At 61.9% G+C, this 57,671-nt stretch carries 55 protein-coding genes (1 of these 55 running past the window's edge); 29 read left to right on the plus strand and 26 right to left on the minus strand.

Translation table 11 applies throughout. From position 1 onward, the window contains the following. Nucleotides 1-287 precede the first annotated feature (287 nt). The 4 genes from EZI54_RS07500 to zapE all read right to left on the minus strand — a co-directional run bounded on the left by EZI54_RS07500 (nt 288) and on the right by zapE (nt 6,401). Nucleotides 288-1,649 carry a DUF1329 domain-containing protein gene (locus EZI54_RS07500; RefSeq protein WP_131480616.1) on the minus strand — a complete coding sequence of 454 codons (1,362 nt, stop codon included), beginning with the start codon at nt 1,647-1,649 and terminating at the stop codon, nt 288-290. A gap of 32 nt (nt 1,650-1,681) precedes the next feature. Continuing rightward, nucleotides 1,682-3,538: a DUF1302 domain-containing protein gene (locus tag EZI54_RS07505; protein WP_131480618.1), complete on the minus strand. Its 1,857-nt coding sequence runs from the start codon at nt 3,536-3,538 to the stop codon at nt 1,682-1,684. 494 nt (nt 3,539-4,032) lie between these two features. Further along, on the minus strand, nt 4,033-5,217 hold the full coding sequence (locus EZI54_RS07510) for a thiolase family protein (RefSeq protein ID WP_131480620.1): 1,185 nt from the start codon (nt 5,215-5,217) through the stop codon (nt 4,033-4,035). A gap of 86 nt (nt 5,218-5,303) precedes the next feature. Continuing rightward, the gene (gene zapE, locus EZI54_RS07515) at nt 5,304-6,401 is read right to left on the minus strand and encodes a cell division protein ZapE (protein ID WP_131480622.1); all 1,098 of its coding nucleotides are present in this window, start codon (nt 6,399-6,401) and stop codon (nt 5,304-5,306) included. 364 nt (nt 6,402-6,765) lie between these two features. Between zapE and EZI54_RS07520 the strand changes: the two genes are divergently transcribed. Continuing rightward, nucleotides 6,766-7,206: a Z-ring associated ZapG family protein gene (locus EZI54_RS07520; protein WP_131480624.1), complete on the plus strand. Its 441-nt coding sequence runs from the start codon at nt 6,766-6,768 to the stop codon at nt 7,204-7,206. A gap of 68 nt (nt 7,207-7,274) precedes the next feature. On the opposite strand, the gene EZI54_RS07525 is transcribed toward EZI54_RS07520, so the two are convergent. From EZI54_RS07525 to EZI54_RS07575, 11 genes are all read right to left on the minus strand, one after another. Then, a complete protein-coding gene (locus EZI54_RS07525; protein WP_131480626.1) occupies nt 7,275-8,033 on the minus strand; it encodes a Nif3-like dinuclear metal center hexameric protein in 759 nt (252 codons plus the stop codon). A 75-nt stretch (nt 8,034-8,108) separates the two neighbouring features. After that, nucleotides 8,109-9,164, minus strand: coding sequence for a histidinol-phosphate transaminase (gene hisC / locus EZI54_RS07530; RefSeq protein WP_131480628.1), 1,056 nt, complete (start codon nt 9,162-9,164; stop codon nt 8,109-8,111). Continuing rightward, nucleotides 9,161-10,480 carry a histidinol dehydrogenase gene (gene hisD, locus EZI54_RS07535; RefSeq protein WP_131480630.1) on the minus strand — a complete coding sequence of 440 codons (1,320 nt, stop codon included), beginning with the start codon at nt 10,478-10,480 and terminating at the stop codon, nt 9,161-9,163. Before hisD ends, hisC begins: the two co-directional genes overlap by 4 nt. Nucleotides 10,481-10,539: 59 nt before the next feature. Further along, a complete protein-coding gene (gene hisG, locus EZI54_RS07540) occupies nt 10,540-11,184 on the minus strand; it encodes an ATP phosphoribosyltransferase (RefSeq protein ID WP_131480632.1) in 645 nt (214 codons plus the stop codon). A 20-nt stretch (nt 11,185-11,204) separates the two neighbouring features. Next, the gene (gene murA / locus EZI54_RS07545; protein ID WP_131480633.1) at nt 11,205-12,467 is read right to left on the minus strand and encodes a UDP-N-acetylglucosamine 1-carboxyvinyltransferase; all 1,263 of its coding nucleotides are present in this window, start codon (nt 12,465-12,467) and stop codon (nt 11,205-11,207) included. A 72-nt stretch (nt 12,468-12,539) separates the two neighbouring features. Further along, nucleotides 12,540-12,767 (minus strand): BolA family protein, encoded by a 228-nt coding sequence (locus tag EZI54_RS07550; RefSeq protein ID WP_242674375.1) that lies wholly within the window; start codon nt 12,765-12,767, stop codon nt 12,540-12,542. A 206-nt stretch (nt 12,768-12,973) separates the two neighbouring features. Continuing rightward, entirely contained in the window at nt 12,974-13,297 is a 324-nt protein-coding gene (locus EZI54_RS07555; protein WP_131480637.1) for an STAS domain-containing protein, read from the minus strand. After that, nucleotides 13,294-13,908 (minus strand): MlaC/ttg2D family ABC transporter substrate-binding protein, encoded by a 615-nt coding sequence (locus EZI54_RS07560; protein WP_242674380.1) that lies wholly within the window; start codon nt 13,906-13,908, stop codon nt 13,294-13,296. Before EZI54_RS07560 ends, EZI54_RS07555 begins: the two co-directional genes overlap by 4 nt. Nucleotides 13,909-13,974: 66 nt before the next feature. Then, entirely contained in the window at nt 13,975-14,424 is a 450-nt protein-coding gene (gene mlaD, locus EZI54_RS07565) for an outer membrane lipid asymmetry maintenance protein MlaD (protein ID WP_131480641.1), read from the minus strand. After that, nucleotides 14,424-15,206 (minus strand): lipid asymmetry maintenance ABC transporter permease subunit MlaE, encoded by a 783-nt coding sequence (gene mlaE / locus EZI54_RS07570; protein ID WP_131480643.1) that lies wholly within the window; start codon nt 15,204-15,206, stop codon nt 14,424-14,426. The genes mlaD and mlaE overlap by 1 nt, the downstream gene beginning before the upstream one ends. Next, on the minus strand, nt 15,203-16,015 hold the full coding sequence (locus tag EZI54_RS07575) for an ATP-binding cassette domain-containing protein (protein ID WP_131480645.1): 813 nt from the start codon (nt 16,013-16,015) through the stop codon (nt 15,203-15,205). Before EZI54_RS07575 ends, mlaE begins: the two co-directional genes overlap by 4 nt. Before the next feature lie 367 nt (nt 16,016-16,382). On the opposite strand from EZI54_RS07575, the gene EZI54_RS07580 reads away from it, so the two are divergent. The 13 genes from EZI54_RS07580 (at nt 16,383) to yjgA (ending at nt 26,891) form a co-directional block, all read left to right on the plus strand. After that, nucleotides 16,383-17,345 (plus strand): calcium/sodium antiporter, encoded by a 963-nt coding sequence (locus tag EZI54_RS07580; RefSeq protein ID WP_131480647.1) that lies wholly within the window; start codon nt 16,383-16,385, stop codon nt 17,343-17,345. 14 nt (nt 17,346-17,359) lie between these two features. Next, complete coding sequence (locus tag EZI54_RS07585; protein WP_207389177.1) at nt 17,360-18,328, plus strand: KpsF/GutQ family sugar-phosphate isomerase; 969 nt, start codon at nt 17,360-17,362, stop codon at nt 18,326-18,328. Nucleotides 18,329-18,363: 35 nt separating this feature from the next. Continuing rightward, nucleotides 18,364-18,912, plus strand: coding sequence for a KdsC family phosphatase (locus EZI54_RS07590; protein ID WP_131480651.1), 549 nt, complete (start codon nt 18,364-18,366; stop codon nt 18,910-18,912). After that, the gene (gene lptC / locus EZI54_RS07595; protein WP_131480653.1) at nt 18,912-19,505 is read left to right on the plus strand and encodes an LPS export ABC transporter periplasmic protein LptC; all 594 of its coding nucleotides are present in this window, start codon (nt 18,912-18,914) and stop codon (nt 19,503-19,505) included. Before EZI54_RS07590 ends, lptC begins: the two co-directional genes overlap by 1 nt. After that, on the plus strand, nt 19,483-20,034 hold the full coding sequence (gene lptA, locus EZI54_RS07600) for a lipopolysaccharide transport periplasmic protein LptA (protein WP_131480655.1): 552 nt from the start codon (nt 19,483-19,485) through the stop codon (nt 20,032-20,034). Before lptC ends, lptA begins: the two co-directional genes overlap by 23 nt. Continuing rightward, nucleotides 20,034-20,759, plus strand: coding sequence for an LPS export ABC transporter ATP-binding protein (lptB, locus tag EZI54_RS07605; protein ID WP_131480657.1), 726 nt, complete (start codon nt 20,034-20,036; stop codon nt 20,757-20,759). The genes lptA and lptB overlap by 1 nt, the downstream gene beginning before the upstream one ends. A gap of 275 nt (nt 20,760-21,034) precedes the next feature. Continuing rightward, the gene (locus tag EZI54_RS07610; protein WP_242674376.1) at nt 21,035-22,558 is read left to right on the plus strand and encodes an RNA polymerase factor sigma-54; all 1,524 of its coding nucleotides are present in this window, start codon (nt 21,035-21,037) and stop codon (nt 22,556-22,558) included. 106 nt (nt 22,559-22,664) lie between these two features. Beyond that, complete coding sequence (gene hpf / locus EZI54_RS07615; protein WP_131480660.1) at nt 22,665-22,973, plus strand: ribosome hibernation promoting factor; 309 nt, start codon at nt 22,665-22,667, stop codon at nt 22,971-22,973. Nucleotides 22,974-23,001: 28 nt separating this feature from the next. Then, the gene (gene ptsN / locus EZI54_RS07620) at nt 23,002-23,469 is read left to right on the plus strand and encodes a PTS IIA-like nitrogen regulatory protein PtsN (RefSeq protein WP_131480662.1); all 468 of its coding nucleotides are present in this window, start codon (nt 23,002-23,004) and stop codon (nt 23,467-23,469) included. Between the two features lie 28 nt (nt 23,470-23,497). Beyond that, nucleotides 23,498-24,388 (plus strand): RNase adapter RapZ, encoded by an 891-nt coding sequence (gene rapZ / locus EZI54_RS07625; protein ID WP_131480664.1) that lies wholly within the window; start codon nt 23,498-23,500, stop codon nt 24,386-24,388. Continuing rightward, nucleotides 24,385-24,654, plus strand: a complete 270-nt coding sequence (locus tag EZI54_RS07630) for an HPr family phosphocarrier protein (RefSeq protein WP_131480665.1) — start codon at nt 24,385-24,387, stop codon at nt 24,652-24,654. Before rapZ ends, EZI54_RS07630 begins: the two co-directional genes overlap by 4 nt. Before the next feature lie 304 nt (nt 24,655-24,958). Next, nucleotides 24,959-26,320, plus strand: coding sequence for a magnesium transporter (gene mgtE / locus EZI54_RS07635; RefSeq protein ID WP_131480667.1), 1,362 nt, complete (start codon nt 24,959-24,961; stop codon nt 26,318-26,320). Between the two features lie 40 nt (nt 26,321-26,360). Beyond that, complete coding sequence (yjgA, locus tag EZI54_RS07640; protein ID WP_131480669.1) at nt 26,361-26,891, plus strand: ribosome biogenesis factor YjgA; 531 nt, start codon at nt 26,361-26,363, stop codon at nt 26,889-26,891. Nucleotides 26,892-26,903: 12 nt separating this feature from the next. Here the strand turns inward: yjgA and EZI54_RS07645 are convergent, their stop codons facing one another. From EZI54_RS07645 to EZI54_RS07675, 7 genes are all read right to left on the minus strand, one after another. Next, a complete protein-coding gene (locus tag EZI54_RS07645) occupies nt 26,904-27,737 on the minus strand; it encodes a carbon-nitrogen hydrolase family protein (RefSeq protein WP_131480671.1) in 834 nt (277 codons plus the stop codon). Nucleotides 27,738-27,842: 105 nt separating this feature from the next. Beyond that, nucleotides 27,843-31,730, minus strand: a complete 3,888-nt coding sequence (locus EZI54_RS07650) for a YhdP family protein (RefSeq protein ID WP_131480673.1) — start codon at nt 31,728-31,730, stop codon at nt 27,843-27,845. 70 nt (nt 31,731-31,800) lie between these two features. After that, complete coding sequence (gene rng / locus EZI54_RS07655; protein ID WP_131480675.1) at nt 31,801-33,279, minus strand: ribonuclease G; 1,479 nt, start codon at nt 33,277-33,279, stop codon at nt 31,801-31,803. Next, on the minus strand, nt 33,276-33,884 hold the full coding sequence (locus EZI54_RS07660; protein ID WP_131480677.1) for a Maf family protein: 609 nt from the start codon (nt 33,882-33,884) through the stop codon (nt 33,276-33,278). The genes rng and EZI54_RS07660 overlap by 4 nt, the downstream gene beginning before the upstream one ends. A 22-nt stretch (nt 33,885-33,906) precedes the next feature. Then, the gene (mreD, locus tag EZI54_RS07665) at nt 33,907-34,386 is read right to left on the minus strand and encodes a rod shape-determining protein MreD (RefSeq protein WP_131480679.1); all 480 of its coding nucleotides are present in this window, start codon (nt 34,384-34,386) and stop codon (nt 33,907-33,909) included. Beyond that, nucleotides 34,383-35,297 (minus strand): rod shape-determining protein MreC, encoded by a 915-nt coding sequence (mreC, locus tag EZI54_RS07670; RefSeq protein WP_131480681.1) that lies wholly within the window; start codon nt 35,295-35,297, stop codon nt 34,383-34,385. The genes mreD and mreC overlap by 4 nt, the downstream gene beginning before the upstream one ends. A 117-nt stretch (nt 35,298-35,414) precedes the next feature. Continuing rightward, entirely contained in the window at nt 35,415-36,458 is a 1,044-nt protein-coding gene (locus EZI54_RS07675) for a rod shape-determining protein (protein ID WP_004581576.1), read from the minus strand. Between the two features lie 474 nt (nt 36,459-36,932). On the opposite strand from EZI54_RS07675, the gene gatC reads away from it, so the two are divergent. The 3 genes from gatC to gatB are packed head-to-tail and all read left to right on the plus strand — an operon-like array spanning nt 36,933 to nt 40,193. Further along, on the plus strand, nt 36,933-37,220 hold the full coding sequence (gene gatC, locus EZI54_RS07680; protein ID WP_131480683.1) for an Asp-tRNA(Asn)/Glu-tRNA(Gln) amidotransferase subunit GatC: 288 nt from the start codon (nt 36,933-36,935) through the stop codon (nt 37,218-37,220). A 53-nt stretch (nt 37,221-37,273) separates the two neighbouring features. Further along, nucleotides 37,274-38,722 (plus strand): Asp-tRNA(Asn)/Glu-tRNA(Gln) amidotransferase subunit GatA, encoded by a 1,449-nt coding sequence (gatA, locus tag EZI54_RS07685; protein WP_131480685.1) that lies wholly within the window; start codon nt 37,274-37,276, stop codon nt 38,720-38,722. 19 nt (nt 38,723-38,741) lie between these two features. Then, nucleotides 38,742-40,193: an Asp-tRNA(Asn)/Glu-tRNA(Gln) amidotransferase subunit GatB gene (gatB, locus tag EZI54_RS07690; protein ID WP_131480687.1), complete on the plus strand. Its 1,452-nt coding sequence runs from the start codon at nt 38,742-38,744 to the stop codon at nt 40,191-40,193. 85 nt (nt 40,194-40,278) lie between these two features. Here gatB and rimO read toward each other — a convergent pair whose 3' ends face one another. Beyond that, nucleotides 40,279-41,619, minus strand: a complete 1,341-nt coding sequence (rimO, locus tag EZI54_RS07695; RefSeq protein WP_131480689.1) for a 30S ribosomal protein S12 methylthiotransferase RimO — start codon at nt 41,617-41,619, stop codon at nt 40,279-40,281. Between the two features lie 318 nt (nt 41,620-41,937). Between rimO and EZI54_RS07700 the strand changes: the two genes are divergently transcribed. The 4 genes from EZI54_RS07700 (at nt 41,938) to EZI54_RS07715 (ending at nt 46,346) form a co-directional block, all read left to right on the plus strand. Then, the gene (locus tag EZI54_RS07700; protein ID WP_242674377.1) at nt 41,938-42,327 is read left to right on the plus strand and encodes a PilZ domain-containing protein; all 390 of its coding nucleotides are present in this window, start codon (nt 41,938-41,940) and stop codon (nt 42,325-42,327) included. Between the two features lie 239 nt (nt 42,328-42,566). Further along, nucleotides 42,567-43,475 carry a sulfate adenylyltransferase subunit CysD gene (gene cysD, locus EZI54_RS07705; protein ID WP_131480692.1) on the plus strand — a complete coding sequence of 303 codons (909 nt, stop codon included), beginning with the start codon at nt 42,567-42,569 and terminating at the stop codon, nt 43,473-43,475. A 46-nt stretch (nt 43,476-43,521) separates the two neighbouring features. Next, complete coding sequence (gene cysN / locus EZI54_RS07710) at nt 43,522-45,183, plus strand: sulfate adenylyltransferase subunit CysN (protein WP_131480694.1); 1,662 nt, start codon at nt 43,522-43,524, stop codon at nt 45,181-45,183. Between the two features lie 134 nt (nt 45,184-45,317). Next, a complete protein-coding gene (locus tag EZI54_RS07715) occupies nt 45,318-46,346 on the plus strand; it encodes a nucleoid-associated protein (RefSeq protein ID WP_131480696.1) in 1,029 nt (342 codons plus the stop codon). Nucleotides 46,347-46,350: 4 nt separating this feature from the next. On the opposite strand, the gene trmH is transcribed toward EZI54_RS07715, so the two are convergent. Continuing rightward, nucleotides 46,351-47,088: a tRNA (guanosine(18)-2'-O)-methyltransferase TrmH gene (trmH, locus tag EZI54_RS07720; protein ID WP_131480698.1), complete on the minus strand. Its 738-nt coding sequence runs from the start codon at nt 47,086-47,088 to the stop codon at nt 46,351-46,353. Between the two features lie 18 nt (nt 47,089-47,106). After that, nucleotides 47,107-47,436, minus strand: a complete 330-nt coding sequence (locus tag EZI54_RS07725) for a DUF1820 family protein (RefSeq protein WP_131480700.1) — start codon at nt 47,434-47,436, stop codon at nt 47,107-47,109. Nucleotides 47,437-47,593: 157 nt separating this feature from the next. On the opposite strand from EZI54_RS07725, the gene miaB reads away from it, so the two are divergent. The 5 genes from miaB to lnt are packed head-to-tail and all read left to right on the plus strand — an operon-like array spanning nt 47,594 to nt 52,824. Next, nucleotides 47,594-48,934, plus strand: a complete 1,341-nt coding sequence (gene miaB, locus EZI54_RS07730; protein ID WP_131480702.1) for a tRNA (N6-isopentenyl adenosine(37)-C2)-methylthiotransferase MiaB — start codon at nt 47,594-47,596, stop codon at nt 48,932-48,934. 57 nt (nt 48,935-48,991) lie between these two features. Beyond that, entirely contained in the window at nt 48,992-49,981 is a 990-nt protein-coding gene (locus EZI54_RS07735) for a PhoH family protein (RefSeq protein ID WP_131480704.1), read from the plus strand. Beyond that, on the plus strand, nt 49,978-50,451 hold the full coding sequence (gene ybeY / locus EZI54_RS07740) for an rRNA maturation RNase YbeY (protein ID WP_131480706.1): 474 nt from the start codon (nt 49,978-49,980) through the stop codon (nt 50,449-50,451). The genes EZI54_RS07735 and ybeY overlap by 4 nt, the downstream gene beginning before the upstream one ends. Beyond that, on the plus strand, nt 50,448-51,293 hold the full coding sequence (locus EZI54_RS07745) for an HlyC/CorC family transporter (RefSeq protein WP_131480708.1): 846 nt from the start codon (nt 50,448-50,450) through the stop codon (nt 51,291-51,293). The genes ybeY and EZI54_RS07745 overlap by 4 nt, the downstream gene beginning before the upstream one ends. A gap of 19 nt (nt 51,294-51,312) precedes the next feature. After that, nucleotides 51,313-52,824 (plus strand): apolipoprotein N-acyltransferase, encoded by a 1,512-nt coding sequence (lnt, locus tag EZI54_RS07750; RefSeq protein ID WP_131480710.1) that lies wholly within the window; start codon nt 51,313-51,315, stop codon nt 52,822-52,824. 3 nt (nt 52,825-52,827) lie between these two features. Here the strand turns inward: lnt and EZI54_RS07755 are convergent, their stop codons facing one another. Continuing rightward, complete coding sequence (locus tag EZI54_RS07755; protein ID WP_131480711.1) at nt 52,828-53,397, minus strand: zinc ribbon-containing protein; 570 nt, start codon at nt 53,395-53,397, stop codon at nt 52,828-52,830. A 244-nt stretch (nt 53,398-53,641) separates the two neighbouring features. Here EZI54_RS07755 and leuS point away from each other — a divergent pair, with 244 nt between their 5' ends. The 3 genes in view from leuS to holA are tightly spaced (at most 36 nt apart) and all read left to right on the plus strand, a layout consistent with a single transcriptional unit that may run on beyond the window. Then, nucleotides 53,642-56,227 (plus strand): leucine--tRNA ligase, encoded by a 2,586-nt coding sequence (gene leuS, locus EZI54_RS07760; RefSeq protein ID WP_131480846.1) that lies wholly within the window; start codon nt 53,642-53,644, stop codon nt 56,225-56,227. A gap of 36 nt (nt 56,228-56,263) precedes the next feature. Beyond that, a complete protein-coding gene (locus tag EZI54_RS07765; protein WP_131480713.1) occupies nt 56,264-56,842 on the plus strand; it encodes an LPS-assembly lipoprotein LptE in 579 nt (192 codons plus the stop codon). Further along, a protein-coding gene (gene holA, locus EZI54_RS07770) for a DNA polymerase III subunit delta (RefSeq protein ID WP_131480715.1) crosses the window boundary here: on the plus strand, nt 56,839-57,671 show its 5' portion. The gene runs 178 nt beyond the window's last position; 833 of the gene's 1,011 nt are visible here — the first part of the coding sequence; it begins with the start codon at nt 56,839-56,841; its stop codon lies off the right edge, out of view. The genes EZI54_RS07765 and holA overlap by 4 nt, the downstream gene beginning before the upstream one ends.

Below are 57,671 nucleotides of genomic sequence, written 5' to 3' on the forward strand. Positions count from 1 at the left end.
TGACGATATTGGCCGCCTTACCCAGTGTGACCGCCTCATATGCGATTCCTGTTCGTCAGGCCAGTGCTTTGCCTGCGGCTTCCTTCAGATTCCACCTCGCGGTGGACACCCTTGCCGTTCGGCTAGTAGTTCCCCTTACCGGGCCCACAGGGGACTTGCACCCCCAAGTCATCCGGCCAGCACCACCTGTACCAGAACAGCGCCCGTCAAGGCGCTACGCGCCATGCCTGGCGCACCAAAAAAAAAGCCCCGGCCATGGCCGGGGCTTTCCTGGACTGCATTATGCCTTAGCGGGTACCCGCCCGGCGCAGAGCCGCCGGTGTGTATTCACGGGAGCTACGCTTGGTCCCGAATTCATAGGGATCCGCTTCCTCATTGGTCAGCCCCAGGGCCAGATAACGGCCGGACAGGGTGTCATAGAGGACTTCGATCGCGTACCAGGGCACCTTGTGATCGTAGAAGTACATGCTGTGCGCCTCCGCCACACGCCACAGCTCGCCGCGGCCATCATAGTGATCGATCACTGACGCCTGCCAGGTGTCCTCGTCGATGTAGAAGTCACGACGGGCATAGATGTGCCGCTCCCCTTTCTTCAGGGTCGCGCGGACGTGCCAGACCCGGTGCAGCTCGTAGCGGCTCAGGGCCTGGTTGATGTGCCCGGCCTTGATGATCTGGTCATAGCTCAGGTCGCGATCAACCAGCTTGTAGGAATCGTACGGAATGTACATTTCCTGCTTACCGATCAGCTCCCAGTTGTAACGGTCGGGTGAACCGTTGTACATGTCGAAGTTGTCTGACGTCCGCAGACCATCGGCGGCCGTACCCGGACCGTCATAGGCCACCTGCGGCGCCCGGCGGACACGGCGTTGACCGGCGTTGTATACCCAGGCGCGGCGCGGCTCCTTGACCTGGTTGATGGTCTCGTGAACCAGCAGGACGTTACCGGCCAGACGCGCCGGACCGGTGATGGCCTGCTTGAAGTAGAACAGGACGTTCTGGTCTTCCTTGGGATCGAAATCCTCGAGTGCGGCACGCCAGGTCAGTTCATCCTGGAAATGCACCACGCTGAAGTTGCCGTCTGCTGTCGGCGTCACCTGACCGACGTGTCGCGTCGTCGAGCCGCCACGATAGCGGGTGATGTGGTTCCAGATGACTTCCAGACCGTTCTGGGGAATCGGGAACGGGACGCCTTCGGTGAAGTTTTCCATGCCGTTGCCGCTGGGAATCAGCGATGTCTCGGTGGCGTTCTTCCTGGTGGCGTCATAGACCTCCTGCGGATAAGCCGCCGGACGATGCGTCGGATAGACCGGGATGAAGTAATCATCGTACTTCTTGATCATTTTCACCTGGCCAGGAGACAGTTTGTCCGCATACTGGTCGACGTTGCTCTGGTCGATGCGGAGCTGCTCCTTGTCATCCGGATACGGATTCACATAGATCCCGTCGCCCTTGTAGCCTTCCGGAATCTTCTTCAGACCACCATCCCACGCCGGAATGGCGCCGCCGTTGCCGGCCTTCTCGGCGCCGATCGGCGTCAGCGTGTCACCGAGCTTTGCCGCTTCCTGTGCGGAGACAGCCGCATTGACAGCGCCCCCATACAGGGAGGCAGCCAGGATGCCGGTGGCGATCAGTGTCTTGTTCAGTTTCATTGTTATACCTCGTAATGCGAATTCAGGCCCGATCAGAAGGAGACCGATACACTGGCACTGATAAAATCCCGGTCGGTCAGTTCGTTGTACGGTTTACCGCCGAAATAGTTCGTGTAGCCAACGTTCGCGCTGTAACGGTTCTGGTAGACACCCGTCAGCGACAGACCAATCGCCTTGCGGCCCTCCAGGAAATTACCGCCGGGCGACGGCGCGTAACCCTGTACATCATGGGAGAACGCCAGTTGCGGGCTCAGGTTCACGCCGGCAAAGACGTTCGGGTAATCCCACACGAAACGGGTCCGGTAGCCCCAGGAGAAGGAAGTCGTGAAGCCTTCATTGTTGCAGTAATTCGTGTTGATGTTCAGCGACTGGCAAGCACCGCCGTCCAGCTGGCCTATACCAAAAGTACCGGAACGGCCATAGCGGGCTTCGTCATAGTCAGGCAGACCGTGCACGTACGTCGCACCCACTTCGCCAACAAACGTCAGACGGCTCGCACCCATGACCTGATCGAAGAACTTGATCAGCGTCATCTGCGCCTGCGACACCTTGAAACGATCGTAGCCTTTAGTCTCCTGACCGGACAATGCGCCGGAGCCTACCGCCACACCGGCTTCCTGTTCGCGTTGAACCTGAAGCAGACTGGCCGGGTCACCCGTCACGGGGTTATCCAGCTGAAGGCCGCCATAAATCAGTTCAAAGGCGTTCCACTGGATCGGCATGTTGTCACGGAAGCTGTATTCCGCCCCCAGCGACCAACCGCCCGGGATCGTTGTATTGATGCTCACGCCATACAGGTTGATCCCTTCGGGATACTCGACGTAGTAGCTCGGGAAACGCTCGCCGTTGCTCGGGTCGTTAACGATGCCGCTCACGTAAGGTAAACGGCTGTGATAGCGGATGTAATAGAAACCAAGTTCGGAATCATTCAGCGCCGGCACGTACCAGCGGACAGCGGCACCGAACTGATCGCGATCATCCGGTTCCTTGTCACCTACCCGTGGTGAGATGAAACCCTGCGCATACGCCTGGGAGTCCGGCAGCTGACCGGCCAGCAGGACCGGACCACAGCCATCGGCAGCGAAGTCGTTGGTGGAGAAGAAGGTGCCACAGTCGTCCGGGCGGACTTTTTCCCAATCGGTCTGCAGGAAGGCTTCGAGGGTGACGTTCTCGGTCAGGCCAATGGAGGAATAGAGCATCTCAACCGGCAACAGGGCATCTTTAAGCTCGGCCCCCGGTGCACGGATGGCGTTGACGTCCACCGGGTTGATGACGTTGATACCGCCCTGGATAAACGTACTCTCACCCCAGCTCAGAACCTGCTTGCCGTAACGGACACTGACCGGTGTCTCTCCGAAGTACCAGTCGCTGAAGACATACGCATCGAGGAACTCACCTCCGGATGCATTGCCCTTGGCCTTATCGTTCAGTTCCCGCTGCTGGCCTACGTAGTCCGTCGCGCGGGATTCATCCTTGAGCTCGAAGTCGTACCAATAGCGTCCACGCAGGAAACCGCCGACCCGGGTGAGGTATTCGCTGTCCACGTTGTAGTTGAGATACAGCTCACTGGTCCCCTTGACGATCTTGCTGTAGGTATCGCCTTTGTCGAAGTTCAGGTTGCCGTCATCGTAGTTGTTGGTCGACGCACCGATATTGGCGTTCGCACCACCCGGTGCGTAGGACGGGCCCAGGTTGCCCTGCGCAATCAGGCGCTTGTCCCGGTCTTGTACCCGCCAGCCCACGCCGGCCGTCAGTGTGGTGTCAAACGAAGCTTCAACGTCGCCCAGATAGAACTGGAAGGCGGCGGCAGGTGTCGACAGGGCGGCCGTAATGGCTGCTGCCAGGGGCAATTTAACCCACTGTTGCCGCTGTTGGATTTTTCTTGTCATTGGAAAGCTACTCCATTGTTGTTCTGAGTCGCGCTCTAGTTATTTGTCTTCACGATGTCGGAGGCTCCACGCACAGTGCTCGTGATGATGGCACTATAGCTAAGGCTCCGGGACGCTTTGATCGATCAAAAGTATGATTTTGCGGCCCCTCACCGCGGGCACTCCCACGATGCCGCATCAGCACCATCCCCTGGTCATGCTGTCTGCCTGCGCCACGCTACTGCCGGTCAGGATGGCCGGATATCGCCTGAACCAGTCGCCCGGCGTTCAATAACGGCGGCGCCCTGCGTCGACTCGACTTATCCGGAGGCACCCTCAATATAGACGGTAAAACAGGGGGCAACCAGCGCGCGTGCGCAGGTTTCAGGCCTCACAGCGGGCGTTTTGTGAAAGGGATCAAAGGCGGTCTGGAGGGAATCCGGCCAAGCCCGGACGAGACCGGCATCCGGGCTTGACAGTAAAACCTGCGGGCATGGAAGCCGCAGGCCGACGGCTCAGAGCATTTCGATAGCCATGGCGGTGGCCTCACCCCCGCCGATGCACAGCGCGGCGATGCCCCGCGACTTACCCTGACGCTTGAGCGCGTGCATCAGCGTCACCACCAGCCGGGAGCCGGTGGAGCCAACCGGGTGCCCCTGGGCGCAGGCACCTCCGTGAACATTGACCTTCTCCGGGTCCAGATCCAGCTCGCGAATCGGCATCATGGCGACCATGGCAAAGGCTTCGTTGATCTCGAACAGATCCACGTCATCCTTGGCCCAACCGGTTTTCTCGAACAATGTCCTGATCGCACCCACCGGTGCACAGGTGAACTCCGCGGGATGCTGGGAATGCGTCGAGTGCGCCACGATCCGCGCCATGGGCTTGAGGCCCCGGCGTCCCGCCTCGGACTCGCGCATCAACAACAGGGCTGAAGCGCCATCGGAAATGGACGACGCATTGGCGGCGGTAACGGTTCCGTCTTTCCTGAACGCCGGACGCAGGGTCGGGATCTTGTCCAGGTTGGCCGTCAGCGGCTGCTCGTCGTCCTCAACCACCGTCTCGCCCTTGCGGGTCTTCACGGTGACCGGGACGATCTCGTCCTTCAACACGCCGTCCCTGATCGCCTGCTGGGCCCGCCTAAGCGAATTGATGGCGTAGCCGTCCATCTCTTCGCGGGTATAGCCTTTCCTGTCGGCCATATCCTGGGCGAAGGCACCCATCAGGCGGCCGGTCTCGGCATCTTCCAGCCCGTCCAGGAACATATGATCCTGCGGTGCCTGCCCCGGCCCCATACGATAGCCCTGGCGCGCACCAAGCAACACATAAGGCGCATTGGACATGCTCTCCATACCGCCCGCAACCATGATGTCGTTGGTACCGGCCTTGATCAGGTCGTGCGCCAGCATGGTGGCTTTCATGCCGGAGCCGCACAGTTTATTGATCGTGGTCGCACCGGTGCTGTCCGGCAGACCAGCCTGACGCATCGCCTGTCGTGCCGGTCCCTGCTTGAGACCGGCGGGCAGCACGTTGCCCATGATCACTTCCTGCACATCCTCCGGCCGCAGGGAGGCCCGGCGGACAGCCTCGGCGATGGTAAGCGCACCCAGCTCGACGGCGCTGACGGCAGCCAGGCTTCCCTGGAAACCGCCCATCGGTGTACGGGCGCCGCTGACAATAACGACGTTATCGTTGCTCATGGTATTTCCTCATCTGTGGTAGAGCCCGCGGAATCTTCAGGGCGGGCCTGTTATTGGTATTTTTTTGGTGTACAGAACACTTGGCCTCAGGGCTTGTGGGGCTCCTGGAGGTACTCTTTCGACTGCATCTCCAGCAGCCGCGATTCGGTCCGCTCGAACTCGAATCCCAAACGACCGCCGGCGTACAACTCGTGGATGGGCGCTTCGGCCGAGATGATGACTTTAACGTGGCGATCGTAGAACTCGTCGATCATGTTGATGAAGCGCCGTGCCTGATCGTCCTTGTCACGACCGAGCACCGGCACGTCACTGATGATCACCGCGTGGAATTCACGCGCCAGCTCGATGTAGTCGTTCTGGCTGCGTGGGCCGTCACAAAGGGCCTTGAAGTCGAACCAGACCACGTCATCGGCATGCGCCAGGGCAGGGATCTTGCGACCGTTGACTTCCAGGTTCAGGGAATGCCCGGTCGAATCCACCGACAGTCGATCAAAACTGGATCGCAGGCTCTCGGTGGCCTCCGGCCCCAGAGGCGTGTGGAACAGGCGGGCCTGCTCCAGCGTCCGCAACCGGTAATCGACGCCGCCGTCCACGTTGACCACATCGGTGTACTTCTTGACCAGGTCGATGGCCGGCAGGAAGCGGGCGCGCTGCAGACCATCCTTGTAGAGGCCATCCGGCACGATGTTCGAGGTACAGACGAGCGTGACGCCCCGGCTGAACAGCGTATCGAGCAGGGTCGCCAGAATCATGGCATCGCCGATGTCGGACACAAAAAATTCATCGAAGCAGATCACGGTCGTTTCTTCAGCAAAACGCTCGCCGACGACCTCCAGGGGATTCTTGGTGCCCTTCAGTGTCTTGAGTTCGTTGTGCACGCGCTGCATGAAGCGATGGAAGTGCACGCGCATCTTGCGCTCAAACGGCAGCGCCTCATAAAACGTGTCCATCAGATAGGTCTTGCCGCGACCCACACCGCCCCAGAAGTAGAGTCCCTTGATCGGTTCTTCGCGCCCGCCACGCAACTTGCGCCGCAGCCTGGTGAATGTCTTCTGACGCTGGCTTTCGGATTCCACCAGTTTGTCGTACAGTGCCTGAAGACGCTGTACCGCGTCCGCCTGTGCGGCATCTTTCTCAAAACCGTCTTTCTGGAGGTCTTGCTGATAGCGTTCCCACGGGGTCATGCGTTGCTCTTGTCTCGCTTGATGGTGCTGGTCAATAAGGCGCCGTATTGTCGCTGATTTTGCCCCTTTTCTCCATTGTGCCTGCGCGCACGGCAGGAAGGCCGCCGGATCGTGGACCGTCACGCCCTACATGGTCATTGGTTGGTCTATGCGACGATTGGAGGGACGAACAGGCATGGGCGACATAGCGGTCAGCCGGTATACTTAAGGTGCCTTGATTGGCATCCGGGCGCTGGCCCGGCGCTGCGATATGCCCTAGCGGCTTGCGGGCCGGGGCGACCGGAGCTGTCAATAGCCAGAGAGGCACCATGACGCCAGCATCGGCGTCTTTATACTCATTCTCGAATTCAGGGTCAGGGACAGTATGACGCAACTCATTCTCATCGCTTTAGCCACCCTCGTCATCGGGCTTGTCGTCGGCGTACTGGTCGGCCGCTCAGGCCAGAGCACCAGTCTGCGCCAGCGCCGCCTGGAGCAGCAGATCGACGAGTTGCGCAGCGAATATACCCGCTACCAGGCCCAGGTCAATGAACACTTCATGGAGTCCGCTCACCTGATGCGCCGGCTCAATGATGTCTACCGGGATGTCAGCCAACACATGGCTCGCGGCGCCAACCGCCTGTGCCACGATGAGGACTGGCTCGACGAACTGGAGAAAAAGGACGATACCGCCCGTCTCGGCGCGGCCAAATCGGAAGACTCCGGCTTCGAACCGCCCCGGGACTATGCCCCCAAGAGCGACCCGAAGGAAAAAGGCACTCTGGCGGAAGATTACGGGCTGCGTGAGAAAAGCCAGACCGAGTAGACGGCCACGGCCCGATCTGCCCGGGCGGCGGCAAACCGGCGACCGGATTGCCGCCGCCCTTTCCTGCCCTACACCGGATTATCGATGTCGATAAAGGTGTGACGAATCCCCAGTTCCTGCGCCAGTCGCTCGCCCACCGCCTGCACACCGTAGCGCTCCGTGGCGTGGTGGCCCGCCGAGAAATAGTGGATACCGTCTTCGCGCGCGGTATGCACGGTGGGCTCTGAAATCTCGCCACTGATAAAGGCGTCGGCACCGGCCTCCAAAGCCTGGCCGATGAACCCCTGGGCCGCGCCGGTACACCAGGCAACCCGGCGAATCTGATCGACACCATGCCCCACATGCAGGGGTGTCCGATGCAACCGTTCCTCCAGCAGACCGGACAACCGGGACGCCGTCATCGGTGTCGCCAACTCACCCATCCAGACCAGGCCGCCCTCCTGTACCGGTGATGCGCTGCGCAACTCCAGCACCTCGCCCAATTGGCGGTTGTTGCCCAGTTCCGGGTGATCATCCAGCGGCAGGTGATAGGCCAGCAGGCTGACATCCTCACGCAGCAACGCCTGCAGACGCCGCTTCTTCATGCCACGGATGCGCTGGTCCTCGCCTTTCCAGAAATAGCCGTGGTGCACCAGCAGCATGTCCGCGCCAGCCTCGATGGCCGCATCGATAAACGCCTGGGAAGCGGTCACGCCGGTGACCACATGCGCCACGGACTCGCGTCCCTCGACCTGCAGGCCGTTGGGGCAGTAATCCTGGAAACGCCCCGGTTCAAGCCACGATTCCACCAGGCTGACCACCTTGTCACGGGTAGTGCTCGTCGTCATGGGAGACCTCCAGAGTCGATACTTGAGGGAAACGAAATGCAGGCCGGCGAGATCCAGGGATCGCCGGCTGCGTACTTACACGATATCAGGCAGGGCCCCGAGCAGGGCATCGTTCTGGGTTTCGGAACCGATGGTAATGCGCAGATGGTTCTCGATACGCGGCTTGTTGAAATGGCGCACGATAATGCTGCGCTCACGCAAAGCCGCTGCGATGTCCGCACCGGCATGGTCGGGATGGCGCGCCAGCACGAAATTGGCGGCCGACGGCACCACCTCGAAGCCCAACTGCTCCAACCCGTCCGTGACCCGCTGACGTTCGCGGACCACATACTCCGTAGCCTGGCGGAAATACGCCTCGTCCTCATAGGCGGCGACGGCCCCAACCAGCGCCAGCCGGTCCAGCGGGTAGGAGTTGAAGCTGTTCTTCACCCGCTCCAGAGCCTCGATCAGATCGGCGTGACCCACGGCGAAACCGACTCGCAACCCCGCCAGCGAACGGGATTTTGACAGGGTCTGGGTCACCAGCAGGTTGGGATAACGGTCCACCAACCCAATCGCTGTCTCGGCACCAAAATCCACATAGGCCTCATCAATGACGACGACCACGTCCGGATTGGAACCCACGATCCGTTCCACCTCGGACAACGCCAGCGCTTTCCCGGAAGGCGCATTCGGGTTCGGGAAAATGATCCCGCCGCAATCGCCCCGGTAATCCTCCGGGCGGATCGAGAAATCCCCGGCAACCGGAATGGCCCGGGCCTCTATGTTGTAGATGCCGCAGTACACCGGATAGAAGCTGTAGGTGATATCCGGGAACAGGATGGGCTTGCCGTGCTGGAACAGGCCAAAGAAGATATGCGCCAACACCTCGTCCGAGCCATTGCCCAGGAACACCTGTTTCGGCGACACCCCGTGGTAATCCGCAAGCTTTGACTTCAGCGCATCGCCATTGGGATCCGGATAGAGACGCAGGCTATCCCCCGCCTCGGCACGAATCGCCTCAAGAACCCTGGGCGACGGTCCCAGTGGGTGCTCGTTGGTGTTGAGCTTCACCAGATCCCTGAGTTTGGGCTGTTCGCCCGGCACGTAGGGCGTCAGATCCTTGATCCGGGGACTCCAGAAACGACTCATGATGCCTCCCGGTCCTTGATACGGTACTCGGCCGACCGGGCGTGTGCCGTCAGCCCTTCACCACGGGCCAGCACCGAGGCCACCTTGCCCATTTCGCTCGCGCCTTCCGCGGAAAAACCGATAATGGAAGAGCGTTTCTGGAAATCATAGACCCCCAGCGGCGACGAGAATCGGGCGGTGCCGGACGTCGGCAACACGTGGTTGGGTCCGGCGCAGTAGTCGCCCAGGGCCTCGGCCGTGTACCGCCCCATGAAGATGGCTCCGGCATGACGAATAGCAGGCAGCAACGCTTCCGGATCCGCCACGGACAGTTCCAGGTGTTCCGGCGCGATCCGGTTACTGACCTCGGCGGCCTGGGCCATGTCATCAACCTGGATCAGTGCCGCCCGGTCGGAGATGGACGTCGCGATGATTTCGGCGCGCTCCATGGTCGGCAGGAGCTTGCGGATACTGGCTTCGACCCGGTCGAGGAAGTCCGCATCCGGACTGATCAGGATCGATTGAGCCTGCTCATCGTGCTCGGCCTGGGAAAACAGATCCATGGCGATCCAGTCCGGATCGGTCTGGCCGTCACAGATCACGAGAATTTCCGAGGGCCCGGCAATCATGTCGATACCCACGGTTCCGAACACTTCCCGCTTGGCGGTGGCAACGAAGATATTGCCGGGACCCACAATCTTGTCGACCCGGGGCACCGTCTCGGTGCCATAGGCCAGCGCCGCCACGGCCTGCGCTCCGCCTATGGTGAAGACACGATCCACACCGGCGACGCCGGCAGCGGCCAGGACCAGCTCATTGACCGTCCCGCCCGGGGTCGGCACGACCATTACGACCTCGCCGACGCCGGCCACCTTTGCCGGAACGGCGTTCATCAGCACGGATGACGGATAAGCCGCCTTGCCGCCGGGCACATAGAGTCCAGCCCGGTCCAGCGGAGTCACTTTCTGGCCCAGCACGGTGCCGTCCGCTTCTTCGTACTGCCAGGACGGTGCCTTCTGGCGCTCGTGATAATCGCGAATCCGGGCTGCGGCCGTCTCCAGGGCCTCGCGCTGCGCTGCGGGAATCGCCGCAACGGCCTGCGCCATACGCGCCCTGGAAATCTCCAGATCAGCCACGCTGGCCGCGGTCACACGGTCGAACCGCTCGGTCAACTCCAGCAGCGCGGCATCCCCGCGCGTACGTACCTCATGCAGGATATGACGGACCGACTCATTCACCTGGTGATCCACGCTGTCATCCCACGCCAGCAGGCGGTCCAGGGAAACATCGAAATCCGCCGCGCTAGCGGACAGGCGTTTTACGGTAACCTCGGTCATAACACATCCTCTCGGGACACGGGCAAAGACTGGTTGGGTTTGCAGGGGCGCGGCGGTCGTCAGTCCTCTTGACGACGGGCCACCGCCTCGCCCAGCTTTTCAATGATCGGGTGCAGCGCCCGGTGTTTCATCTTCATCGACGCGCGATTGGCCACCAGGCGGGTGCTGATATGGGTGATCAGTTCACGGGGTTCGAGACCGTTGGCCTTGAGGGTGTTGCCCGTATCGACGATGTCCACGATCTCGTCCGCCAGATTGAGGATGGGCGCCAACTCCATCGCTCCGTAAAGCTTGATGATATCCGCCTGCCGGCCCTGCGAGGCGTAGTATTGCCGCGCCAGGTTGACAAACTTGGTCGCCACCCGCACACGCCCCTCGGGCGTAGCCTGCCCGACCGGTCCGGCCGTCATCAGCTTGCAGCGGGCAATGTTCAGGTCCAGCGGCTCGTAGAGGCCCGCACCCCCGTGCTCCATGAGCACATCCTTGCCGGTCACGCCGAGGTCGGCGCCGCCATACTGGACGTAGGTGGGCACATCGGTGGCCCGGATGACCAGCAGGCGTACGGCCGGATCCGTGGTCGGAAACACCAGTTTACGGGAACGGTCGATGTCGTCGACCGGCTCGATCCCCGCTTCCGCCAGCAGCGGCAGGGTTTCCTTGAGGATCCGCCCCTTGGAGAGCGCGATGGTGATGCTGTCTGTCATAGTCTGTCCAAATTACGGGATCAGGCAGGCAATCGGCGGATACTCGCCCCAAGCAACTGCAGCTTCTCTTCGATACATTCGTAACCGCGGTCGATGTGGTAGATGCGGTCAACGATGGTGTCGCCATCAGCCACCAGGCCGGCGATGACCAGGCTGGCCGAGGCCCGCAGGTCGGTGGCCATGACCGGCGCGCCATTGAGCTTTTCGACACCGCGGATGATGGCCGTATTGCCTTCCAGGGTGATGTCCGCGCCCATCCGGCTCAGTTCCTGGATGTGCATGAAGCGGTTCTCGAACACCGTCTCGGTAATCGCGCCACTGCCCTCGGCCACGGCGTTCATGGCCGCAAACTGGGCCTGCATGTCGGTTGGGAAGGCCGGGTATGGTGCCGTCCGCAGACTCACCGCGCGCGGGCGATTGCCCTTCATGTCCAGCTCGATCCAGTCCTTGCCGGTGGAGATGTGGGCGCCGGTCTCGCTCAACTTCAACAGGACCGCTTCCAGCAGGTCCTCGCGCGTATCCTTCAGCTTGACCCGGCCACCGGTTGCGGCCGCCGCCACCAGGTAGGTTCCGGTCTCGACCCGATCCGGCAATACATCGTAATGGCAACCGTGCAGGCGCTCCACACCGTTGATCTCGATCGTGGCGGTACCCGCACCCTTGATGTCGGCGCCCATGGCGATCAGGCACTCGGCCAGGTCCACGACTTCAGGCTCGCGCGCCGCGTTCTCGAGAATCGTCTTGCCGTCGGCCAGGGCCGCCGCCATCATCAGGTTCTCGGTCCCGGTCACGGTCACGGTATCCAGGAAGATGTGAGCGCCCTTGAGGCGACCATTGCTGCGCGCCTTGATGTAGCCGTTTTCAACCTTGACCTCGGCGCCCATCTGCTCCAGCCCCTGGATATGCAGGTTGACCGGGCGACTACCGATGGCACACCCTCCCGGCAGGGAAACCTCCGCCTGGCCGAAGTGGGCCACCAGCGGTCCCAGCACGAGGATCGACGCCCGCATGGTCTTGACCAGCTCGTAGGGCGCATGGAATGCCTTGATAGTGTTGGCGTGGACCTCCACGCTCATCTTCTCGTCGATCATCAACTCGATGCCCATGCGACCGAGCAGCTCGATCATGGTGGTGATGTCGTTGAGGTGCGGCAGGTTGCCGACGGTGACCGGCTCGTCGGCCAGCAGGGTGGCCGCCAGAATCGGCAACGCAGAGTTCTTGGCGCCGGAAATCCGGATCTCCCCGTCTAGCGGCTTGCGGCCGCTGATGAGCAATTTATCCACGAGTCTTGTCCTGTTTATGTCGGTCGCATGGTCCTGGCGGGCAGCCGGGCAAAGCCGGTCCGCCGCACCCGGTCAGCCCTGACGGGCCTGCCATTGGGCCGGGGTGAATGCCTTGATGGTCAGGGCGTGAATGGTCCCTTCGGACAGCTGCTGGTTGAGCGCAGCGTAGATCAGCTGCTGCTTCTTGACCGGCGACATCCCCTCGAATCGATCGCCAATGGCGACGACCAGGTAATGGTTTCCGTCGTTCTGGACCTGGATTTCACAGTCGGGCAGCTCTTTGCGAACCAGCTCTGCCACGTCCTCCGCCTGCATGTGCGTACCTCAATCAGTTTTGGGGAGTGAGAGTCGCCTGACGACTCCAATCAGTAGCCGCTCGCCGGACGGTTTGCCGGCGAGCGCTTGAAATTCAGAAGCGGAATTGTATCGAATTCCGGCGGAAGGCTAAACAACGGATGGATGAAAGCTGTCAATAGCCGTCATCAGGACGACCTTTCCCGACCGGATCAGCCGGTCAGTCCCAGGTAATCGGCAACATTCCCCATTCTGGCCAGCTCGACCAGGCGATCACTGACACCGGCGAAGCCCAGTGCGACACCCTGCTGGTCGGCCTTGCGCTTCCAGCAGAGCATCAGCGAAACCAGCACACTGCTGGCCCGATCGATGCCCGCCAGGTCAATGCTGCATTCGCCACCACCCTGCTCGGCCAGAAAGGCCTCGCCCTGTTTGCGCAACGCCAGCACGTCCCGATCCAGTTGCGCCGAAGTCAACTGAAAGATGGACCCGGAGACGGCGTCTCCGGCCATGTTCACAGATTGCACGGAGGTCACGACTGGTCCACCTTCTTGTCGAGGTCCAGCTCCTTGACCGCATCCGTCCAGCCGTCGATAACCGCCTGTACGTTGTTGCGATTCTCTTCCATTTCCTGGGCGAAACGGTCGCGGAACGCCAGGCCGATGTTCACCCCTTCGACAATGACGTTCTCCATCATCCAGCGGTCGTTGTCGTTGCGGTACATCGAATAGACAACCGGGTAGCGGTTACCGGAAGCCGTGGTCACCTGCAGTTCCACGGACGCCCGATCATCGTGGTTCGGATTGATGGTGGCGTCACCCACGCTGATGGTGAAGTTGTCGGCCTCGACCAGGGCCTTGGCATAACTGTCGAACAGGCTTCGCTTGAACTTTTCCACGAACGCATCCCGCTGCTCCGGTGACGCCTGGCGCGCGTAACGCCCCATCACCCGCGCGGCGATGCGGCGAAAATCGACAAAGTTCGCCAGCGCGGCTTCCATCTGCTCGTAGAACGCCTCGCGGTCCGTATTATAGAGCCCCCGCTTTTCGTTGAGCTCCTGGACCAGTGCCTGCGTGTTGTCATCCACATACTGGCGTAGCGAGTCGCTGCCTGCCGATGCCGGCATGGCCGCGACCACCAGCAACATGGCCCAAAGACTGCCCCAGACCTGTCGGACTGCTTTCATAACCCGGCTCCTGACTGATTTGGCCTCTTATTTCCCTGAGGCGAAGTTACTGATTAAACGTTCGATATTGAGCGCCGACTGGGTGCCGTAGAAGGTGTCGCCGTCTTTCATATACTCCTGGTCGGCGCCCACGGATACATCCACGTACTTTTCACCCAGCAGACCGGCGGTACGGATGATGGCCGAGCTGTCGGTCGGGATGATTTCCGCCGACTTGTTGATCTCCATTTCCACGCGCGCCTGGTAGGTTTTCGGATCGAGCGTGATCGCCGTCACCCGGCCAATCGTGACCCCGGCCATCGAGACCTGGCCCCGCACCGACAAGCCGCCAACATCGTTGAAGTTGGCGTAGACCTTGTAGGTCGGCTCCGCTGCCTGTGGCGTAAGGCCGCTGACCTGCAGCGCCAGGAAAAGCAGGGCACCACACCCGGCAAGCACAAACGCACCCACCACTATCTCCATTGTTCTCTGACGCATCAGATATCTCCGAACATCACCGCAGTGAGAATAAAATCAAGACCCAATACCGCCAACGACGAGTAGACCACCGTCTTGGTCGTCGCCGAACTGATCCCCTCGGACGTTGGCACGCTGTCATAGCCCTGGTAAACCGCAATCCAGGTGCAGACAAAACCGAATGCGATACTCTTGATAATGCCGTTGAGGACGTCTTCCCCGAAATCAACCGACGCCTGCATATTGGCCCAGTAGGAGCCCTCGAACACGCCCAGCCAGTCGACACCCACCAGCATGCCGCCCCAGATGCCGACCACCGAGAAGATCATTGCCAGCAGCGGCATGGTAATGAACCCGGCCCAGAATCGCGGGGCGATGACCCGGCGCAGCGGATCCACCCCCATCATCTCCATGCTGGACAGTTGTTCGGTAGCCTTCATCAGTCCGATCTCCGCCGTCAGGGCGGAACCGGCCCGACCGGCAAACAGCAGGGCGGTGACGACCGGCCCCAACTCGCGCACCAGGGTCAGGGCCACCATCTGGCCAATCGCCTGCTCCGAGCCGTAGTCGGTCAGGATGTTGTACCCCTGCAGCCCCAGCACCATCCCGATAAACAGCCCGGACACGACGATAATGGCCAACGACAGCACGCCGACCGCGTAGATCTGCTTGACCAGCAGGGGCAGACCGGTTGCCGGCCGCGGCACGGCGACCAGGCTGCGCAGGAGGAATTCGCTGGAACGGCCCAGGGAGGCCAGGATATCAAAGGTGCCGCGCCCGATAGTCGCGAGACGATCCATCATCGTTGTGCCCCATCGGCCAGATCTTCGGCGATCGGCTCCGCCGGATAGTGAAAGGGAACCGGGCCGTCCGGCTTACCCTGCAGGAACTGCTGCACGCGCTCGGATGGATTGCCCTGCAGCTCCTCCGGCGTACCCGCGCCGATCACCTGCCCGTTGGAGACGATGCAGGCATAGTCGCAGATACTCAGCGACTCGGGCACATCATGCGACACCAGCACACTGGTCAGCCCCATCGAGCGGTTGAGCTTGCTGATCATCTCGACCAGTACGCCCTTGGCAATCGGATCCTGCCCGGTGAAGGGCTCGTCGTACATGATCAGCTCGGGATCCAGGGCAATGCTGCGGGCCAGGGCGACACGCCGGGTCATCCCGCCGGACAGCTCCGAGGGCATCAGATCCCGCGCACCGCGCAGGCCGACCGCTTCCAGCTTCATCAGCACAATATCGCGAATCATGTCTTCCGGAAGCTTGGTGTGGACCCGCAGCGGAAATGCCACATTCTCGTAGGCACTGATGTCGGAGAACAGCGCGCCACTCTGGAAAAGCATACCCATTCGCTTGCGCAGATCGTATAGCGCCGAGCGCCGCAACTCGTGCACGCAGATACCGTCCACGGTGATGCGACCGCTCTCCGGCCGTAACTGGCCACCAATCAGCTTGAGCAGCGTTGTCTTACCCGTCCCGCTCGGCCCCATGATGGCCGTTACCTTTCCGCGCGGAATCTTCAGCGACAGACCATCGAAGATACGTCGCTCGCCCCGCAGAAAGACGAGATCCTGGATATCGATAAAAGCGGACTCTGATGTCATCGAGACCTTTCCTGTTGGGGGCACCCTGACCACCGTAGCGGCCGAATGCCGCTCCGGCACGTCACCAGGTGGCGAAACGGGCCATCATCCCTGCCTGCCGGGCATTGTTCCAGATATTCCCATCACGCACATTAATACGTCGTTAAATCCGCGCCATACCGACAGCAACCTGACATCACTCCGGACACAGCCAATCACGGAGGGCGCTACATTATGACAACTTGGCGGCAAGCTCAAATGCAGACCACAACCATGCCGCGGCGCATTGATTGCCGACCGTCCGTTGACAGGCCGCATTCCCGGTTGCGACCGGCTGGCAAGTCCATCACAATTTCCCGCCTTGTTCACCGATCCTTGGAAAGACTGTATGTCCCTGCTTCCCTACATCGGCGCCATCATCGCCGGCCTAGTTCTCCTGATCTGGAGTGCCGACCGCTTTGTGGAAGGCGCCGTGGCCATGGCCCGAAGCTTCGGCATGTCACCCATGATGATCGGCCTGACCATCGTGGCGTTCGGTACATCGGCGCCGGAGATGCTGGTCTCCGCCACCGCCGCGCTGACCGACGCTCCCGCCCTGGCGGTGGGTAATGCCCTGGGCTCGAATATCGCCAACATCGGCCTGGTTCTCGGCATCACCACGCTGGTCGCGCCGATTCCTCTCAAGCGCACCGTACTGTTCCGGGAGTTCCCGGTGCTGCTGGGCGTTACCATCCTGGTCTTCCCGCTGCTGCTCGATGGCGAGTTATCACCGACCGACGGCATCATCTTCCTGGCCCTGCTGGCCCTGTCACTGTACCTGATGAGCCGCGGCAGCAAGCCGGAAGACGCACCGGAATTCCTGGAGGAACTGGAGGAGATGCCGGTGATGACCACCCGGAAGGCAACGCTCTGGTTCATCGTGGGTCTCGCCGCGCTGATTCTCAGCTCGCGCATCCTGGTCTGGGGCGCAACCGAACTGGCCCTGTCACTCGGCGTCAGCGAACTGATCATCGGGTTGACGATCGTTGCGATCGGCACCAGCCTGCCGGAACTGGCCGCCTCGGTCGCCAGCGCCCTCAAGGGCCACCACGACGTTGCACTGGGCAACATCGTCGGCTCCAACCTGTTCAACCTGCTGGCCGTACTGGCCATGCCGGCCCTGCTCAATCCGCTGGCCATCGACAGCGATGTCCTCTACCGGGACTACGGCACCATGACCGCCTTCACTTTCCTGCTGGCCGCATTCGCCTATGGCATGCAGAAAAAGGGAAAACTGGCGCGCTTTGAAGGTGGTATACTGCTGGCCGGATACATTGCATACACCGTCGTGCTCTACCACGCAGCACGTTAAGGATCTCCCGGCCCATGAGAAGTTCCTTCATCGAATCGGCACGTCAGGCCATCGCCATCGAGCGCGAAGCCATCGACGCCCTGACCGATCGCATCGACCACACCTTCGAGACAGCCTGTGACCTGATCATGCAGTGCAGCGGCCGAGTGGTGGTCACCGGGATGGGCAAGTCCGGCCACATCGGCAAGAAGATTGCCGCCACCCTGGCCAGCACCGGCACCCCGTCGTTTTTCGTCCACCCGGGCGAAGCCAGCCACGGCGACCTGGGCATGATCACCGGCGACGATGTGGTCCTGGCCATTTCCAACTCCGGGCAGACCGGCGAGGTCCTGACCATCCTGCCGCTTATCAAGCGGATGGGCGCGCCCCTGATCAGCATGACCGGCGACCCGGACTCCGTGCTGGCCCGGGAAGCCGAGGCCAACCTGGACGTCAGCGTGCCCCGCGAAGCCTGCCCACTCGGCCTGGCCCCCACCAGCAGTACCACGGCCACACTCGTTATGGGCGACGCCCTGGCCGTGGCCCTGCTGGAGGCGCGCGGCTTCAGCGCCGAAGATTTCGCGTTCTCGCACCCCGGCGGCAGCCTGGGGCGACGCCTGCTCCTGCGCGTCTCCGACATCATGCACACGGGCGAGCGGGTACCCCGCGTGTCGCCGACAACCCTGCTCAGCGAAGCGCTCCTGGAGATTTCCGGCAAGGGGCTGGGCATGACCACCGTGGTGGACGACCAGGGGCTGATGGTGGGCGTTTTCACCGACGGCGACCTGCGCCGTACGCTGGACCGGAACCTGGACGTCCATGTCACACCGATTCAGGACGTCATGACCATCGGCGGCAAGCGCATCTATGAGGATCAGCTTGCTGCAGAAGCCCTGAAAATCATGGACGAGGTCAAGATTACCGCCCTGCCGGTGATTGATCGACACAATAACCTGGTTGGCGCCATCAACATGCACGACCTGCTACGCGCCGGCGTACTCTGACCCGTTAACCCTGAAGCGATGCATAGGATCACTGCATGGAACGTCCGTTGCCCGATGACCTGATCAGCAAAGCAGCCGGCATTCGCCTGCTGGCCCTCGACGTGGACGGCGTGCTTACCGACGGCCGCCTGTATTTCACCGCCCAGGGTGACGAGATGAAGGCCTTCAACATCCTCGATGGGCACGGCATCAAACAGCTTCAACGCGCCGGCGTCGACATCGCCATCATCACGGGACGCAACTCGCCCCTGACCGCAAGGCGGGCCCGCGACCTGGGCATCAAGCACCTGCAACAGGGCCGCGAAGACAAGGAGGCCGCCCTGCGCGAACTCCTGCAGACCCTCGACCTGCCCGCAGAACAGGCGGCCTACATGGGCGACGACCTGCCGGACCTGGGCGCCATCATGCTCGCCGGCCTGGGGCTGTCCGTCCCCAACGGCCACTGGTACATCCGCGAGCAGGCCGACTACACCACCGAGGCCGCCGGCGGTGAAGGCGCGGTCCGGGAAATCTGCGACTTGATCCTGCAGGCCCAGAACAAGCTGGCCGACCTGCACCTGACCTATCACGCACGGGGCGCCTGATGCTGCTGGGCCGCCTGAACCACCCACGCCTGAGGTTCCTGGCACTGGTGATCGTGTCGGCGGTGCTGCTGGGCCTGTTGTGGCGCAGCGACGACCAGGGCGGCCCCTCCATCGGACAGGAACTGCGCGGCCCGGACGAGCCGGACAGCTTCGTGGTCAACGGCGAGTACCGTTCTTTCGACGAGCAGGGCAATCTGGCCACCGTTATCAGCAGCCCCCGTATCGAACAGTTCGATGCGCAGAACCGGGCCCACATGCAGGAGCCCCGCGCCACCATGATCGATACCGATTCCGGCCAGCCCTGGCACATGCGCGCCGATGAGGGAAACTACCGCACCAAGCGTGACGTCATTGACCTGTCGGGTAACGTGGTGATCAGCCGCGTGCTGGCCTCCGGCGCCGAAGGCAGCCTGGAAACCACGCATCTGACACTGGATAAGCAAAAGCGCATTGTGCACACTGACGCCCCGGTCGTACTCCGGGATCCGCACGGAACCACCCGGGCCACCGGCATGAAAGCCTGGATCGACAAACGGATCGTGCAACTCCAATCACAGGTGGAAGGACAGTATGAATTGTCATCTTCGCAATAAGCCCCGCCTATTGCGACGCATCGCAGGCGCGGCCCTGCTGGTGCTGGCAGCCAACGCCCAGGCTTTCGACCTCAACTCCGACAGACCCATCAAGGTCAGCGCCGACCAGGCAAGGCTGGACGATGCCAAAGGCACCGCGATCTACACCGGCGACGTGGTCGTCCGCCAGGACGGCACCGAACTGACCGCCGACAAGGTTGTGCTGTACCGGGAAAACGGCGTCCTGAACCGCATCGAGGCCTATGGCAAGCCCGCCCATTACGTACAACCGCAAACCGCGGATACGGCCAAGACCGATGCCGAAGCCATGACCATCATCTATGCCGCCGGCGATAACCGGATCACCTTCATCGACAAGGCCGTGATCCACCAGGCAGGCAATATCTTCAAGGGCGAGGAAATCAACTACGACACCGCCACCCGCGTCGTTACCGCCAGCGGCAGCCGCGACGGCAGCAACCAGGACGGCCGGGTCGAGATGGTGATCCAGCCCCGGCAGAAAGCCAGCAGCGGGGAGACGGGTGACTGATGGCGATCCTGCGCGCAAGCAACCTGGCCAAGAGCTACAAGCAGATCAAGGTCGTCAAGGATGTCTCCGTGGAGATCCGCAGTGGCGAAATCGTCGGTCTGCTGGGCCCTAACGGCGCCGGGAAGACGACCTGCTTCTACATGATCGTCGGTCTGGTCCCGGCCGATAACGGTCGTGTCACGATCGACGAGAAAGACATCACGCCCCTGCCCATGCATGGGCGGGCGCGAGCCGGTATCGGCTACCTGCCCCAGGAAGCCTCGGTGTTTCGCAAACTCAGCGTCCGCGACAACATCATGGCCATCCTGGAAACGCGCAGGACACTGTCCAGGGCCGAACGCGAATCGCAACTGGAAAACCTGCTCGAGGAATTCCACATTACCCATATCCGGGACAGCCTGGGCATGGCGCTGTCCGGCGGTGAACGCCGCCGGGTGGAAATCGCCCGGGCCCTGGCGATGGAGCCGGCGTTTATCCTGCTGGATGAGCCCTTTGCCGGCGTGGACCCGATCTCGGTGAGCGACATCAAGCAGATCATCCGGCACCTGCGGGACAAGGGCATCGGCGTACTGATCACCGACCACAACGTGCGCGAGACCCTGGATATTTGCGAGAATGCCTATATCGTAAGCGGCGGCCACATCATCGCTTCCGGTCACGCCGAGGACATCCTGGCCAACCAGCAGGTCAAGGAAGTCTACCTTGGCAACGAGTTCCGATTGTGAATGACGGTCGCAAACCCGGGCAATGGGCGCCGGGGACTATCGCATAATCGGTTCAAAACGCTAAACTCAGGACGAGGGTCAAATGACCCGACAGTCAAAACATTGTCATCTGGACACCCATAGCAGTAAACTTCGGCAAAGAATTTGCTTGTTGCGTCAAGTCGCCATGCGACACGTTAGTTTTCAAGATCCTATCGGGCTCGAACGGGGCGCAACCGGTGATCAACAGGCATTGAAAGTACTGCCGAGAGGCATCGGGTGACGGGACGAAATCAATGGTAATGAAAGCTTCGCTTCAGCTGAAGCTGGGTCAACAGCTCACCATGACACCCCAGTTGCAGCAGGCCATTCGCCTGCTGCAACTTTCCACGCTGGACCTGCAACAGGAAATCCAGCAGGCACTGGAATCCAATCCCATGCTGGAAACCTCGGAAGAGGATGAAGGCAACGAGTCTGACGAGACCGACGGCCACTCCGAGGACAACGCATCCTCCGACCAGAACGATTCCGACGCCACGCAGGAAGATACCAGTTGGGACGAGCCCGCCGATGAGCCGGACTGGAATACCGAATCCAGCCAGGAAATCCCGGATGACCTCCCGGTCGACACCGCCTGGGACGATATTTACCAGTCCGCACCGGCATCCGCCGCTCGTGGGGAAGATGACGACGACACCGATTTCGAAGCCCGCAATTCCCCCACCGAAACCCTGCAGGACCACCTGCTCTGGCAATTGAACCTCACGCCCATGGGCGACCGGGACCGGGCGATTGCCCATGCGCTGCTTGACTCGGTGGATCCGCGCGGTTACCTGACCACGCCACTTGAAGACATTCATGCCGGCCTGCTGGACGAGGCGGACGAAGACCCGCTCGAAATGGATGAAGTGGAAGCGGTCCTGCGCCGCCTGCAACACTTCGATCCACCCGGCGTCTTTGCCCGTGACCTGCAGGAGTGCCTGCTGATCCAGTTGAACCAGCTGCCGCCGGATATACCCTGGCTGCCACAGGCCCGGCTTGTTGTGAGCCACTACATCAATCTGCTGGGCAATCGGGATTACGCTCAGTTGCTGCGGCGCAGCCGGCTTTCGGAAGAGCAACTCAAGTCCGTACTGGGCCTGATCCAGACGCTCAACCCGCGCCCCGGCGACGCACTGGATCGCGCAGAGCCCGATTACGTCGTCCCGGATGTCGTGGTATCCAAGGCCAACGGTCGCTGGCGCGTGGAACTGAATCCGGAGATTGCACCGCGGATCCGGGTCAACGCCAGCTATGCCGGGCTGATCCGTCGGGCCGACAACAGCAGCGAGAACACGTACCTGCGCGATCAGTTGCAGGAAGCCAAGTGGTTCATCAAGAGCCTTCAGAGCCGTAACGAGACCCTGCTCAAGGTCGCGACACGCATCGTTGAGCACCAACAGGGGTTCCTGGACCAGGGCGAAGAAGCGATGAAGCCGCTGATCCTCTCGGACATCGCCCAGGCGGTGGGCATGCATGAGTCCACCATTTCCCGGGTGACCACACAGAAATACATGCATACGCCACGCGGCATCTTCGAACTCAAGTACTTCTTCTCAAGTCATGTCAGCACAAATGAAGGCGGCGAGTGTTCGTCTACCGCAATTCGTGCCATGATCAAGAAACTGGTTGCCGCTGAAACACCCAGGAAACCGCTCAGCGACAGCAAGATTGCCGCGCTGCTGGGTGACCAGGGCATTAACGTCGCACGACGTACCGTGGCCAAATACAGGGAAGCCATGCACATTCCACCTTCCAATGAGCGCAAGCGGCTGGTGTAGCCGCCGGAAGGACGGAAGGCAGGATTTTCAAGCGTCCGCCGCACGCGACGGGCTCAACGCCGGAAACGGAAACGTTATCCGGGCATGTCGACGATAGGAGAAGCCTATGCAAATCAATATGTCAGGTCACCATGTCGAATTGACTCCCGCTCTGAAAAGTTATGTTTCCGAAAAGTTCGAAAAGCTCGAACGCCATTTCGACCACATCAGCAACTGCCAGGTGACCCTGTCCGTGCAGAAGCTCCGCCAGACGGCCGAAGCAACCCTGCACGTGATCGGTGGCGAAATTCATGCAAAGGCTGAAAACGAAGATATGTACGCGGCCATTGACGGACTCCTCGACAAACTTGATCGACAGATCCTGAAGCACAAGGAAAAGACCGTCGATCGAATGCACGGCGCAACCAGCCGCTAGCGGTTCATCAAGGGAAAGCATTCCATCCATGACGGAAAGTCCATTAACCATCCAGTCCATCCTGGTTCCCGAGCTCACCCTTTGCGGTGTGCCGGGAACCAGTAAGAAGCGCATCCTGGAACTGATCGCCGAGAATGTCGCCCGGCGTTATCCGGAACTCGACGAAACCCAGATCTTCAATAACCTGGTGTCGCGGGAGCGACTCGGCAGTACCGGGATCGGACAGGGTATCGCCATCCCCCACTGCCGCCTGGAGGGCTGCCACCAGGTCGTCGGCGCCCTCCTGACGCTGGAAGAAGGTGTCGCGTTCGACGCCATCGACAACCAGCCGGTGGACCTCCTGTTCGTCCTGATCGTTCCCAAGGAAGCCACCAGTGAACACCTGGAGCTTCTCAGCCAACTGGCCGAGAAGTTCAATGACCGGTCCTTCTGCGAGCGCCTGCGACGCTGTGAGGAGGCTGCGCAGTTGTACGAGGTCATGACGCAATCAGAGTGAACCATCTGCTGATCGGCAAAGGCATTGCATGAAACTGATTATCGTCAGCGGGCGCTCCGGCTCCGGTAAGAGCACGGCCCTGCATGTCCTGGAAGACCTGGGCTACTATTGCATCGACAACCTGCCCATCGGTCTGCTGTTCCCGTTGATCGAGGAGGCAGGCAACGCATCGCCGCACAAACTGCGCAACATTGCGGCGAGTATCGATGCCCGCAACCTGTCCGATGAGATCGCCCACTTCGAGACCATCCACGAACGGCTTTCCACCTGTGGCATGAAGGTTGAAATCGTCTTCCTCGACGCCACCGATCAGGCCCTGCTGCAGCGCTTCCACGCCACCCGGCGCAAGCATCCGCTGAGCGACGGCCGGACCTCGCTGCGCGAAGCCATCACCGACGAAAAGCGCCTGCTCGAACCCCTGGCCCAGTTGGCCGACCTGTATGTCGACACCTCCGAACTGTCGATGTACGAACTGCGGGACATGATCAAGCAACGCATCGTCGGCCGGCGCGAACAGGAGCTGGCGCTGCTGTTCCAGTCCTTCGGTTTCAAGCACGGCGTACCGGTGGATTCCGACTATGTCTTCGATGTGCGTTGCTTGCCCAACCCATACTGGGACGCCAACCTGCGCAAATTCACCGGTGTCGACCCGGAAGTGCAGACGTTCCTGGAAAGCCAGCCGGAAACCCGGGAGATGCTGGAAACCCTGACCCGCTTCCTGGAGACCTGGCTGCCCTCGTTCCAGGCCAGCAACCGCAGCTACATGACGATATCGATCGGCTGCACCGGCGGCCAGCACCGGTCGGTCTATATGTGCGACCAACTGGGTCGTTACTTCAGCCAGAAGTACAGTAACGTCCAGGTCCGCCACACCGAGCTGCCACACCTTCACCCCACGACAGCCGATGACCCGTCATGATCCGCGAGCCGATCACCATCATCAACAAGCTTGGGTTGCACGCCCGGGCCGCAGCAAAGCTGGTCACGACGGCGTCAGGCTACGACAGCCAGGTACTGATAGCGAAGGACGGCCGTGAAGTGGACGGCAAGAGCATCATGTCAGTGATGATGCTGGCCGCCAGCTGCGGCACCGAGATCGAGCTGGTACTGGACGGCCCGGACGAGCAGGCCGCCCGGGATGCCCTCGTGGAGCTGATCAACGATTACTTCGGCGAAGGCGAATAGCCACCCGCCTATGCCGTCCACTACCGACGACCTTATCTGAAAGTCGGTGGAATTCACCTACACTGAATTCTCACGTCTGCAACGTAAGTCCGCTATACTTAGGAACTTCTGAATAAGTCCTGGAGCGTCTCAGGCCGATCGCCGCCGACGGTATCGGCACGGTCCGGTGGCGAGAAATTTCAGGACTTATCCAGGAATCCCTAAGCAATAGACAGGACGGCAGAGCGGCCCATCGTGCTGCTCGCCGGCGAATCAGTCGCAGGGCGTCTTCCCGGCCGTCCTGATCCGGATTCATGGGTATTTCATGTCAGACGCAGTCGAAAACAGCCAGGCGAGGCAGCGGCTCCGCACCCTCGGCGAAGCCCTGGACAGCGGCGCCCTGCAGCAAGTCGCGCGCATCCTCAACGGCGGCCTGAGCCCCAGTGATATTGCCCACCTGCTGGAATCCTCCCCGCCCCGCCAGCGCGCCCTGCTCTGGAACCTGGTCGACAAGAGCCTGGAAGGGGAAGTCCTCCAGTACCTCAGCGACGACATCCGCAGCTACTTCCTGAGCAAGCTCAATGCCCAGGAACTGGCAACCATCATCGAGGACTTCGAGTCGGACGACCTGGCGGACCTGCTGCAGCAGCTGCCGGATACGGTCATCCAGGAAGTCCTCGACACCATGGACGACCAGGATCGCCAGCGGGTCGAGGAAGTCCTCGCTTACCCGGAGGACACCGCCGGCGGCCTGATGAACACGGACACCATCACGGTTCGTCCGGATCTCAGCATCGATGTGGTGTTGCGTTACCTGCGCCGGCACCGATCCCTGCCGCCGATGACCGACAGCCTGATCGTGGTTAACCGGCGCGACGAGTACATTGGTGTCATGCCCATTACCAAGATGCTGGTATCGAGCCCCAGCGCGACCGTACGGGAAGTGATGGACACGGACATCGAACCGATTCCGGTCAACCTGTCCGACACCCAGGTGGCCACACTCTTCGAGCGCTATGACCTGATCTCCTCGCCGGTCGTCAGCGAGGAAGGCAAGCTGCTGGGCCGGATCACCATCGATGACGTGGTCGACGTTATTCGCGAGGACGCCGACCACTCATTGATGAGCATGGCGGGTCTGGATGAAGACGAAGACACCTTCGCACCGGTCATGAAGACCACCAAGCGTCGCGCAGTCTGGCTGGGCATCAACCTGATCACCGCCTTTATCGCCTCATCGGTGATTGGCATGTTCGAGGGGACTATTGCCAAGGTCGTTGCCCTGGCTGTGCTGATGCCGATTGTCGCCAGCATGGGTGGGATTGCCGGCAGCCAGACCCTGACCCTGGTGATTCGCGGTATGGCCGTCGGTCAGATCAGTGGTGCCAACGTGCGCTGGCTGCTGAACCGGGAATTCCTCGCCGGCGTGCTGAACGGCATCCTCTGGGCCCTGGTCGTATCGATTGCCGCAACCGTCTGGTTCCGGGATCCGATGATCGGCGTTATCATTGCCGCGGCCCTGATCATCAACCTGATCGCCGCCGCCCTGGCCGGCACCCTGCTGCCCCTGTTCCTCAAGTCACGGAACATAGATCCCGCCCTGGCCGGCGGCGTCATACTGACGACCGTAACCGACGTGGTGGGCTTTATGTCCTTCCTGGGACTGGCCACCGCGATATACGCCTGATGGCCCTGCCCGGGCGATCCGCAATAATCCGGAAGAAATCATGATTACCGAAGACGATTACCAGGACGACGAAGACTACAAGAGTAAGTCCGAGCTCAAGCGGGAAATGCATGCTCTGCAGGACATCGGCAAGCGCCTGCTGGAACTGACGCCGGACCAGATCGAACCCTTGCCCATCAGCGACCGGCTGCGGGCGGCGATCGAGGAATCCAGGCGTATTCGTCAGCACGAAGCGCGTCGTCGCCACCTCCAGTACATCGGCAAGGTCATGCGGCAGGAAGATCAACTGGAGGACGTGATCCGGGCGATCGAAGCCTGTGATGCCGGCAGTGCGGAGCATACCCGCCGCCATCACCTCGCCGAGCGCTGGCGTGATCGCATGGTGGCCGAGGGCGACTCGGCTGTAGGTGAGTTTGTCGACTACTGCCCGGGTGCGGACATCCAGCACCTGCGCAACTTGGCGCGTAACGCCCGCCGTGATGCGCAGGGGGAAAAGAATACCGGCCAGTCCCGCAAACTTTTCCGCTACCTGCGTGAGTGCGTTGACCAGCAGGAAACGCCGGGCGCCTGAGCACCCCAGCCGCTACAGGCGGCGGTGAGACCAGACCGGCATGCGATCCCGGGTCAGTGACAGCTTACCCGGGTCCAGGTCAGCCGTGGCCAGCGTCATGCCTTCGCTGAGTTCGGTCACCACGGCACCCCAGGGATCCACCACCATGGAGTGGCCATAGGTCCGCCGCTTGGCATCGTGTTCGCCACCCTGGCCGGCCGCCACCATCCAGAACTGGTTCTCGATGGCCCGGGCCCGGACCAGAGGGTGCCAATGCGCCAGCCCCGTCTGGTAGGTAAAGGCACTGGGCAGTGTCACCCACTCGGCCCCCTTGCCCCGCAGTTGCCGGAACAGTTCCGGGAAGCGCAGGTCGTAGCAGATGGCCAGCCCCAGCCTGCCGACCGGCGTGTCCACCACCACAACCGCCTCGCCGGGTTCAAAAGTATCGGACTCCCGGTAACTTCCCAACGCATCCTCGACCTGTGCGTCGAAGAGGTGGATCTTGTCGTAACGCGCCACTTCCTCGCCCCGGTCATTAAAGACCAGGCAAGCAGCGCGCACGCGACTGTCCAGCTCGGTGCCATCCGGTCGTGCGGCAATGGGCAGGGAACCACCGACAATCCAGATCCCCAGACGTCGGGCCTGCTCCGCGAGAAAGCTGCGGATCGGTCCGGACGCATCGCGCTCCAGCAGCCCCCGCTCCATCATCTGCCGCGTACTCAGCACCGCGAAGTTCTCCGGCAATACGGCGATCCGGGCCCCCTGGTCGCTGGCCTGCTCCAACAGTTCGCGGCTGTCCGCCAGGTTCTGGTCGAGATCGTGCCCGCTCACCATCTGCAATACTGCGACGCGGTTGTCTTGAGTCATAGCGCTGCCTCCTGAGGCGTTATCGGTACGGCCCTTTCTCTGCCTGGGCGCGATGCTTCCCTGACCTGAATAAACCGTGAAAACCCGGGGGTCGTCAAGCCCAGGTTAGCGGCCGGTATCGAACACGTTGCGCAGTTCCACATTGGGGTTGTCCCAGGAGCCGGTGACGGAGTAGGTTGCACTGGTTAGCCGGCTCAACGGATCACCCAGCACCTTGTCCAGCACGAACAGTGCCCCGCCGATGGGCGCAGAGGCTCCCATCAGAATGGCCGCCAGCGGGAGGTTCTGGGTTAACGGCAACACCACCACCAGCCGCATATCCAGCGTCTCCTTGATCAGATCCGTGGAGCCGGTCAGCTTGAAGGCCCCGGAGGGACCGACAATCTGCAGCTCCGGATCCCAGGTGAGCGTACCGGAGGCCAGCCGCGCGGTACCGGAGATGGCGTCATACGCCACACCCGCCTCGTAGAGATCGGAAAAATCGAGTTTCAGGCGCCGCAGCAGGGTGTCCGAGTTAAGAATCCCGAAAACCCGGAAAATCTGGGCCGTGTTACTGCGTTCCAGGATGACCCCGTCATCAAGACGGAACTCCAGGGTACCCTCAACACGCTCCATCGAGACCGCCTCGGGTGGTCCGTCCCAGCCCAGGTCGATTTCCACCCGGGTCTTCTTGCTGCGCAGCGGGACACTCCCCTCGATCCACGGACTGACGTCGGCCAGGTTCTTGCCGGCCAGCACACCGTTGATCCGCGTTCGCTCGCCGCTATCACCCGCCGACCAAATCAGGTTGCCGTCAAACGTCAGGCTACCAACCTGCCCCTTGATCTTGTCGACATTAAGCGCATGCGCAGCCGGCCTGAGGAGGAACGACCATTGGCCGTAGTCCCGGCCATCGACCTGGACACTGTCGATGGTGATGTCCGCATCGGACCACTGCCCCACGCCACGCTCGGCAAACGACGCCGGCGCCTTATCGGCTTCGCCACCGGCCTCCTCCCCACTCGTCAGGACAATATGGTCCAGATCGACCGTCAACGGCTTGTTGCCCGACGGCACCCGCACCCGACCCGCCAGATCCGGACCGGCCAACTGTGCCGTCCAGCCCTTGGCGTCCGGTGTCGCCGTGACCTGGGCCTTATGGAACGACTGGCCGGCGGCATGCAGGTTGTCGACCGACAACGCCACGCGACTCAGCCACTGTATCCCCGACCCGGCACCGGTACCGCCCGATGTCAGGCTATGGCTATCGAGAGCGTCATTCCAGGTGTCCGCGTCCAGCTGCGCCAGGTGCCCGGTAATTTCCAGTCCCGAAGCGCCCGATACCGATGTGGTCCTGGCACCCAGTTCGACCCGGCCACGTTCGAAAACCTGATTGAGCCAGCGCAGACGGAACGCCAGGCGGTCGTCCCAATGGCCGGACAGCATCAACCCACCATCGTCACCCCAACTGACGATCATGCTCAGTGGTACCGGCTGCCCCATGGATTTGTGCAGGGGCTCCGGCCAATCGACCGTCACGTTGGAGAGCGACGATGTCAGCGTCAGGGACGAGGCCCCGGAAGGCGACAGTCCCATCTCGGCCCGATAGCCGGCGCGGCCCTCGATCCCCGGCAGGTTGCCGATGCCGAAACGGCTGGCCAGGTCATCCAGGTTCATGCGACCGGTCTGCGTCAGCTTGAGCGGCGCATCGGCTCCATCCCGCGACAGGGAGAGTTCAACCGGGCTGTCCAGGAAGCGGGCGGTGAGAGGCTTGCCCGAAAATCCACTTTGGGAGTCATAGTGAACGGTGCCGTTCAGCTCATCCCAGACCGCCGGTGAGTAGTCGCTGTAGGCAATGCGCCCGTTTTCCGCTTCGAGGTCGGCCTTGACGTGGGGACTGGCGTCCCCGCCAAGCCCGAGACCCAGATCGAGATCCAGATGGTACTTGCCGCTGATCGCCAGATCCCTGGCCGCCGAACCGGCGAATTCCCCGAGCGGGGACTGCTCCAGCCAGTCGGCAACCTGTTCGCCCTGGAACGGCGCCGCGGTTTGCACCTGCAGGCTGACCGGGTCGGCATCCCCATCCACGGTGACGGTCGTCGGCTCCAGGGCCAGCCCACCGGTCGAGCCCTCTTCCAACCGGATCCGGGCCTTCGCCCCCTGGACCGTCACCCGCCCCGATGCCCCGGTGACAACCGGCCAACGCGGATCGTACTGGATACGGGCATTGGCGAACTGATACTGCTGGCTGGTGGTGAAACTGCCCGGAGGGGAGCCCTCGTTGACCTCCCCATGGCCGTAGAACACGCCATGGGGGATGTCCGCCTCTTCAACCGCCGTCGTAATCCAGTCATAGAAATCACGACCGAGAATCTTGCCGGGAACGAAGTCCGCCAGCATCGACGCCTTCGCATCCCAACTGTCGATGCGCATCGACAACGTATCGTCGCCCGGGTCCTCCAGTTTCAGGGCGAAGGCACCGGCCAGGCGCGTCTGCCCCTGGTACTGGATATCGATACGGTCGGACCAGACCCGCTTGCTGGTTCCATCGATCTGCCAGTGGACCTGGGCATTGACGTGATCCAGTGACCAGGGATGCATAAACAGCTGCGGAAAGCCCAATGTCACGTCTGCGGTATCCACAGACACGCGGCCGGTTGACCGGGACATGGCCAGGTCACCGTTCAGCCCCTGGATCTCCGGGGCCCCGTCGAAAGCCTGGACGGACACCCCGGCCAGTGTCGCCGTCAGCTGGAAATCGTCCGCCGTTTCCGGCACCCGCAGCGCCAGATCATGCAGTTCACCTCCGGGCCCGTAATGCTCGAGCGCGTTGCGGAGCTGTTCACCGAGCGGGGCAATGGACTGGGCCATGCCGGACAGGACGCCTACCGGCACCCTGGAAGCCACCACATCCCAGCCGTCTTCACGCGTGATGCGCAGGTCGACATCGCGGACGGACTGGCCTTCCCAGTTCCAGCCCAACCCCTGGACGTCCAGTCTCCAACCATCGCCAGCCTGACGCCGCCAGCCGACCCGGGCTTCGACAGACTCGATCGGTGACTGCACTTGACCGTCCGTGCGAATCTGCAAGTGCGGCACGGACACCCGGGCGTTCACGCGTTCCAGCTCACCGGACGCAAAATGCAACCACGCCTGCCCGCCGGCATCGATACCGTCGATGGCCCGGTCGTGCCACTGATAGCGTTGAAGGAAGGTGTCGAACAAACGACCGGAGTCCACATCCACAAACAGCCGGCCGTCGAAGTCCCCCCGGAAGAAGTGCCGGCCCTCCAGGTAAAACCGGGCCAACTGGGTGGTGGAGCGGGGCTGCATCGCCCGCCCGGAAGCGCTGAAGACCCCACTGGTGTAGCGCAGGTCCACTTGTGGAATAAAGAAGGTACGACGTGGCTCGCCCGGCACCTTCAGGCCCAGGTGCACCTGGTTGAGCTGAACCGAGGGATCGGACAGGACCTCGCCGAGCCGGTTGATCCAGTCCCGCGGACCGGTTCCGGTCGCCTCCGGTGCCTGCTCGGACTGCGGCAGGGCCAGTCCCTCGACGGTGATGGCCCCGGACGTGCTCTGTTCCAGTGTGAGATCCATGCCGCTGGCCACCAGGTCATTGAAGACCAGCCGGCGCCGCACCAGCGATGTCACCGAGTCGAGCCGGATGTCGACGCGCTCGACACGGGCGATCGCCTGCTCCGGGTGCTCCGGATCGCGGATTTCCACGCCGGAAAGGTCCAGGACCGGATCCAGTCCTTTCCACTGCCCGTGCAGTTGCCCGATACGTACAGGCTGGCCCAGTCGCTGGGAAAGCGCCGCTTCAATCTGTGGCTGATAGCGATCGACGGCATACATCAGTTGCCGGCCGATCACCACATAGAGGGCCACCAGGATCAGCAGCGCCAGGGCGGCCATCCAGACCAGGTTAGCCAGCCGGATCAGCCAGCGCATGGGCCATGAGGTCTCGGGGTGCGCCTCCGGGCGCCGGTGTTTCGGGTCGGATACGTCCATGCAATGCCCGCCAGCCTAGTCCCGGACCGGAGTCGTTGCCGTGAACAGGCGGCGGGAACAGCGGTTCAAGTCACAGCAGGACCACATCGTACTGTTCCTGGCTGTAAAAGGGTTCCACCTGGAAGCGGATGCTCTTGCCGATGAAGGTTTCCAGATCCGCCACGTTGTCGGATTCCTCGTCCAGTAGCCGATCCACCACCGACTGGGACGCCATGACCAGGTAGCTCTCCGCTTCATAGGCCCGGTTGACCCGCATAATTTCACGGAAGATTTCGTAGCACACGGTTTCCGACGTTTTCAGGAACCCCCGGCCGTCGCAGATCGGACAGGGTTCGCACAGCACCTGTCCCAGGCTTTCGGTCGTCCGCTTGCGGGTCATCTCCACCAGCCCAAGCTCGGAGACGCCGGTAATCTTGGTTTTGGCATGATCGCGCTCGAGCATCTTCTCCAGCATGCGGTGCACCTGGCGCTGATGCTCCGGATCTTCCATATCGATGAAATCGATGATGATGATCCCACCCAGATTGCGCAGCCGCAGTTGGCGGCTGATCGCCCGGGCCGCCTCCAGGTTGGTCTTGAAGATGGTCTCTTCCAGGTTGCGGTGCCCCACGAAGGCACCGGTGTTGATGTCGATGGTCGTCATCGCCTCGGTCTGGTCGACAATCACGTAGCCACCGGACTTGAGCTGTACCTTGCGACTGAGGGCCTTCTGGATTTCATCCTCAACGCTGTAGAGGTCAAAGATCGGCCGCTCCCCCGGGTAGTACTCCACCTTGTCGGAAAACTCGGTCACGAACTCCTCGACGAACTCCATGACCCGCTGATAGCTCTCCCGCGAGTCGATGCGAACCTTTTCCGTTTGCGGGCGGACCAGATCCCGGATGGTCCGGATGAACAGCGGAAGATCCTGGTAGATCACCGCCGGGGCCTTGCCGGTGGTGTTGCGTTCGACGACAGACTGGTGCAGGCGATGCAGGTAGGTCATGTCGCCCAGCAGGTCGTCTCGCGAGGCCCCTTCGGCGGCCGTCCGGATGATATAGCCGCCACTGGCTTCCAGGGCCTCGGCCCCTTCCTGGACCAGGCTGCGCAGGCGCTCGCGCTCGGCGTCATCCTCAATGCGCTGGGAAATGCCGATGTGCTGAACTTCCGGCATGAAGACCAGGTAGCGGGACGGAATCGACAGTTGCGTGGTCAGGCGCGCGCCCTTGGTACCGATGGGGTCCTTGGTCACCTGGACAACCAGCGACTGCCCCTCACGCAGGAGCGAGCGGATATCGGGCACCGTCCTGGGGGTAGCGGCAGAGTTGTCGTCGCCGTTGCCGACGACCAGTACGTCAGAGGCGTGGATGAAGGCTGCCCGCTCCAGCCCGATATCGACAAAAGCCGCCTCCATACCAGGCAGCACCCGGACCACCTTTCCCTTGTAGATATTGCCGACGATGCCCTTGCGGCTGGTCCGCTCGATGTAGGTTTCCTGCAACATGCCGTTCTCGACCAGGGCGACCCGGGTCTCGACCGGCGTCACGTTGATCAGGATTTCCTCACTCATACCGACTTCTCCGCCGAGGGCAGCCAGGTCTTCCAGACCGGCTGCCCTGCTTCTGCAAACAATTCCGCTGTTTCCTGCAGGGGCAGGCCTACGACGGCGCTGTAGCTGCCCCACAGGCCATTGACAAAAACGGCGCCCCTGCCCTGAATACCATAGCCTCCGGCTTTATCCCGGGGCTCCCCGGTCAGCCAGTAGGCGTGAATCTCGTCTTCGCCCAGTTCCCGGAACCGCACTTCCGTCATCACCAGTCTGGCATAACAGCCGAAATCCCCGGCCAGCGCCACGGCGGTCATCACCCGGTGCGTCCGGCCGGACAGAAAGCGCAGCATGTCGGCGGCCTCGGCCGCATCGACCGGTTTACCCATAATGCGGTCTTCGCAGACCACGGTGGTGTCGGAGCCGATCACCAGGCTGGCGGCGTCGTTAGCCTGCTCCAGACCGGCCTCGGCCTTTTCCCGCGCCAGCCGTTCCACGTAGTGCTCGGGACGCTCACCGGGAAGGCAGGTTTCGTCGATATCCACGGGGCAGACCGAGAATGAGAGTCCGATCTGCGCCAGCAGTTCCCGTCGACGGGGCGATGCTGATGCCAGAACAACGGGCCGCATGGTGCTCATATTCCCCCCGGCGCTAGGCGAATTTCAGGTTCAGTCGATCCAGGATGGCGCAGACAAAAGGCCACACCAGGGTGCTGGTTACCGCCGGCAACAAATAGGTAAATCCCGGATTGCCGCCCCCCAGCAACTGGTCCACGAAGTGCACGAACATCTGGTTGATCCCCAGCAGCAGGAACACCATCAGGCATTGCTGCGGCAGCGGGAACATCCGCAAACGCTGGTGTGTCGTCAGGACCAGAAAGGCCACCAGCGCCATGGCCAGGGCATTGACGCCCAGGGTGCTCGACTCCAGGACGTCAAGGCACAGCCCCAGTACCCAGGCGACCAGCACACCGAAACGACTGGGAGCCCGGAACGTCCAGTAGAACACCATCAGCCCCAGCCACTCGGGTCGATAGACGAGCCACTGGACCGGGAACATCGAGATACTCAGGACCAGCGACACCAGGATGCTGACCGCAAAAACCGGGTAACTGATGACAGACAGGCTCATTCGCTACCCTCGCTGTCGGCGGCATTTCCGGTTCCAGCCCCGGTCGTCGCCTGGGTGCAATCCACCTCACCTGGCGGGCATCCATCTTCACCGGCGCGGACCTGCGGTTGGAACACCACCAGGACCAGGTCGCTCTGGTTCAGCTTGGCTTCCGGTTCGGCCTGAATGTTGGCAAAGGGCTCACCGGGTTCGCTGTAAATACGGGTCACCTTGGCCACCGGGTAGCCTTTCGGGAAACGCCCACCCAGGCCGGAGCTGACCAACTCGTCGCCCTCGCGTATGTCGGCCGTATCGGGTACGTGCACCAGATCCAGGGTATCGGGATCGCCGGTGCCCAGCAGGATGGCCCGGACGCCGCTGCGCAGGACTTCCACAGGCACGGCGTGACTGCTGTCGGAAATCAGCAACACGCGTGACGTGAAGCGACTGGTCTGGACAACCTGCCCCATCAGGCCGTGGGCATCGAGGATGGCCTGACCTTCGGTGACGCCGTCGCGGGAGCCCTTATTGATGATCACTTCGTGGGAAAAGGGATCCGGCGAGACACCGATTACATCGGCAACCACAACCGTTTCGTCCAGTTGCGTCGCCACGCCGTTGAGGCTTCTCAGCTCGATGTTGTCGGCCGCCAGGGAGGCGTACTTGATCGATCGACGCTCCAGTACCAGCAGGCGGGCGCGCAGGGATTCGTTCTCTTCGATCAGCTCATCCCGGCTGGTGAACAGGTTGGCGCCCCACTCCGACAGGCTGTCCGGTACGTGCCCGAGCCAGACGACAGGCGTCAATGCGGAGCTGAGCCAGCTCCGCAGCTCGTCCACCCGGCCGAAACGGGAATCCAGAACCACAAGCACCAACGACAGAACCACGACCAGCAACAGCCGGAATCCTGGAATCGGTCCTCTTGCAAACAGCGTCTCGATAGCTCAATTCTCCCCGCTTAAAACGACAACCGCCGCTGCGACGAATCGACAGCGGCGGCCAGGTGCGGTGCCACAGCGCACCGCCAACGTCTGCTAGCGAAAGCCGGATCAGCCTTCGTGTGAAAACATGCCAATGCCGCCCCGGTCGATGACCTCAAGCGCCTTGCCACCACCCCGCGCCACACAGGTCAGCGGATCTTCAGCGACGATAACCGGCAGGCCGGTCTCTTCACTGAGGAGCTTGTCCAGCCCCCGCAACAGGGCGCCACCGCCAGTCAGCACGATACCGCGCTCGGCGATGTCGGAAGCCAGCTCGGGCGGCGACTGCTCCAGCGCGCTCTTAACGGTCTGGACGATCTGTGCGAGCGATTCCTGCAGAGCTTCCAGGATCTCTTCGCTGTTCAGGGTAAAGGCCCGGGGAACGCCCTCAGCCAGGTTGCGGCCGCGCACGTCGATCTCACGAATCTCGACGCCTTCGTAGGCGCAGCCGATCTCATGCTTGATGCGCTCGGCGGTCGAGTCGCCGATCAGGCTGCCGTAATTACGGCGCACATAGGTCACGATCGCCTCGTCGAACTTGTCACCACCAACGCGCACGGACTCGGCATAAACGATGCCGTTCAGCGAGATGATGGCAATTTCCGTGGTACCACCACCGATGTCGACAATCATGGAACCACTGGCCTCTTCCACCGGCAGGCCGGCACCAATGGCCGCGGCCATCGGCTCCTCGATCAGGAACACTTCCCGCGCGCCAGCACCCATGGCGGATTCGCGAATCGCCTTGCGTTCAACCTGGGTGGATTTACTCGGCACACACACCAGAACCCGCGGGCTCGGCGTGATAAAGCTGTTCTCGTGCACCTTGTGAATAAAGTGCTGCAGCATTTTCTCGGTGACCACAAAGTCAGCGATAACACCATCTTTCAGCGGGCGGATGGCGGTGATATTGCCTGGCGTACGACCCAGCATCCGCTTGGCCTCGCCACCGACGGCAGCGACCATCTTCTGGGCATTATTGGTGCGAATCGCCACAACGGACGGTTCGTTCAGGACAATACCGCGGTCACGGACATAGATAAGGGTGTTGGCCGTCCCCAGGTCAATGGATAAATCACTGGAAAAAAGACCACGAATTTTCTTGATGAGCATTAGCGTATTTTCAACCTGAGAAAAGCTGTGAAACGTCTGTTTAAGTCGATCGGCTTCCAGAACAGGCCTGCCCGGCCAAGTCCCTGGCACCACTCCGGCCGGCATGACGAATCCCGGAGAGGGCCTGGCCATTTCGGGCGATTCGCCCCTTTTCAGAAGAGCTTACCGAGCCTGCTGACGAGCCAAAGGACTTAATCAGAAGTTCCTTTGCAAAATGAATGCGGCAACTTTAGCAGTGGGCCGGTATACAGGCAAGGCTCATAACAGGCCGGAAGCGGCGTCATATCTGCCTTACTGTCCGGTCGGCATGACCTGTCGCATTTGCCGGAATATGCCCATCGCCGCCTCCCGTACGCGCTCCAATCTGTTACCATACGGCGCCATCAAAGAAACGTCTGGAAAGATGAGGGCACGTCACCCGTGTCCCTGGACCTTTTCAGCATCCATAAGTTCACCGTTAAGTGGAGACGTTACGTGGCCATATCCCGCGAGGAGATTGAAAAAGTCGCCCTGCTGGCACGCATCCGCCTGGAAGACAGCCAGGTCGGCGCCCTGGAGAAGGACGTCGGCAATATCCTGAATCTGGTGGATCAGCTCCAGTCCGCCGACACCTCGTCGGTCGAACCCCTGGCACATCCCCTCGATGCCACCCAACGCCTGCGCGCGGACGAAGTCACCGAGCACGACCAGCGCGAAGCGTTCCAGCGCATTGCCCCGGCGACCGAGGACGGCCTTTATCTGGTGCCCCGCGTCATCGAGTGATGCACCGCGCCACGCCAGCCGAATGACGACCCAGACTGTTACGGACACACTTTATGCACGACAAGACTGTTGCTGAACTGGCCCGCGACCTTGAGCAGGGCACCGTTTCCAGCGTCGAACTGACCCAACATTTCCTCGATCGGATCCGTCACGAGGACACCCGCTACAACAGCTTTATTACGGTCACCGAAGACGAAGCCCTGCGGGATGCGAAGGCCGCCGACGAGCGGCGAGCGCGAGGCGAAGCCACACCCTGGACCGGCATCCCCTTCGCCCACAAGGACATCTTCTGCACCGACGGCGTACGCACCACCTGCGGTTCGCGCATGCTGGACAATTTCGTCCCGCCATACGACGCCACCGTGACGACGCGCTTCCGCCAAGCCGGCGCCGTCTGCCTGGGCAAGACCAACATGGACGAGTTTGCCATGGGCTCCTCGACCGAGAGCAGCTACTACGGTGCAACGCTCAACCCCTGGGGTGACAACCTGGTTCCGGGCGGCTCTTCCGGCGGCTCCGCCGCGGCCGTTGCGGCACGCCTGGTCCCGGCCGCGACAGGCACGGATACCGGCGGCTCCATCCGCCAGCCGGCGGCCCTGTGCGGCATTACCGGCCTCAAACCGACTTATGGCCGCGTCTCCCGCTATGGCATGATCGCGTTCGCCTCCAGCCTGGACCAGGGCGGCACCATGGCCCGTACCGCCGAAGACAACGCCCTGATGCTGAACGTGATGGCGGGCTTCGATCCGAAGGACTCCACCTGCATCGATCGCCCGGTACCGGACTACACCGCCACGCTGAACCAACCGCTCAAGGGCCTGAAAGTCGGCCTGCCCAGGGAATACTTCAGCGACCAGTTGGACGGCAGGATGGCGGGGCAGGTGCGGGCCGCCATCGCTGAGTACGAAAAGCTGGGCGCCACCGTGCAGGACATCTCCCTGCCCAACACGCATCTGGCGATTGCCGCCTACTACATCATTGCCCCGGCGGAGGCCTCGGCCAACCTGTCGCGTTTCGACGGCGTGCGCTACGGCTATCGCTGCGAGAACCCGAAAGACCTGATGGACCTGTATACCCGTACCCGCGCCGAAGGCTTCGGGGAAGAGGTCAAACGCCGGATCCTGGTGGGCACCTACGCGTTGTCCGCCGGCTACTACGACGCCTATTACCTGAAGGCGCAGAAGGTCCGCCGCCTGATCCAGCAGGATTTCATCGAAGCGTTCAAGTCGGTCGACATCATCATGGGCCCGGCCGCGCCAACCCCGGCGTTCGGCATCGGTTCCAAGACCGACGACCCGGTCAAGATGTACCTGGAAGACATCTACACCATCGCCATCAACCTGGCCGGTGTGCCGGCGATGTCGGTTCCGGCGGGCCAGATCGACGGCCTGCCGGTTGGCCTGCAACTGATCGGCAACTACTTCGACGAGGCGCGGCTGCTCAACGCCGCCCACCAGTTCCAGCAGGCCACAGACTGGCACACACTGACACCCAAGGGCTGAACCAGAAGGACGACACATCATGCAATGGGAAGTTGTGATCGGGCTGGAAATCCACGTTCAGCTCGCCACCCAGACCAAGATCTTTTCCGGCACCAGCACCGCTTACGGTGCGGCGCCCAACACCCAGGCCAGTGCCGTTGACCTGGCCATGCCGGGCACCCTGCCCGTCGCCAACGAGCAGGCATTCCGCTACGCCACCATGTTCGGCCTGGCGATCGACGCGGACATCAACCGCCGTTCCGTCTTCGAGCGCAAGAACTACTTCTACCCGGACCTGCCCAAGGGCTACCAGACCACCCAACTGGCCCAGCCCATCGTCGGCCCGGGCCATGTGGACATCCGTCTGGAAAACGGCGTCGAGAAACGGGTACGCATCCACCACGCGCACCTGGAAGAGGATGCCGGCAAGTCGCTGCACGAGGACTACCACGGCATGACCGGCATTGACCTGAACCGCGCCGGTACACCACTGATCGAGATCGTCACCGAACCGGACATGCGCAGCGCCGAGGAGGCCGTCGCCTTCGCCCGCAAACTGCATGGCCTGGTTACGTCGCTGGGCATCTGCGATGGCGACATGTCCCAGGGATCGATGCGCTTCGACGTCAACGTATCCGTGCGCCCGGCGGGCACCGATCAGCTCGGCACCCGCACCGAAACCAAGAACCTGAACTCGTTCCGGTTCATGGAGGCCGCGATCCACCACGAAGTCGAGCGTCAGATCGACATCCTCGAGGATGGCGGCGAGATCGTGCAGGAAACCCGCCTCTACAACGGCGACCGGAACGAAAGCCGCTCCATGCGGACCAAGGAGGAAGCCAACGACTACCGTTACTTCCCCTGCCCCGACCTGCTGCCTGTCGAGATCGACGACGCCTTCATCGACAGCGTAAGAGCGGTCATGCCGGAGCTGCCCGATACCAAGGAAGCCCGGTTCAAGGCGGACTACGGCCTGTCCGACTACGACGCCGGCCTGCTCAGCAACAATGCCGCGACGGCCGAATACTTCGAAGCCACGGCGAAGACGGGCGGCGACGCCAAGCTGGCCGCTAACTGGATCCTGGGCGAGCTCAGTGCGCGCCTGAATGCCGCCGACCTGACCATCAGGCAGAGCCCGGTCCCGGCGGAACGTCTGGGCGCCCTGGTCCAGCGCATCGCCGACAATACGCTGTCATCCTCCGGCGCCAAGAAGGTATTCGAGTTGCTATGGAACGGTGATGAAACAGCCGTCGATGGCATTATCGAGCGCGAGGGCCTGAAGCAGGTGTCCGATACTGGCGAACTGGAGAAACTGGTGGACAGTGTGCTGGCGGATATGGGCGAGCAGATTGCCCAGTATCGCGCCGAAGAGGATCCCAAGAAGCGCAAGAAGCTGATGGGCGGTTTCATGGGCCCGCTGATGAAAGCCTCCAAGGGCCAGGGCAACCCGAAACTGCTGAACGAAATCCTGCAGAAAAAGCTGGAAGGCTGACTCCGCAGGTACGACCCGGCCCCGGATTACCGGGGCCCGATCGATTCTCCGAAGCGTCGGCGCCGCGCCATTGAGCCAGCACTTTCTACAGGAGCTCGGCCCACAAGTCATGCTCGTCCGCATGAGTGACCCTGACCCGGACGATCTGCCCGGGCGCCAGGTCCACCTCGTCGTTCAAGTAGACCATCCCGTCGATTTCCGGGGCATCCGCCTTGCTGCGGCCAATCGCCCCCTCGCCATCGACTTCGTCGATCAACACCTCGATCTCGGAACCGATCTTCTGCTGTAACCGGGCCGCACTGATTTCCGCCTGTTTGGCCATGAAGCGCGCCAGACGCGCCTCCTTAACGTCTTCCGGCACCGCACCATCCAGCTCGTTGGCCGGCGCCCCCTCGACCGGGCTGTACTTGAACGCCCCGACGCGATCCAGCTGTGCCTCATCCAGCCAGTCGAGCAGGTACTGGAAGTCTTCCTCGGTTTCACCGGGGAAACCGACGATGAACGTCGAGCGGATGGTCAACTGCGGACAGATTTCCCGCCACTTGCGGATGCGCTCCAGCGTCTTGCTGTCATGGGCCGGCCGCTTCATGGCCTTCAACACCCGCGGACTGGCGTGCTGGAACGGAATATCCAGGTAGGGCAGGATTCTGCCCGCGGCCATCAACGGGATCACGTCATCCACGTGCGGATAAGGATAGACGTAGTGCAGGCGCACCCAGACGCCCAGCTCGCCCAGCGCTTCGCACAGCGCCAGCATGCGGGTCTTGAGCGGGCGCCCCTGCCAGAAGCCGGTGCGATACTTCACATCGACGCCATAGGCACTGGTGTCCTGGGAAATCACCAGCAGTTCGCGCACGCCCGCGTCGACCAGGCGCTTCGCCTCATCCATCACGTCACCCACCGGTCGGCTGACCAGGTCGCCGCGCATGGACGGAATGATGCAGAAGGTACAGCGGTGGTTGCAGCCTTCGGAAATTTTCAGGTAGGCGTAATGACGCGGCGTCAGCTTGATGCCCTGGGGCGGCACCAGATCAACGAAGGGATCGTGCGAAACCGGTCGCGGCACATATTGATGCACCGCACCGACCACCTCTTCATAGGCCTGCGGGCCGGTGACCGCCAGGACGCCGGGATGGGACTGACGAATCCGCTCCCCTTCCACGCCCATACAACCGGTCACGATCACCTTGCCGTTTTCCTTGATCGCCTCGCCGATGGCATCCAGCGATTCCTGCTTGGCGGCATCGATGAAGCCACAGGTGTTGACGACCACAACGTCCGCATCATCATAGCTGGGGACGACTTCATAGCCATCGGTGCGCAGTTGGGTCAGGATCCGTTCCGAATCGACCAGCGCCTTGGGGCACCCCAGGCTAACGAACCCGACTTTGCCGCCTGAAGCAGCCGTTTTTTGATTCTCGCTCATAAAACCCGCTCTACGGTCATCCAATCCATAGGTCGCTGCCTCACCGGCCCGCAAAGGGCCATTATTGTACCCCAGCCAACAGGCATCTGCTGCAACCGGCAACCTGCGACTCACACCGCACAACCGACGACAGACGCGACACACTTCTTGCCCCATTTTGCAAACGGGTCTATGCTTTCAGGTCGTTAGCATCGATTGTAAAATACGAAAGCGGGCAGAGACGGCACAGATCGGTCAGCACGTCGATCCGGACTTCAGGGCGCATTTATGGGCAGTGCACTAAATCCGTTTCCGTCAACACTCGACGGGCTTAAAAACATGGGTGGCAAACCGAACCTCCGACAACAGCAACGCATATCGACCCGGTTGCCAGTCACTGTCATTAACCTCGAAGGCAAAAGCCTGACCTGCCAAACGGCCAACCTCTCCCGGGCCGGCATGATGGTCGAATGCGAGAGTGATCGCATCGACACCCTCATCAGCGACCGCCGGACCATTGCCCCCAAGGATCCGGTCGCCCTTGACGTTCACTTTTCCGTTCCCGTGGTGACGGTGCAATCCGTCAATGTCACCGCCCGCTGCCATGTGGTGCACGTACGCCGCATTTCCCGGAAGATCTTTCACCTGGGCCTGCAGTTCAGCCACTTCGAGGGCAATGGCCACGACTACGTGGATCAGTACGTCAGCCGTAAACTGGCCAAAGACTGAAGCCGCCCGGTTGGCATATTGTTATATCCCTAAACTATAGTGTCCCGCCTTCTTATAGCGCCGCTGTCTCTGGTATAGTCTCGCTCCAAGATTGGACGCTTCTGCAACCGGTTTATCCGGCGCGGCCAGCGGCACTTCCGTTCCGTTGCTCCTAACGCAACCGGGGAGCCTGCCGCCGGCTGTTCAACGTCCCGAATCGCTTATCATCAAAGGCACCCCATGCAACCGGTAACTGGATCATGACCACCTATAACCTGACGCATCTCAAACAACTGGAAGCTGAAAGCATCCATATCATCCGGGAAGTGGCCGCTGAATTCGACAACCCGGTCATGCTCTACTCCATCGGCAAGGACTCCTCGGTGATGCTGCACCTGGCACGCAAGGCGTTCTACCCGGGCAAGATCCCGTTCAAGCTGATGCACGTGGACACGACCTGGAAATTCAAGGAAATGATCAAGTTCCGGGACGAACAGGCGAAGAAGTACGACCTCGACCTGATCGTGCACATCAACCAGGAAGGCGTTGATGCCGGGATTGGTCCGTTCACCCACGGCAGTGCCAAGCACACCGACGTGATGAAGACCCAGTCCCTCAAGCAGGCGCTGAACAAGTACAAGTTCGACGCCGCTTTCGGAGGCGCGCGCCGCGACGAGGAAAAGTCCCGCGCCAAGGAGCGGGTCTACTCCTTCCGCGATGAATACCATCGCTGGGATCCCAAGAACCAGCGTCCCGAGCTCTGGAACATCTACAACGGCAAGATCAACAAGGGGGAGAGCATCCGGGTCTTCCCGCTGTCCAACTGGACCGAGCTGGACATCTGGCAGTACATCTATCTCGAGAACATCGAGATTGTCCCGCTGTACTACGCTGCCGAACGCCCGGTGGTCGAGCGTGACGGTACGCTGATCATGGTCGACGACGACCGTATGCCGCTGGAAGAAGGCGAGAAGCCGATGATGAAATCGGTCCGCTTCCGGACGCTGGGCTGCTACCCGCTGACCGGCGCCATCGAGTCCAAGGCCGACACCCTGACCGATATCATCCAGGAAATGCTGCTGGCGAAGAGCTCCGAACGCCAGGGCCGCGTGATCGATCACGATTCCGCCGGCTCCATGGAACAGAAGAAACGCGAAGGTTACTTCTAAACCGGCAACAGTCCGCCAGCCAGACAGCATCTACGGGAAAAGAATCATGTCACACCAGTCTGAATTGATCGCTGAAGATATTCACGCGTACCTCAAACAGCACGAAGAAAAGGAGCTGCTGCGCCTGCTGACCTGCGGCAGTGTGGATGACGGCAAGAGCACGCTGATTGGCCGCCTGCTCCACGACACCAAGATGATCTACGAAGATCACATGGCCAGCCTCAAGGCGGACAGCGCCAAGCTGGGCACCACCGGCGAGAAGCTGGACCTGGCCCTGCTGGTGGATGGCCTGCAGGCGGAGCGGGAGCAGGGCATCACCATCGATGTGGCTTACCGCTATTTCTCCACCGACAAGCGCAAGTTCATCATCGCCGACACCCCGGGCCACGAGCAGTACACCCGGAACATGGCGACCGGCGCCTCCACCGCGCAGCTGGCGGTCGTGATGATCGACGCCCGTCACGGGGTCCTTACCCAGACGCGCCGCCACTCGTTCATCGCATCCCTGCAGGGCATCAAGCACATCGTGGTTGCCATCAACAAGATGGACCTGGTGGACTTCAGCGAAGAGCGGTTCGAGGAGATCAAGAAAGACTACCTTGAGTTTGCCGAAAAGCTGGGCCTGCAGGACATCCGGTTCGTGCCGATTTCCGCGCTGGAAGGCGATAACGTCGTCAACCGTAGCGAAAACACCCCCTGGTTCACCGGTCAGCCGCTGATGGAAATACTGGAAACCGTGGAAGTCTCCCGCGACAAGAACATGGAGCACTTCCGGTTCCCGGTGCAGTACGTCAACCGGCCGAACCTGAACTTCCGCGGTTTCAGTGGCACCATCGCCTCCGGTGTGATCCGTCCGGGCGACGCCATCATGGCCCTGCCCTCACGCCGTACCAGCAAGGTGAAGGAAATCGTCACGTTCGACGGCAACCTGGACAGCGCCTACATCGACCAGGCCGTGACCCTGACCCTGGAAGACGAAATCGACGTCAGCCGCGGCGACATGCTGGTCAAACCCGGCGATGAGCCGCTGGTGAGCAACAAGTTCGACGCCCACATCGTCTGGATGATCGACCAGCCGATGGCCCAGAACCGCCTGTACGACATCAAGCTGGGACCGAACTTCACGTCCGGCTCGGTGACCGCCGTTCGCCACCAGATCGACGTCAACACATTGGATCAGGACCGCACCCGGGATCACCTGGACCTGAACGAGATCGGCCTGTGTGAAGTGACCCTGAGCCAGCCGGTCGCCTTCGACCCGTACCCGCGCAATCGCGCCACCGGGGCGTTCATCATCATCGACCGCCTGACCAACGTCACCATCGGCGCCGGCATGATCAGCGGGCTGGCCAAGTCCAGCGACGACGCCCTGCAACCGGTCACGGCCGAAGAGCGCGAGCGTCGCCTGTCCCAGAAGCCGCTGATCATAGGCTGCACCGGCACCCAGGCGCCGGAGTTGGCGCGGGCCATCGAGCGCAAACTGTTCGACCTGGGTAAGACCAGCGTGGTGCTGACGGACGACAATGCGGGCAACGCCGACGACCGTCGCCGCAGCGCCCAGGTCCTCACCGCGCACGGCCTGATCGCCGTTGCCGTTAACATCGGCGACGACATCGCTGCCGTCGGCGCCTCCGCCGACGCCGAGAGCGACGTTGCCGCGACGGCCGACAAACTGGTGCAGGAGCTGATCAGCAAGCAACGGATCTGATAAGCTTCAGGGCGCCTCTGACTGACTCCGGATCACCTCTGGCAGTCAGAGACGCCCGCGGCCACTAACAACCTAAGCACGGCCATGACCGGTTACCACGGGTCATGGCCGTTTTGCGTTCCCAGAGGACATCCATGGCGATCAAACAGCTGCGAATCACCTTTGCCAGCCAGATGCAGCCCGGGCACGAGGCCCAGGTCCGCCCCGGCAAGACCCTGTCCGAGCCCGGCGGCGACTACGAGGGGCTGCACAAACAGCTCAAGCGTCTGTTCAACGCCAAACCCGGCAAGAAATACGGCCGTTTCAGCGACGACATTGGCGAAAGCCCCGCCAGTGCCTGGTTCCGGGATTACCTGGAAGGCAAGCAGACCTTCGAAAGCCTGACCGACAAACTGTTTGGCCAGTGGCAGGAACTGCTGACCGGCTGCCAGGAGGAATACTTCGGCCACCTGATGCTGGTCCACGAAGCCCTGGCCGACGGTGAAGTGATCTACCTGGTCGCGCTGGAGAGCGACAGTGCCCTGCGACTGGACCACGAGCAGAACCTGGACGCCACCGACGTATTGAGCCTGTCCCGGCTCAACCTCGCCCTGCGACTGGAGGTGGAAGACTGGCTCGGGGACCATCCGTCGGAGAATTTCCTGACCCTGGTCCATGCCCGGGGTACCGGCGAGCCGGGCGAGCTGTTCATTCGCCTGTGCGGTTTTACCAACCAGGTGGATGTGGAAAAAGAAACCCTGACGTTCCTCAACGCCGTGGAAGCGTTCGCCGCCCAGACGGACGAGCCGGAGAAAGCCGGCCAGGTGCGCTCAAAGGCCTACGAATTCTGCAAGGAACAGCACGCCCTGGGCGAGCCCGTTGCGATTGACGCCCTGTCCGGCTATCTGGACGAAGACCAACCGGACCGCTTCCGCCAGTTCGCATCCGAGACCCAGGAGATCCCCAACGATGCCGTCCTGCACCCGGACCATCGCAAGGTGAAGAAACTGGTGCGGATTTCCGGGTCCGGCGGCGGGATGAGCGTCTCGTTCTCGTCCGACCTGGTAAACCAGGCGGTGTACTACGACCGTGACAACGACGCGCTGACCATCACCCGCCTGCCCAAGGCCCTGCGGGAACAGCTGCAGCGGTACCTGGAAAGCCGGGAAGAAAAAGGCGGGTAACGCGTTATTCTCCGGGCGGGGCAGCGAAATCTTCAGGCCGCGCCCGCACCCGGTTACGGCGGATATCCCGCACCTCGGTCATCCAGCCCACGCCGTCGATCAGTTCACCGGTTTCCATATCGAAGGGCGGATACGGCAGGTTGCGGTCGTCGCAGTAGCGGGTGACTTGCGGCTGGCACCAGCGAAACAGCAGGCGCCCGTATTCGTCATCCGGCATGCGCCGCCGCTCGAACATCCCCGCTTCCGAGCGCTGGCGCTGGGCCTCGGCCAGAATAATGGCGCAGGCCGCCGAGACATTGAGCGACTCCACCATCCCCATCATCGGCACCACGATATGTTCGTCCGCCTGTGCGGCGGCCTCCGGGGAGACGCCATCAAGCTCATTACCCAAAACCAGTACGCAGGGGACGGTGAAGTCGACATCCCGGTAGTCGATGGCGCGGTCCGACAACTCGGCGGCGTAGATCCGCCGCCCCCGGCCGCGCAGCTCACTGATGGCCGAATCCATATCCGGGTGGGTGTGGGTGGTCACCCAGTTGTGGCTGCCGCCGGCCGTCTTGCGGAAGGCCCGATAGCCCTCACGCGGCCAGACGGTGTGCATGTTGGCCACGCCGAAGGCATCGCACGAGCGAATGATCGCCGACACGTTGCGCGGCTTGTGGATCTGGTCGGTGAGTACATGCAGGTCCGGCTGGCGACGGTCCAGGGTCCCTTTGATGCGGGCAAGTCTTTCAGGCGTCATGACAGGTGATGGCGTCGCTCAGTCGTTGTTCCGGTGATGGCCCGGGCTCCCCGGGAACGGCGTGACGCCGCTCTTGACCCGGCCCAGCGGGCGCTCGGCGGCTGCCGGCTCCACCTCGTCGATCCGCACGATGGCATTCATGGGGATATAGGTGCGCTGAACCCCCTCGAACTCGGTCCGCAGCTTCTCCTGGGAAGGGTCCACCAGCACCTGGCTACGCTCGCCGAAGGTCAGCGCCTCCACTTCCAGGAAACCGAACATTTCGCTGGGATACACATGCCCGGCGTAGATTTCAAAGACTTCGTCCTGATTGTAGAAAATAATCTTGTAGCACTTCTTGGCAACCATTCAGACAACTCCAGCGATGCTCATGCCCACTTTCGGGGCCACACAGAGGCGCGTATGGTACCACGACGCAACGGCAATCGAACCTCCCCTCTGGTTGCGCTTTGATCAGGCCGTTATAATAGCCCGTTTCCCTTCACCCAACGATCAACCGAGTTCCATGACCAAGAAGCTGTTTATCAAGACCCACGGCTGCCAGATGAACGAGTACGATTCATCCCGCATGGCCGACCTGCTGAAATCCGGTGAAGACGTCGAGATGACCGACAACCCGGACGATGCGGACATCCTGCTGCTGAATACCTGCTCGATCCGCGAAAAAGCGCAGGAGAAGGTGTTTCACCAGCTTGGACGCTGGAAGCAGCTCAAGTCCCGCAAGCCCGAACTGGTGATCGGCGTGGGCGGCTGCGTGGCCAGCCAGGAAGGCCAGGCGATCATCGACCGGGCGCCCTATGTGGACATGGTCTTCGGTCCACAGACTCTGCACCGCCTGCCGGAGCTGATCCAGGAATCCCGCAAGGGCGGCGTGGGCGTAGTCGACGTCAGTTTTCCGGAGATCGAGAAATTCGACAACCTGCCCTCCCCGGGTGCCGACGGCGCATCGGCGTTCGTCTCCGTCATGGAAGGCTGCTCCAAGTACTGCACCTTCTGCGTAGTGCCCTACACCCGCGGCGAGGAAGTCAGCCGACCGGTGGACGACGTGATTGCCGAAGCGGCGCACCTGGCCAGCCAGGGCGTACGCGAGGTGAACCTGCTGGGCCAGAACGTCAACGCCTACCAGGGCGAAACCTATGACGGCGATACCATCGACCTGGCCGAGCTGATCACCATGATCGCCACCATCGACGGCATCGAACGCATCCGCTTCACCACCTCCCATCCGGTGGAGTTCTCCGATGCGCTGATCGACGTCTACGAGACCGTGCCGGAGTTGGTCAGCCACCTGCACTTACCCGTCCAGAGCGGCTCCGACCGCATACTGGCGGCCATGAAGCGCGGTCACACGGCACTGGAATACAAATCCAAGCTGCGCCGCCTGCGCCGGATCCGGCCGGACATCAGCTTCTCGTCGGACTTCATCATCGGCTTCCCGGGCGAAACCGACCGGGACTTCGAGGCCACCATGAAGCTGATCGAGGACATCGGCTTCGACGTGTCCTTCAGCTTTATCTACAGCCCGCGCCCGGGTACGCCCGCCTCCGACCTGCCGGACGACACGCCGATGGACGTCAAGAAGCAGCGCCTGAGCATCCTGCAGCAGCGGATCAACCAGCAGGCGCAGGAAATCAGCCGCCGGATGGTCGGTACCACCCAGCGCATCCTGGTTACCGGCCTGTCCAAGAAAGATCCGGGCGAATACGCCGGTCGCACCGAAAACAACCGGATCGTCAACTTCCGCACCGATAACCCCGATGTGGTCGGCCACTTCATTGACGTTGAAATTGTCGAAGCGCTCCCCAATTCTCTAAGGGGAAAACCCGTTGACGATTTGCTGCACTGATCGATCCGCGCCGGCCCCACTGGCGCGGTCATCCATTCTTTTATCCGTGAGGACTGCTTGAACAGCGACGACGCGAAACAGTTTGACCTGAAACCTGCCGATCCCCGCCGGCTGGCGACCCTGTGTGGCCAGTTCGACGAACACCTGAAGCACATCGAGCGGCGCATGAGCGTGCGCATCGGCTACCGCGGCCACCATTTCCGGGTCGAAGGCGAGACCGAGCACGCCAACGCCGCCGCCGAAGTCCTGCGCCACCTGTACCGGGAGACGGAGGCGCTGGACGACATCTCACCGGACATGGTGCACCTGTATATCCGGGAATCCGGATTCGAGCGCCTGCCCGAAGAGAAAGCCTTCGACGGCAGCCAGATCATCGTCAAGACGCCGAAGCTGCAAGCCCGGCCTCGCGGCAAGAACCAGCAGCGCTACGTGCACAACATCCGCTCCCACGATGTCAATTTCGGCATCGGGCCGGCCGGCACCGGCAAGACCTGGCTGGCGGTGGCCTGCGCCGTGGAAGCGCTGAAGGACGAACAGGTCAAGCGCATCCTGCTGGTCCGCCCGGCGGTGGAGGCGGGCGAAAAGCTCGGCTTCCTGCCCGGCGACCTGGCGCAGAAGGTGGACCCATACCTGCGCCCGCTCTACGACGCCCTGTACGAGATGCTCGGCTTCGAGCAGGTGACCAAGCTGATCGAAAAGAGCGTGATCGAGATCGCGCCACTGGCTTTCATGCGCGGCCGAACCCTGAATAATGCCTTCATCATCCTCGACGAAAGCCAGAACACGACCCGCGAACAGATGAAAATGTTCCTGACCCGGATCGGCTTTGGCTCAACGGCGGTGATTACCGGCGATACCACCCAGGTGGACCTGCCGCGGGGCCAGCACTCCGGTCTCGTGCATGCGGCGGCGGTGCTGAGCAAGGTAACGGGCATTGGCTTCACCCGCTTCGACGCCCGTGACGTGGTGCGTCACCCGCTGGTCCAGCGGATCGTCGAAGCCTACGACGATCATGACGAAGCGGTCGCCGGGGGCAAGAACCCGTGACGCGACTGGCGGTGGATATCCAGGTCGCTTCGGAACATTCGGACCTTCCCGACATCGAAAGCCTGACCCGCTGGGCCAGCCAGGGCTGGCAGGGTGAGGACGATTCCGAGGTGACGCTGCGCATCGTTGACGAGGACGAGAGCGCGACCCTGAACGGCCAGTACCGGCAGAAGGACCGGCCCACGAACGTGCTGTCATTCCCGTTCGAGCAGCCCGAGGGCATCACCGTGCCGCTGGCCGGTGACCTGGTGATCTGTGCCGGCGTGGTCGCCCGCGAAGCCCTCGAACAGGGTAAAAGCCGGGATGCCCACTGGGCACACATGGTGATTCATGGCATGCTCCACCTTCAGGGGTATGATCATATCGATGACCGGGATGCTGAAATCATGGAAACCCTGGAGATCCGCCTGCTGGCGGAACTGGGCTTCAGCAACCCCTATCTTGCAGAGGACACGGATCAAGACTCATGAGCGACGATCACTCGAGTCGCAGCCAGGGCAATAAGTCCTGGCTGGAACGCATTTCCCAGGCTTTCTCCAACGAGCCGGAATCCATCACCGACATCCTTGAAGTCCTGCGGGATGCCGAATCCGAAAACATCATCGATGCCGATGCCATGAGCATCATCGAAGGGGCCATGCAGGTCACCGATATGCGCGTCGATGAAATCATGATCCCCCGCTCGCAGATGGTCACCGTCAAGGCCAGCGCGGAGCCCAGGACGTTCCTCAACGACATCATCGAGTCGGCCCACAGCCGCTTCCCGGTCATCGGCGATAATCAGGATGACGTCATCGGCGTGCTGCTGGCCAAGGACCTGCTGCCGCTGGCCCTGAACAACGAACTGACCTGGAACAAGATCCGCGAGATCCTGCGCCCACCCACCTTCGTGCCCGAGAGCAAGCGACTCAACCAGTTGCTCAAGGAATTCAAGGAAACCCGCAACCATATGGCCATCGTGGTGGATGAATACGGCGGCACCGCCGGCCTGATCACCATCGAGGATGTGCTGGAGCAGATCGTCGGCGAGATCGAGGATGAACACGATTTCGACGAAGAAACCCACATCAAGGCCCGGGCCGACGGCAGCTACGCCGTTAAGGCCATGACGCCGGTCGACGACTTCAATGCCTTTTTCGACACCGAGCTGGATGAAGAGGAGTTCGACACCATTGGCGGGCTGGTCCTCCGGGAATTCGGCCACCTGCCCCGGCGCGGTGAAGAGATTGAATTTGGCGGTTTCCAGTTCACCATCCTGAACGCGGACAATCGTGTCATCCGATTGATACAGGTCCGCCGCCGTGAGTCCTGACCAGCCTCCCCTCGTTCGAATGCTTCAGCTCCTGGCGCTGGTGGTGGCCGGCGGACTGCAGACCCTGACGTTTGCGCCGTTTGGCTACGCCTGGCTGGCGCCGCTCTCGATCCTCCTGGTCCTGGCGGCCGTCATTCCCGGCGGCCCCCGGCGCCTGTTCCTGAAAGGCTGGCTGTTGGGACTGGGGCTGTTCGGCAGCGGTGCCTCCTGGGTCTACATCTCCATCAGCCAGTATGGCAATACCTCGGCGCCCCTGGCCGTGGTACTCACCGTCCTGTTTGCCGCCGGCCTGGCCCTGTTTCCCGCCCTCACCTTCTGGGCCTGGGGCAAGCTGGCCGGCGACCGTCCGGCGCGACGGCTGATCCTGTTTCCGGCGTTCTGGGTCCTCGGTGACTGGGTTCGCAGCTGGCTGCTCACCGGGTTTCCCTGGCTCTACCTGGGAACGGCACAGGTGGACGGCCCCCTGGCGGGCTACGCGCCGGTCGTTGGCGTCCATGGCGTGACCTTCCTGATCGTTGCCTCCTCAACGGCCCTGTTTGGCGCCGCCCTGATGGTGCTCCGTCGGCGCAGAGTCGCCGCCGCTGTGACCGTCCTCCTGGCCGTACTGCCCTGGCTGATTGGCCCTGCACTGAGGGGGGTTAACTGGACCCAGCGTGACGACAAACCCATGGGCATCACCGCGGTCCAGGGCAACATCCCCCAGCAGATCAAATGGGACCCCGACTTCCTGAAGCAGCAGATCGTGACTTATCTCGACCTGACCAAGGACGACTGGGACCAGGACCTGATCCTCTGGCCGGAGACCGCCATCCCCATCACCCAGGACCAGGCCGGCCCGCTGATCGAGAACCTGGCTTCCCGGCTGGGCGAGAAATCCACGCTGATCACCGGGATTCCCTGGCACGGTTTCAGCGACCGGCTGGAGGACTTCACCTTCCGCAACAGCATCATGGCCATCGGCAACGGCAATGGCATGTATTACAAGCAGAAACTGGTGCCTTTCGGGGAATATGTGCCGTTACAGCAGTACCTGCGCGGCCTGATCGGATTCTTCGACCTGCCCATGTCGAGCTTTTCGCCGGGCCCCTCCGACCAGCCGCCGCTGATCGCCAACGGCCACAGGGTGATGCCGTTTATCTGCTACGAGATTGCCTATCCGGATTTCGTGGCGCGCAATGCGGCGGACACGGACCTGCTGATCACCATCAGCAATGATGGCTGGTTCGGCCATTCGATCGGCCCGCTGCAGCACCTGCAGATCGCCCGGATGCGGGCATTGGAAACCGGTCGTTTCGTGCTGCGCGGAACCAACAACGGTGTCACGGCGATCATCGACGATCACGGCCAGATCACCGAGCGGATTCCGCAATTCAGGCAAGGGGTGATGCGAGGCGAAGTCTATCCGGTGACGGGCGCCACGCCCTTCATGACCGCCGGTTCCTGGCCGATCCTGATCCTGGCCATGATCCTGGTGGTGTTTGCCCGGCCCCGGGTCATCCCGGAGCCGAGTCGCCAGACCCACGCGGGTTGATGATCAGTCCGCGGTATCGCCGCTGACCTCGGGTTCATGGGGCCAGCGCGCGGTGACCCGCTCAAAGTAATGGGAACCGCAGGCTTCACAGGGCTCGATATGGCTGGTCTCCACCAGGCAGAGCATGTGACCGCACGCCACACAGCGCAAGACCCCCGCGGTGGCAATCTCCCCGCTGATGTACTGCCCCGGCTGATGATGCAGCTTGTGATCCAGCTCAAGCGTATCAAGCCGGGTCTTGTCGGCAACAGAGAACAGCAGATCCAGCAATTGATGCTCGATCAGCGCCAGATCAAGCCGCAGCCATTCGCCGACACCTTCCCCCGTTTCGCCGACAAAATGCATCAGGTGCGAGACATCCCGCCGGACATAGGCAGCCAGCAGGTCCACCTCCTCCCGGGTCAGCTCTTCCAGGCCGTTCTCGAATTCCACCGCCTCTTCGACCGCTTCGTGCAGGCTGTCCCAGCTCTTGCGCTCCACCTCGTTCAGGCGCTTGACCACACGCTCAAGCATGCGGTTGTAGACTTTCAGTGCCTTTCCGGTAAAGGCCGGTTTATCGTCATTCTCACTCATGGACATCTCCTCGCCAGGAAAACCACCGGTGAATACCTCCACTGATTCAAGTTTGGCACAGTCCATGCCGGACTGCCGAGGCTCTTTTGCTGCAGGGTACCCGGATCGCGCCGGCAGGCTACCTGTTGGGGCCCGTGTGCGTTAAAATGCGCGGTCTCCCCGTGACGGAAACGCCAGCGTCACGTGTATCGAACCGATATGGCCAACACCGACCGACAACAGGGTAACCTCAGTAATGGCAGGAATGGACGAGCAATATCGCCCGCAGGAAATCGAGAAAAAGGCCCAGCAGTTCTGGGAAACCAATGAAACCTTCTCGGTGAAGGAAGAGCCCGGCAAGCCGAAGTACTACTGCCTGTCCATGTTCCCGTACCCCAGCGGCAAGCTGCATATGGGGCATGTCCGCAACTACACCATCGGCGATGTCATCAGTCGCTACCAGCGCATGCAGGGCAAGAACGTGCTGCAGCCGATGGGCTGGGATGCCTTTGGCCTGCCCGCGGAAAACGCGGCGGTGAAGAACAAGTCCGCCCCTGCCAAGTGGACCTACGCCAATATTGAATACATGAAGGACCAGTTGCGCCAACTGGGCTTCGGCTACGACTGGAAGCGGGAACTGGCCACCTGCTCGCCGGATTACTACAAGTGGGAACAGTGGTTCTTCACCAGACTCTACGAGAAGGGCCTCGTCTACAAGAAGATGGCGACCGTCAACTGGGATCCGGTGGACCAGACGGTGCTCGCCAACGAACAGGTTGTCGATGGTCGAGGCTGGCGCTCCGGCGCACTGGTGGAGCAGAAGAAGATTCCCCAGTGGTTCATCAAGATCACCGACTACGCCGAAGAACTGCTCAACGACCTGGACGCCATGGACGAGTGGCCGGAACAGGTGCGTACCATGCAGCGCAACTGGATCGGCAAGTCCACCGGTGTTGAGCTGACCTTCCCGCTGGATGGCCGCGACGACGAACTGCGGGTCTACACCACCCGCCCCGATACGCTGATGGGCGTGACCTACATGGCCGTCGCGGCTGAACACCCGCTGGCCAAGGCCGCCGCCGAGCGCAACCGGGAAGTCGGCAATTTCGTCGAGAGCTGTCGTAACAGCAAAGTGGCCGAGGCCGATCTGGCCACCATGGAAAAGCAGGGTATCGACACCGGCTTCAAGGCCGTGCATCCGCTGACCCAGGACCTGATCCCGGTCTACGTTGCCAACTTCGTGCTCATGGATTACGGCACCGGCGCGCTGATGGCGGTCCCCGGGCACGACGAGCGCGACCACGAGTTTGCGCGAAAGTATCGGCTGCCCATCAAACAGGTGATCTCATCCCGGGATCATCAGGAGCTCGATATCCAGGAAGCCGCTTTTACCGAGAAGGGCTACCTGGTCAATTCCGGCAAGTACAACGGCCTGACCAGTGAGGAAGCCTTCGAGGAGATCGCCGACCACCTCGAAAAGAGCGGCATCGGTGAACGCAGGGTGAACTATCGTCTGCGGGACTGGGGCGTGTCGCGCCAGCGCTATTGGGGTGCGCCCATCCCGATGATGACCCTGGAAGACGGCACCGAAATGCCCGTGCCGGAAGACCAGTTGCCGGTCCGCCTGCCGGAAGACGTGGAAATGGACGGCGTGAAGTCACCCATCAAAGCGGATCCGGAATGGGCCAGGACCACCTATAACGGCCAGCCGGCCACCCTGGAAACCGACACCTTCGACACCTTCATGGAGTCGTCCTGGTATTACGCCCGGTTTGCCTGTCCCGACTACAAGGAAGGCATGCTGGACCCCGCCGCGGCCAACTACTGGCTGCCGGTGGATCAGTACATCGGCGGCATCGAGCATGCCATCCTGCACCTGCTCTACGCCCGCTTCTTCCACAAGCTGATGCGGGACGTGGGGCTGGTGGAAAGCTCAGAGCCGTTCAAGCGCCTGCTCTGCCAGGGCATGGTACTGGCCGAAACCTATTTCCGTGAAGACGCCAACGGCGGCAAGGAATGGATTTCACCGAGCGACGTGGAAGTCGAGCGCAACGACAAGGGCCAGCCCGTCAGCGCCAGGCACAAGCAGGACGGCCAGCCCGTCGAATCCGGCGGCATCTCCAAGATGTCGAAGTCGAAGAACAACGGCATCGATCCGCAGGCCATTATCGATCAGTTCGGCGCCGATACCGTTCGCCTGTTCATCATGTTTGCAGCACCGCCGGAGCAATCCCTGGAATGGTCCGACAGCGGCGTGGAAGGGGCGCACCGCTTCATCAGGCGTCTCTGGCGCATGGTGCATGAGCACGTCAGTGGCGGTGCCGCACCGGCGCTGGACCTGGACAACCTGACCGATGCCCAGCGCGACCTGCGGCGCAAGACCCATGTAACCATCGACAAGGTCAGCGACGACGTCAGCCGCCGCCTCACTTTCAACACGGCCATCGCCGCCGTGATGGAGTTGCTCAACGAGGTCAGCAAACTGGAAGTCGAGGCGGAGAGCGACCGCGCCGTGGTCCAGGAAGCACTGGATACGGCCGTACTGCTGCTGTCGCCGATCATTCCGCACGTTTGTCACAGCCTCTGGGCAACGCTGGGTCACAACGACGCGGTGGTCGACGCCAACTGGCCGGAAGCCGACGCAGACGCCATGGTGCGTTCGACGATCCAGATGGTGCTGCAGGTCAACGGCAAGGTCCGCGCCAAGGTCGACGTACCGGCCAACCTGCCCAAGGACGCCCTCGAAGCCCTGGCCCTGGACGACGAAAACGTCCAGCGCTTTACCGACGGAAAAACCGTCCGCAAGGTGATCGTGGTTCCGGGCAAGCTCGTGAACATCGTCGCCAACTGATCGGGCATTACAGTCAACGCCGGGCCGGGAGTTGTCATGGCAAGGAAATGGGAAAAGGCGTCAGTTCACACTGCCCTCCTGCTGGGGGCCACGCTCCTGATGGGAGGCTGTGGCTTCCAGCTACGGGGGGCGCCACCTGTGGCCGCCGCGTTGCAACCCCTGAGCCTGGAATGCGACAGCAGCGTACCGTTTGAGTTGTGCGACACCGTGCGCCAGCAACTCGATGACGGCGGCATCAAGCTGGCGGAGCCGGCTGAAGCGGCCTACCGCGTGAAGCTCAACGGCTTCAAGCAGAGCCGGCGGGCCAGTGCGATCCAACTGGATGCGTCGGCCGCCGAATACGACCTGCGCCAGTCGGTCGACGTCAACGTCATCAGCCATGACCGGATTCCGGTGCTGGCCGATGCCGAAGTGCGTACCAGCGAGATCTACAGCTACGACGACACCAATGTCCTGGCCAAGCGCCGGGAGGAAGAAAGCATCCGTCAGACCCTTTACCAGCGTCTGGCCCAGCAGGTGATTTTCCGCCTGGCACCGCTGACCGATGAGCGCCTGCAAGTCATCCGTAACGATTATGAGAAGGCCCAGGCCCAGCCGTCCACGGAGTCGCAATGAAGACCAACCCTGCCCAGCTCGACCAGGTCCTGTCCCGGGGGCTGGCACCGGTCTACCTGGTGTCCGGGGACGAACCGCTGCTGGTCCAGGAGTGCTGCGACAGGATACGCGCGAAAGCCCGGGAAGCCGGCTATAGCGACCGCCAGATCTTCCATAACGACCGCAGCATGGACTGGGGCCAGGTGGGCGAAGAGCTTAACGCCCTGTCCCTGTTCGCCGAGCGCCGGCGCATCGAAATCCACCTGCCCACGGGCAAGCTGGGTGACGGGCGCAAGGTTCTCGAGCAGGTCCTGCAGGCGCCTCCCGACGACATTATCCTGATCCTGATCAGCATCCGCCTGGATGCCGCAGAAACCCGGCGCAAGTGGTATAAGCAGCTTCAGGACAAGGGCGTCCACGTGCCGGTATGGCCGATCGATGCGGACAAGTTCCCCGGCTGGCTGCAGCAGCGCGCCAGGGCCCAGGGCCTGACCCTGACCCAGGGCGCCGTGGCGGAACTGGCCGAACGCCTTGAGGGCAACCTGCTGGCCGCCAGCCAGGAGATCGACCGGCTGGCCCTGTTGGCACCCGACAAGACGGTTGACGAGGAGATCGTCAACCAGGCGGTCCTGGACAGTGCCCGCTTCAGTGTCTTCGAGCTGGTGGGTGACATTCTCGCCGGCAAAACCGAGCAGGCGCACCGGATCATCGGCATCCTGCAACAGGAAGAGGACAACCCGCTGGGCCTGTTGGCCATCCTCAGCCGCGACCTGCGCATGGCAGGCCGACTCCAGTCGGCACTGCAACGCCGGGAAACCGCCAAGGACTTCTTTCGCAGCAACAACATCCG

Origin of the sequence: Marinobacter halodurans (assembly GCF_004327985.1) — a bacterium.
In the GTDB taxonomy this organism is placed as follows: Bacteria; Pseudomonadota; Gammaproteobacteria; order Pseudomonadales; family Oleiphilaceae; genus Marinobacter_A; species Marinobacter_A halodurans.

Bases quoted from the DNA above. Each gene is read 5' to 3' on its own strand.
- EZI54_RS07500 (WP_131480616.1), bottom strand. From the start codon at position 1,649: ATGAAACTGAACAAGACACTGATCGCCACCGGCATCCTGGCTGCCTCC.
- EZI54_RS07505 (WP_131480618.1), bottom strand. From the start codon at position 3,538: ATGACAAGAAAAATCCAACAGCGGCAACAGTGGGTTAAATTGCCCCTG.
- EZI54_RS07510 (WP_131480620.1), bottom strand. From the start codon at position 5,217: ATGAGCAACGATAACGTCGTTATTGTCAGCGGCGCCCGTACACCGATG.
- zapE (WP_131480622.1), bottom strand. From the start codon at position 6,401: ATGACCCCGTGGGAACGCTATCAGCAAGACCTCCAGAAAGACGGTTTT.
- EZI54_RS07520 (WP_131480624.1), top strand. From the start codon at position 6,766: ATGACGCAACTCATTCTCATCGCTTTAGCCACCCTCGTCATCGGGCTT.
- EZI54_RS07525 (WP_131480626.1), bottom strand. From the start codon at position 8,033: ATGACGACGAGCACTACCCGTGACAAGGTGGTCAGCCTGGTGGAATCG.
- hisC (WP_131480628.1), bottom strand. From the start codon at position 9,164: ATGAGTCGTTTCTGGAGTCCCCGGATCAAGGATCTGACGCCCTACGTG.
- hisD (WP_131480630.1), bottom strand. From the start codon at position 10,480: ATGACCGAGGTTACCGTAAAACGCCTGTCCGCTAGCGCGGCGGATTTC.
- hisG (WP_131480632.1), bottom strand. From the start codon at position 11,184: ATGACAGACAGCATCACCATCGCGCTCTCCAAGGGGCGGATCCTCAAG.
- EZI54_RS07560 (WP_242674380.1), bottom strand. From the start codon at position 13,908: ATGTTGCTGGTGGTCGCGGCCATGCCGGCATCGGCAGGCAGCGACTCG.
- mlaD (WP_131480641.1), bottom strand. From the start codon at position 14,424: ATGCGTCAGAGAACAATGGAGATAGTGGTGGGTGCGTTTGTGCTTGCC.
- mlaE (WP_131480643.1), bottom strand. From the start codon at position 15,206: ATGATGGATCGTCTCGCGACTATCGGGCGCGGCACCTTTGATATCCTG.
- EZI54_RS07575 (WP_131480645.1), bottom strand. From the start codon at position 16,015: ATGACATCAGAGTCCGCTTTTATCGATATCCAGGATCTCGTCTTTCTG.
- EZI54_RS07580 (WP_131480647.1), top strand. From the start codon at position 16,383: ATGTCCCTGCTTCCCTACATCGGCGCCATCATCGCCGGCCTAGTTCTC.
- EZI54_RS07585 (WP_207389177.1), top strand. From the start codon at position 17,360: ATGAGAAGTTCCTTCATCGAATCGGCACGTCAGGCCATCGCCATCGAG.
- EZI54_RS07590 (WP_131480651.1), top strand. From the start codon at position 18,364: ATGGAACGTCCGTTGCCCGATGACCTGATCAGCAAAGCAGCCGGCATT.
- lptC (WP_131480653.1), top strand. From the start codon at position 18,912: ATGCTGCTGGGCCGCCTGAACCACCCACGCCTGAGGTTCCTGGCACTG.
- lptA (WP_131480655.1), top strand. From the start codon at position 19,483: ATGAATTGTCATCTTCGCAATAAGCCCCGCCTATTGCGACGCATCGCA.
- lptB (WP_131480657.1), top strand. From the start codon at position 20,034: ATGGCGATCCTGCGCGCAAGCAACCTGGCCAAGAGCTACAAGCAGATC.
- EZI54_RS07610 (WP_242674376.1), top strand. From the start codon at position 21,035: ATGGTAATGAAAGCTTCGCTTCAGCTGAAGCTGGGTCAACAGCTCACC.
- hpf (WP_131480660.1), top strand. From the start codon at position 22,665: ATGCAAATCAATATGTCAGGTCACCATGTCGAATTGACTCCCGCTCTG.
- ptsN (WP_131480662.1), top strand. From the start codon at position 23,002: ATGACGGAAAGTCCATTAACCATCCAGTCCATCCTGGTTCCCGAGCTC.
- rapZ (WP_131480664.1), top strand. From the start codon at position 23,498: ATGAAACTGATTATCGTCAGCGGGCGCTCCGGCTCCGGTAAGAGCACG.
- EZI54_RS07630 (WP_131480665.1), top strand. From the start codon at position 24,385: ATGATCCGCGAGCCGATCACCATCATCAACAAGCTTGGGTTGCACGCC.
- mgtE (WP_131480667.1), top strand. From the start codon at position 24,959: ATGTCAGACGCAGTCGAAAACAGCCAGGCGAGGCAGCGGCTCCGCACC.
- yjgA (WP_131480669.1), top strand. From the start codon at position 26,361: ATGATTACCGAAGACGATTACCAGGACGACGAAGACTACAAGAGTAAG.
- EZI54_RS07645 (WP_131480671.1), bottom strand. From the start codon at position 27,737: ATGACTCAAGACAACCGCGTCGCAGTATTGCAGATGGTGAGCGGGCAC.
- EZI54_RS07650 (WP_131480673.1), bottom strand. From the start codon at position 31,730: ATGGACGTATCCGACCCGAAACACCGGCGCCCGGAGGCGCACCCCGAG.
- rng (WP_131480675.1), bottom strand. From the start codon at position 33,279: ATGAGTGAGGAAATCCTGATCAACGTGACGCCGGTCGAGACCCGGGTC.
- EZI54_RS07660 (WP_131480677.1), bottom strand. From the start codon at position 33,884: ATGCGGCCCGTTGTTCTGGCATCAGCATCGCCCCGTCGACGGGAACTG.
- mreD (WP_131480679.1), bottom strand. From the start codon at position 34,386: ATGAGCCTGTCTGTCATCAGTTACCCGGTTTTTGCGGTCAGCATCCTG.
- EZI54_RS07675 (WP_004581576.1), bottom strand. From the start codon at position 36,458: ATGCTCATCAAGAAAATTCGTGGTCTTTTTTCCAGTGATTTATCCATT.
- gatA (WP_131480685.1), top strand. From the start codon at position 37,274: ATGCACGACAAGACTGTTGCTGAACTGGCCCGCGACCTTGAGCAGGGC.
- gatB (WP_131480687.1), top strand. From the start codon at position 38,742: ATGCAATGGGAAGTTGTGATCGGGCTGGAAATCCACGTTCAGCTCGCC.
- rimO (WP_131480689.1), bottom strand. From the start codon at position 41,619: ATGAGCGAGAATCAAAAAACGGCTGCTTCAGGCGGCAAAGTCGGGTTC.
- EZI54_RS07700 (WP_242674377.1), top strand. From the start codon at position 41,938: ATGGGTGGCAAACCGAACCTCCGACAACAGCAACGCATATCGACCCGG.
- cysD (WP_131480692.1), top strand. From the start codon at position 42,567: ATGACCACCTATAACCTGACGCATCTCAAACAACTGGAAGCTGAAAGC.
- cysN (WP_131480694.1), top strand. From the start codon at position 43,522: ATGTCACACCAGTCTGAATTGATCGCTGAAGATATTCACGCGTACCTC.
- EZI54_RS07715 (WP_131480696.1), top strand. From the start codon at position 45,318: ATGGCGATCAAACAGCTGCGAATCACCTTTGCCAGCCAGATGCAGCCC.
- trmH (WP_131480698.1), bottom strand. From the start codon at position 47,088: ATGACGCCTGAAAGACTTGCCCGCATCAAAGGGACCCTGGACCGTCGC.
- EZI54_RS07725 (WP_131480700.1), bottom strand. From the start codon at position 47,436: ATGGTTGCCAAGAAGTGCTACAAGATTATTTTCTACAATCAGGACGAA.
- miaB (WP_131480702.1), top strand. From the start codon at position 47,594: ATGACCAAGAAGCTGTTTATCAAGACCCACGGCTGCCAGATGAACGAG.
- EZI54_RS07745 (WP_131480708.1), top strand. From the start codon at position 50,448: ATGAGCGACGATCACTCGAGTCGCAGCCAGGGCAATAAGTCCTGGCTG.
- lnt (WP_131480710.1), top strand. From the start codon at position 51,313: ATGCTTCAGCTCCTGGCGCTGGTGGTGGCCGGCGGACTGCAGACCCTG.
- EZI54_RS07755 (WP_131480711.1), bottom strand. From the start codon at position 53,397: ATGAGTGAGAATGACGATAAACCGGCCTTTACCGGAAAGGCACTGAAA.
- leuS (WP_131480846.1), top strand. From the start codon at position 53,642: ATGGACGAGCAATATCGCCCGCAGGAAATCGAGAAAAAGGCCCAGCAG.
- EZI54_RS07765 (WP_131480713.1), top strand. From the start codon at position 56,264: ATGGCAAGGAAATGGGAAAAGGCGTCAGTTCACACTGCCCTCCTGCTG.